This is a genomic window from Enterobacter sp. SM3 (genome assembly GCF_009811935.2).
Classification (GTDB): Bacteria; Pseudomonadota; Gammaproteobacteria; order Enterobacterales; family Enterobacteriaceae; genus Enterobacter; species Enterobacter asburiae_D.
Genome location: NZ_CP099971.1, coordinates 3,725,321 through 3,781,875, shown reverse-complemented (window position 1 = coordinate 3,781,875; position 56,555 = coordinate 3,725,321). Strand labels below are relative to the sequence as shown.

The 56,555-nt window shown below is 58.8% G+C and carries 53 protein-coding genes and 5 tRNA genes (2 of these 58 running past the window's edge); 32 read left to right on the top strand and 26 right to left on the bottom strand.

Annotation, left to right across the window (positions count from 1 at the left end):
• The 7 genes in view from hycC to hycI are tightly spaced (at most 15 nt apart) and all read left to right on the top strand, a layout consistent with a single transcriptional unit that may run on beyond the window.
• Nucleotides 1–1,532, top strand: partial view of a formate hydrogenlyase subunit 3 gene (hycC, locus tag GVO84_RS17700; RefSeq protein ID WP_159514791.1) — the 3' portion only. 283 nt of this gene lie to the left of the window's left edge; 1,532 of the gene's 1,815 nt are visible here — the last part of the coding sequence; the start codon falls outside the window, past its left edge; it ends in the stop codon at nt 1,530–1,532.
• Nucleotide 1,533: 1 nt separating this feature from the next.
• Nucleotides 1,534–2,457 (top strand): respiratory chain complex I subunit 1 family protein, encoded by a 924-nt coding sequence (locus GVO84_RS17695; protein ID WP_159514790.1) that lies wholly within the window; start codon nt 1,534–1,536, stop codon nt 2,455–2,457.
• A gap of 15 nt (nt 2,458–2,472) precedes the next feature.
• Complete coding sequence (gene hycE / locus GVO84_RS17690; RefSeq protein ID WP_159514789.1) at nt 2,473–4,182, top strand: formate hydrogenlyase subunit HycE; 1,710 nt, start codon at nt 2,473–2,475, stop codon at nt 4,180–4,182.
• Nucleotides 4,183–4,191: 9 nt separating this feature from the next.
• Nucleotides 4,192–4,734, top strand: a complete 543-nt coding sequence (locus GVO84_RS17685) for a formate hydrogenlyase complex iron-sulfur subunit (RefSeq protein WP_159514788.1) — start codon at nt 4,192–4,194, stop codon at nt 4,732–4,734.
• Nucleotides 4,734–5,501, top strand: coding sequence for an NADH-quinone oxidoreductase subunit B family protein (locus GVO84_RS17680; RefSeq protein ID WP_159514787.1), 768 nt, complete (start codon nt 4,734–4,736; stop codon nt 5,499–5,501). Before GVO84_RS17685 ends, GVO84_RS17680 begins: the two co-directional genes overlap by 1 nt.
• Entirely contained in the window at nt 5,498–5,908 is a 411-nt protein-coding gene (locus GVO84_RS17675) for a formate hydrogenlyase maturation HycH family protein (protein WP_159514786.1), read from the top strand. The genes GVO84_RS17680 and GVO84_RS17675 overlap by 4 nt, the downstream gene beginning before the upstream one ends.
• Nucleotides 5,901–6,356 (top strand): hydrogenase maturation peptidase HycI, encoded by a 456-nt coding sequence (hycI, locus tag GVO84_RS17670; protein ID WP_159514785.1) that lies wholly within the window; start codon nt 5,901–5,903, stop codon nt 6,354–6,356. The genes GVO84_RS17675 and hycI overlap by 8 nt, the downstream gene beginning before the upstream one ends.
• 81 nt (nt 6,357–6,437) lie before the next feature.
• Here hycI and GVO84_RS17665 read toward each other — a convergent pair whose 3' ends face one another.
• Both GVO84_RS17665 and ascF read right to left on the bottom strand, forming a co-directional pair.
• Nucleotides 6,438–7,862, bottom strand: a complete 1,425-nt coding sequence (locus GVO84_RS17665; RefSeq protein ID WP_159514784.1) for a 6-phospho-beta-glucosidase — start codon at nt 7,860–7,862, stop codon at nt 6,438–6,440.
• 18 nt (nt 7,863–7,880) lie between these two features.
• Complete coding sequence (ascF, locus tag GVO84_RS17660; RefSeq protein WP_159514783.1) at nt 7,881–9,332, bottom strand: PTS cellobiose/arbutin/salicin transporter subunit IIBC; 1,452 nt, start codon at nt 9,330–9,332, stop codon at nt 7,881–7,883.
• A gap of 214 nt (nt 9,333–9,546) precedes the next feature.
• Here ascF and GVO84_RS17655 point away from each other — a divergent pair, with 214 nt between their 5' ends.
• The 4 genes from GVO84_RS17655 (at nt 9,547) to GVO84_RS17640 (ending at nt 14,486) form a co-directional block, all read left to right on the top strand.
• Nucleotides 9,547–10,560: a LacI family DNA-binding transcriptional regulator gene (locus GVO84_RS17655; RefSeq protein WP_159514782.1), complete on the top strand. Its 1,014-nt coding sequence runs from the start codon at nt 9,547–9,549 to the stop codon at nt 10,558–10,560.
• Nucleotides 10,561–10,694: 134 nt separating this feature from the next.
• Entirely contained in the window at nt 10,695–11,240 is a 546-nt protein-coding gene (gene hydN, locus GVO84_RS17650; protein WP_029739520.1) for an electron transport protein HydN, read from the top strand.
• A 5-nt stretch (nt 11,241–11,245) separates the two neighbouring features.
• Entirely contained in the window at nt 11,246–13,462 is a 2,217-nt protein-coding gene (hypF, locus tag GVO84_RS17645) for a carbamoyltransferase HypF (protein WP_159514781.1), read from the top strand.
• 1 nt (nt 13,463) lies between these two features.
• Nucleotides 13,464–14,486 (top strand): HoxN/HupN/NixA family nickel/cobalt transporter, encoded by a 1,023-nt coding sequence (locus tag GVO84_RS17640; protein ID WP_159514780.1) that lies wholly within the window; start codon nt 13,464–13,466, stop codon nt 14,484–14,486.
• Here the strand turns inward: GVO84_RS17640 and GVO84_RS17635 are convergent.
• From GVO84_RS17635 to norV, 4 genes are all read right to left on the bottom strand, one after another.
• A complete protein-coding gene (locus GVO84_RS17635; RefSeq protein ID WP_159514779.1) occupies nt 14,459–16,123 on the bottom strand; it encodes an SgrR family transcriptional regulator in 1,665 nt (554 codons plus the stop codon). The genes GVO84_RS17640 and GVO84_RS17635 overlap by 28 nt on opposite strands.
• A gap of 161 nt (nt 16,124–16,284) precedes the next feature.
• Nucleotides 16,285–16,443 (bottom strand): hypothetical protein, encoded by a 159-nt coding sequence (locus tag GVO84_RS17630; protein WP_183078912.1) that lies wholly within the window; start codon nt 16,441–16,443, stop codon nt 16,285–16,287.
• Nucleotides 16,444–16,720: 277 nt separating this feature from the next.
• Complete coding sequence (gene norW, locus GVO84_RS17625; RefSeq protein ID WP_159514778.1) at nt 16,721–17,854, bottom strand: NADH:flavorubredoxin reductase NorW; 1,134 nt, start codon at nt 17,852–17,854, stop codon at nt 16,721–16,723.
• Nucleotides 17,851–19,296 (bottom strand): anaerobic nitric oxide reductase flavorubredoxin, encoded by a 1,446-nt coding sequence (norV, locus tag GVO84_RS17620; RefSeq protein WP_121424504.1) that lies wholly within the window; start codon nt 19,294–19,296, stop codon nt 17,851–17,853. Before norV ends, norW begins: the two co-directional genes overlap by 4 nt.
• Nucleotides 19,297–19,482: 186 nt before the next feature.
• Between norV and norR the strand changes: the two genes are divergently transcribed.
• Complete coding sequence (gene norR / locus GVO84_RS17615) at nt 19,483–20,997, top strand: nitric oxide reductase transcriptional regulator NorR (protein ID WP_159514777.1); 1,515 nt, start codon at nt 19,483–19,485, stop codon at nt 20,995–20,997.
• Here the strand turns inward: norR and gutQ are convergent.
• The 7 genes from gutQ to srlA all read right to left on the bottom strand — a co-directional run bounded on the left by gutQ (nt 20,994) and on the right by srlA (nt 25,943).
• Nucleotides 20,994–21,959 (bottom strand): arabinose-5-phosphate isomerase GutQ, encoded by a 966-nt coding sequence (gene gutQ, locus GVO84_RS17610; protein WP_029742068.1) that lies wholly within the window; start codon nt 21,957–21,959, stop codon nt 20,994–20,996. The genes norR and gutQ overlap by 4 nt on opposite strands.
• The gene (gene srlR, locus GVO84_RS17605) at nt 21,952–22,725 is read right to left on the bottom strand and encodes a glucitol operon DNA-binding transcriptional repressor SrlR (protein ID WP_032660362.1); all 774 of its coding nucleotides are present in this window, start codon (nt 22,723–22,725) and stop codon (nt 21,952–21,954) included. Before srlR ends, gutQ begins: the two co-directional genes overlap by 8 nt.
• Nucleotides 22,726–22,788: 63 nt before the next feature.
• Nucleotides 22,789–23,148, bottom strand: coding sequence for a transcriptional regulator GutM (gene gutM / locus GVO84_RS17600; RefSeq protein WP_032660364.1), 360 nt, complete (start codon nt 23,146–23,148; stop codon nt 22,789–22,791).
• Between the two features lie 106 nt (nt 23,149–23,254).
• Entirely contained in the window at nt 23,255–24,034 is a 780-nt protein-coding gene (srlD, locus tag GVO84_RS17595) for a sorbitol-6-phosphate dehydrogenase (RefSeq protein WP_063144187.1), read from the bottom strand.
• Nucleotides 24,035–24,048: 14 nt separating this feature from the next.
• Nucleotides 24,049–24,411 (bottom strand): PTS glucitol/sorbitol transporter subunit IIA, encoded by a 363-nt coding sequence (srlB, locus tag GVO84_RS17590; RefSeq protein ID WP_008499554.1) that lies wholly within the window; start codon nt 24,409–24,411, stop codon nt 24,049–24,051.
• A gap of 12 nt (nt 24,412–24,423) precedes the next feature.
• Nucleotides 24,424–25,383, bottom strand: coding sequence for a PTS glucitol/sorbitol transporter subunit IIB (gene srlE, locus GVO84_RS17585; protein WP_023308950.1), 960 nt, complete (start codon nt 25,381–25,383; stop codon nt 24,424–24,426).
• Nucleotides 25,380–25,943 carry a PTS glucitol/sorbitol transporter subunit IIC gene (gene srlA / locus GVO84_RS17580; protein WP_023333189.1) on the bottom strand — a complete coding sequence of 188 codons (564 nt, stop codon included), beginning with the start codon at nt 25,941–25,943 and terminating at the stop codon, nt 25,380–25,382. The genes srlE and srlA overlap by 4 nt, the downstream gene beginning before the upstream one ends.
• Nucleotides 25,944–26,194: 251 nt before the next feature.
• On the opposite strand from srlA, the gene mltB reads away from it, so the two are divergent.
• The 19 genes from mltB (at nt 26,195) to GVO84_RS17485 (ending at nt 40,646) form a co-directional block, all read left to right on the top strand.
• Nucleotides 26,195–27,295 (top strand): lytic murein transglycosylase B, encoded by a 1,101-nt coding sequence (gene mltB, locus GVO84_RS17575; RefSeq protein ID WP_201283073.1) that lies wholly within the window; start codon nt 26,195–26,197, stop codon nt 27,293–27,295.
• Nucleotides 27,296–27,608: 313 nt separating this feature from the next.
• Nucleotides 27,609–28,262 carry a metal ABC transporter ATP-binding protein gene (locus GVO84_RS17570; RefSeq protein WP_159514775.1) on the top strand — a complete coding sequence of 218 codons (654 nt, stop codon included), beginning with the start codon at nt 27,609–27,611 and terminating at the stop codon, nt 28,260–28,262.
• Nucleotides 28,259–29,119 (top strand): metal ABC transporter permease, encoded by an 861-nt coding sequence (locus tag GVO84_RS17565; RefSeq protein WP_159514774.1) that lies wholly within the window; start codon nt 28,259–28,261, stop codon nt 29,117–29,119. Before GVO84_RS17570 ends, GVO84_RS17565 begins: the two co-directional genes overlap by 4 nt.
• A 14-nt stretch (nt 29,120–29,133) precedes the next feature.
• Entirely contained in the window at nt 29,134–30,012 is an 879-nt protein-coding gene (locus GVO84_RS17560) for a metal ABC transporter substrate-binding protein (RefSeq protein ID WP_159514773.1), read from the top strand.
• A 129-nt stretch (nt 30,013–30,141) separates the two neighbouring features.
• Nucleotides 30,142–30,639: a nicotinamide-nucleotide amidase gene (pncC, locus tag GVO84_RS17555; RefSeq protein WP_023308944.1), complete on the top strand. Its 498-nt coding sequence runs from the start codon at nt 30,142–30,144 to the stop codon at nt 30,637–30,639.
• Nucleotides 30,640–30,728: 89 nt separating this feature from the next.
• Complete coding sequence (gene recA / locus GVO84_RS17550; protein ID WP_023308943.1) at nt 30,729–31,787, top strand: recombinase RecA; 1,059 nt, start codon at nt 30,729–30,731, stop codon at nt 31,785–31,787.
• Between the two features lie 68 nt (nt 31,788–31,855).
• Nucleotides 31,856–32,356, top strand: a complete 501-nt coding sequence (gene recX, locus GVO84_RS17545; protein WP_159514772.1) for a recombination regulator RecX — start codon at nt 31,856–31,858, stop codon at nt 32,354–32,356.
• Nucleotides 32,357–32,487: 131 nt separating this feature from the next.
• Entirely contained in the window at nt 32,488–35,115 is a 2,628-nt protein-coding gene (gene alaS / locus GVO84_RS17540; protein ID WP_121424497.1) for an alanine--tRNA ligase, read from the top strand.
• A gap of 241 nt (nt 35,116–35,356) precedes the next feature.
• On the top strand, nt 35,357–35,542 hold the full coding sequence (csrA, locus tag GVO84_RS17535; protein ID WP_000906486.1) for a carbon storage regulator CsrA: 186 nt from the start codon (nt 35,357–35,359) through the stop codon (nt 35,540–35,542).
• 342 nt (nt 35,543–35,884) lie between these two features.
• Nucleotides 35,885–35,977: transfer RNA gene (locus GVO84_RS17530), tRNA-Ser, on the top strand.
• A gap of 4 nt (nt 35,978–35,981) precedes the next feature.
• Nucleotides 35,982–36,058: transfer RNA gene (locus tag GVO84_RS17525), tRNA-Arg, on the top strand.
• A gap of 28 nt (nt 36,059–36,086) precedes the next feature.
• Nucleotides 36,087–36,163, top strand: a tRNA-Arg gene (locus GVO84_RS17520).
• 29 nt (nt 36,164–36,192) lie between these two features.
• A tRNA-Arg gene (locus GVO84_RS17515) sits at nt 36,193–36,269 on the top strand.
• 65 nt (nt 36,270–36,334) lie between these two features.
• A tRNA-Arg gene (locus GVO84_RS17510) sits at nt 36,335–36,411 on the top strand.
• Nucleotides 36,412–36,528: 117 nt separating this feature from the next.
• Nucleotides 36,529–37,095, top strand: a complete 567-nt coding sequence (gene yqaB, locus GVO84_RS17505) for a fructose-1-phosphate/6-phosphogluconate phosphatase (protein WP_032648006.1) — start codon at nt 36,529–36,531, stop codon at nt 37,093–37,095.
• The gene (locus GVO84_RS17500) at nt 37,092–37,520 is read left to right on the top strand and encodes a YqaA family protein (RefSeq protein ID WP_008499541.1); all 429 of its coding nucleotides are present in this window, start codon (nt 37,092–37,094) and stop codon (nt 37,518–37,520) included. Before yqaB ends, GVO84_RS17500 begins: the two co-directional genes overlap by 4 nt.
• A gap of 83 nt (nt 37,521–37,603) precedes the next feature.
• Entirely contained in the window at nt 37,604–39,148 is a 1,545-nt protein-coding gene (gene gshA / locus GVO84_RS17495) for a glutamate--cysteine ligase (protein ID WP_159514771.1), read from the top strand.
• Nucleotides 39,149–39,301: 153 nt separating this feature from the next.
• The gene (gene luxS / locus GVO84_RS17490; protein ID WP_047646219.1) at nt 39,302–39,817 is read left to right on the top strand and encodes an S-ribosylhomocysteine lyase; all 516 of its coding nucleotides are present in this window, start codon (nt 39,302–39,304) and stop codon (nt 39,815–39,817) included.
• 64 nt (nt 39,818–39,881) lie between these two features.
• Nucleotides 39,882–40,646, top strand: coding sequence for an AraC family transcriptional regulator (locus tag GVO84_RS17485; protein WP_159514770.1), 765 nt, complete (start codon nt 39,882–39,884; stop codon nt 40,644–40,646).
• Here GVO84_RS17485 and leuA read toward each other — a convergent pair.
• The 5 genes from leuA to GVO84_RS17460 all read right to left on the bottom strand — a co-directional run bounded on the left by leuA (nt 40,633) and on the right by GVO84_RS17460 (nt 47,346).
• Nucleotides 40,633–42,288: a 2-isopropylmalate synthase gene (leuA, locus tag GVO84_RS17480; protein ID WP_159514769.1), complete on the bottom strand. Its 1,656-nt coding sequence runs from the start codon at nt 42,286–42,288 to the stop codon at nt 40,633–40,635. The two genes, GVO84_RS17485 and leuA, sit on opposite strands and share 14 nt — an antisense overlap.
• A 166-nt stretch (nt 42,289–42,454) precedes the next feature.
• Nucleotides 42,455–44,002, bottom strand: a complete 1,548-nt coding sequence (emrB, locus tag GVO84_RS17475) for a multidrug efflux MFS transporter permease subunit EmrB (RefSeq protein ID WP_038417314.1) — start codon at nt 44,000–44,002, stop codon at nt 42,455–42,457.
• 16 nt (nt 44,003–44,018) lie between these two features.
• Nucleotides 44,019–45,191, bottom strand: coding sequence for a multidrug efflux MFS transporter periplasmic adaptor subunit EmrA (gene emrA / locus GVO84_RS17470; protein WP_063144178.1), 1,173 nt, complete (start codon nt 45,189–45,191; stop codon nt 44,019–44,021).
• Nucleotides 45,192–45,317: 126 nt separating this feature from the next.
• Nucleotides 45,318–45,848: a transcriptional repressor MprA gene (gene mprA, locus GVO84_RS17465; RefSeq protein WP_023308933.1), complete on the bottom strand. Its 531-nt coding sequence runs from the start codon at nt 45,846–45,848 to the stop codon at nt 45,318–45,320.
• Nucleotides 45,849–46,161: 313 nt separating this feature from the next.
• The gene (locus GVO84_RS17460) at nt 46,162–47,346 is read right to left on the bottom strand and encodes an MFS transporter (protein ID WP_121424494.1); all 1,185 of its coding nucleotides are present in this window, start codon (nt 47,344–47,346) and stop codon (nt 46,162–46,164) included.
• A 311-nt stretch (nt 47,347–47,657) separates the two neighbouring features.
• Here GVO84_RS17460 and GVO84_RS17455 point away from each other — a divergent pair, with 311 nt between their 5' ends.
• Nucleotides 47,658–48,593: an IS110 family transposase gene (locus GVO84_RS17455; protein WP_236545874.1), complete on the top strand. Its 936-nt coding sequence runs from the start codon at nt 47,658–47,660 to the stop codon at nt 48,591–48,593.
• Nucleotides 48,594–48,715: 122 nt separating this feature from the next.
• On the opposite strand, the gene proX is transcribed toward GVO84_RS17455, so the two are convergent.
• From proX to GVO84_RS17415, 8 genes are all read right to left on the bottom strand, one after another.
• Nucleotides 48,716–49,711, bottom strand: coding sequence for a glycine betaine/L-proline ABC transporter substrate-binding protein ProX (gene proX, locus GVO84_RS17450; protein WP_159514767.1), 996 nt, complete (start codon nt 49,709–49,711; stop codon nt 48,716–48,718).
• Between the two features lie 9 nt (nt 49,712–49,720).
• The gene (proW, locus tag GVO84_RS17445) at nt 49,721–50,791 is read right to left on the bottom strand and encodes a glycine betaine/L-proline ABC transporter permease ProW (protein ID WP_159514766.1); all 1,071 of its coding nucleotides are present in this window, start codon (nt 50,789–50,791) and stop codon (nt 49,721–49,723) included.
• A complete protein-coding gene (proV, locus tag GVO84_RS17440) occupies nt 50,775–51,986 on the bottom strand; it encodes a glycine betaine/L-proline ABC transporter ATP-binding protein ProV (RefSeq protein ID WP_032660399.1) in 1,212 nt (403 codons plus the stop codon). Before proV ends, proW begins: the two co-directional genes overlap by 17 nt.
• A gap of 331 nt (nt 51,987–52,317) precedes the next feature.
• Nucleotides 52,318–53,277, bottom strand: coding sequence for a class 1b ribonucleoside-diphosphate reductase subunit beta (gene nrdF, locus GVO84_RS17435; RefSeq protein WP_121424492.1), 960 nt, complete (start codon nt 53,275–53,277; stop codon nt 52,318–52,320).
• 9 nt (nt 53,278–53,286) lie between these two features.
• Nucleotides 53,287–55,431 (bottom strand): class 1b ribonucleoside-diphosphate reductase subunit alpha, encoded by a 2,145-nt coding sequence (nrdE, locus tag GVO84_RS17430; protein ID WP_159514765.1) that lies wholly within the window; start codon nt 55,429–55,431, stop codon nt 53,287–53,289.
• Nucleotides 55,404–55,814 carry a class Ib ribonucleoside-diphosphate reductase assembly flavoprotein NrdI gene (gene nrdI, locus GVO84_RS17425; RefSeq protein WP_023617657.1) on the bottom strand — a complete coding sequence of 137 codons (411 nt, stop codon included), beginning with the start codon at nt 55,812–55,814 and terminating at the stop codon, nt 55,404–55,406. The genes nrdE and nrdI overlap by 28 nt, the downstream gene beginning before the upstream one ends.
• Nucleotides 55,811–56,050 (bottom strand): glutaredoxin-like protein NrdH, encoded by a 240-nt coding sequence (gene nrdH / locus GVO84_RS17420; protein WP_159514764.1) that lies wholly within the window; start codon nt 56,048–56,050, stop codon nt 55,811–55,813. Before nrdH ends, nrdI begins: the two co-directional genes overlap by 4 nt.
• Nucleotides 56,051–56,302: 252 nt before the next feature.
• Nucleotides 56,303–56,555, bottom strand: the 3' portion of a protein-coding gene (locus GVO84_RS17415) for a DUF883 domain-containing protein (RefSeq protein ID WP_023333166.1). Its footprint extends 74 nt past the window's final position; only the last 253 of its 327 coding nucleotides appear in the window; its start codon lies off the right edge, out of view — the gene reads right to left on this strand; its stop codon occupies nt 56,303–56,305.

The window sequence follows — 56,555 nt, the reverse complement described above, 5'->3', positions numbered from 1 at the left end:
ATATCGACTGGCACCGCCACCCGCACGCTAAAGCCAACGGCCTGCTGGTCAATCTGCTGATGGCGACGGCGGTCTGCACCGTTATCGCCAGCAACCTCGGCGCGCTGGTGGTGATGGCGGAGATCATGGCGCTCTGCGGCGTGTTCCTGACGGGCTGCAGCGCCTCCGGCAAGCTGTGGTTTGCATTGGGACGCCTCGGAACGCTGCTGCTGGCGCTGGCCTGCTGGCTGGTGTGGCAACGCTTTGGCACGCTGGATTTCTCTGCGCTCAACGGCCATCCGCTGGGGAACGACGTCTGGCTGCTGGGCGTGCTCGGCTTTGGCCTGCTCGCTGGCATCATCCCGCTGCACGGCTGGGTGCCGCAGGCGCATGCGAATGCCTCCGCGCCCGCCGCCGCGCTGTTTTCGGTGGTGGTGATGAAAGTGGGTCTGTTCGGAATTTTGGCGATTACGCTGACCGGCGGACAGCCGCCGCTGTGGTGGGGCGTCGTGCTGCTGGTCGCCGGAATGATCACCGCATTCGTCGGCGGCCTGTACGCGCTGATGGAGCACAACATCCAGCGCCTGCTGGCGTACCACACGCTGGAAAACATCGGCATCATCCTGCTCGGCATTGGCGCGGGCGTGACCGGGCTGGCGCTCAATCATCCGGCGCTGATTGCCGCCGGGTTTATCGGTGGCCTGTATCACCTCGTTAACCACAGCCTGTTTAAAAGCACCCTGTTCCTCGGGGCGGGCAGCGTCTGGTTCCGCACCGGTCATCGGGATATCGAAAAGCTGGGTGGGATTGGCAAAAAGATGCCGGTGATTTCACTGGCGATGCTGGTCGGGCTGATGGCAATGGCCGCGCTGCCGCCGCTGAACGGCTTTGCCGGGGAGTGGGTGATCTATCAGTCCTTCTTCGCGCTTGGTCAGAGCGACGCATTTATCGCGCGCCTGCTCGGCCCGCTGCTGGCGGTCGGGCTGGCGATTACCGGGGCGCTGGCGGTGATGTGCATGGCGAAAGTCTATGGCGTGACCTTCCTCGGCGCGCCGCGCACCCGCGAAGCGGAAAACGCCTGCTGCGCACCGTTGTTGATGGGCGTGAGCGTGGTCGCGCTGGCGCTGTGCTGCATCGCGGGTGGCGTCGCCGCGCCGTGGCTGCTGCCGCTGCTGGGCAACGCCATTCCGCTGCCGCTGACCGTGGCGAATACCACCGTCTCTCAGCCGATGATCGCGCTGCTGCTGATTGGCGCACCGCTGCTGCCGCTCGTCCTGATGCTGTTCTTCAAACGCGACAGGCTCACCTCCCGCGCGCGCGGTGCGGCGTGGGCCTGCGGCTACGAACACGAACAGTCGATGGTCATCACCGCCCACGGTTTCGCCATGCCGGTGAAGGAGAATTTCGCCGCCGTGCTGAAGCTGCGCCACTGGCTGAACCCGGTGGGCTGGGTACCCGGCTGGCAGAGTGCCGCCGCGCCCGCGCTGTTCCGCCGTCTGGCGGTCATCGAGCTGGCCGTGCTGGTGGTCATTGTGATTTCACGAGGAGCCTGACATGAGTCTGTTACTGGCAATTCTTCAGGCGCTGGTGCTGTTCGCCGCTGCGCCGCTGCTGTCGGGCATCACGCGCGTGGCGCGCGCCCGGATGCACAACCGTCGCGGTCCTGGCGTGCTTCAGGAGTACCGCGATTTCTTTAAACTGCTCTCTCGTCAGAGCGTGGCACCGGACGCCGCAGGCTGGGTCTTCCACCTGACGCCGTTTGTGATGGTGGGCGTCATGCTGACCATCGCCACCGCGCTGCCGGTGGTGACGGTGGCGTCGCCGCTGCCCGTGCTTGGCGATCTGATCACGCTGATTTACCTCTTTGCCATCGCCCGCTTTTTCTTTGCGATTGCGGGCCTGGACACCGGGAGCCCGTTTACCGGCATCGGCGCCAGCCGCGAAGCAATGCTCGGCGTGCTGGTTGAGCCGATCCTGCTGCTGGGGCTGTGGGTCGCCGCGCAGGTGGCGGGTTCCACCCACATCAGCTTTATCACCCACACCGTTTACCACTGGCCGGTGGCGCGCTCGATCCCGCTGGTACTGGCGCTCTGCGCCTGCGCGTTCGCCACCTTTATTGAGATGGGCAAACTGCCGTTCGACCTGGCGGAAGCCGAGCAGGAGCTACAGGAAGGGCCGCTTACCGAGTACAGCGGCTACGGCTTCGCGGTGCTGAAGTGGGGCATCAGCCTCAAACAGCTGGTGGTGCTGCAGATGTTTGTCGGCGTCTTCTTCCCGTGGGGGCAAATGACGCATTTCTCCGCGGGCGGTCTGGCGCTGGCCGTCGTGATTGCCGCCCTCAAGCTGCTGGTCGGCGTGCTGGTGATTGCCCTGTTTGAAAACAGCATGGCGCGCCTGCGTTTTGTGGAAACGTCGCGCATCACCTGGGCCGGTTTTGGTTTTGCATTTTTAGCGTTCGTCTCCTTGCTGGTGGCGTGATTAAAGAGAGTATTTATGTCTGAAGAAAAGAAAGGTCAGCAGTATCTCGCCGCGTTGCATCAGGCTTTCCCCGGCGTGGTGCTGGAGGAGTCCTGGCAAACCAAAGACCAGGTAACCGTCACCATTAAGGTGAACTACCTGCCGGAAGTGGTGGAGTTTCTCTATTACCAGCAGGGCGGCTGGCTGTCGGTACTGTTCGGCAACGACGAGCGCCAGCTGTGCGGCAATTATGCGGTGTACTACGTAATGTCGATGGAGCAGGGCGAAAAGTGCTGGCTCACCGTGCGCATCGAAGTCGACCCGAATAAGCCGGAATACCCGTCCGTCACGCCGCGCGTGCCTGCCGCGGTCTGGGGCGAGCGCGAAGTGCGCGACATGTACGGCCTGGTGCCGGTCGGCCTGCCGGACGAGCGCCGCCTGGTGCTGCCGGACGACTGGCCGGACGAACTCTATCCGCTGCGCAAAGACAGCATGGACTATCGCCAGCGCCCGGCGCCGACCACCGACAGCGAAACCTACGAATTCATCAACGAGCTGGGCAGCAAAAAGAATAACGTGGTGCCGATCGGTCCGCTGCACGTCACCTCCGACGAACCGGGCCACTTCCGCCTGTTCGTCGACGGCGAGAATATCATCGACGCCGACTACCGCCTGTTCTACGTCCACCGCGGCATGGAAAAGCTGGCGGAAACCCGCATGGGCTACAACGAAGTGACGTTCCTCTCTGACCGCGTATGCGGCATCTGCGGCTTCGCCCACAGCACCGCCTACACCACCTCGGTGGAGAACGGCATGGGGATCGTGGTGCCGGAGCGTGCGCAGATGATCCGCGCCATTCTGCTGGAGGTGGAGCGCCTGCACTCGCACCTGCTCAACCTCGGCCTGGCCTGCCACTTTGTCGGCTTTGACTCCGGGTTTATGCAGTTCTTCCGCGTGCGCGAGGCGTCGATGAAGATGGCGGAGATCCTCACCGGGGCGCGTAAAACCTACGGCCTGAACCTGATCGGCGGGATCCGCCGCGACCTGCTGAAGGACGACATGATCCAGACCCGCCAGCTGGCGCAGCAGATGCGCCGCGACGTGCAAGAGCTGGTGGATATGCTGCTCAGCACGCCAAACATCGAGCAGCGCACCGTCGGCATCGGCCGCCTTGACCCGGAGATCGCCCGCGACTTCAGCAACGTCGGTCCGATGGTGCGCGCCAGCGGCCACGCCCGCGACACGCGTGCCGATCACCCGTTCGTCGGCTACGGCCTGCTGCCGATGACCGTGCACAGCGAGCAGGGTTGCGACGTCATTTCGCGCCTCAAGGTGCGCATCAACGAGGTGTTTACCGCCCTGAACATGATCGACTTCGGCCTCGATAACCTGCCGGGCGGCCCGCTGATGGTGGAGGGCTTCACCTACATCCCGAACCGCTTTGCCCTCGGCTTTGCCGAAGCGCCGCGCGGGGACGACATTCACTGGAGCATGACCGGCGACAACCAGAAGCTTTACCGCTGGCGCTGCCGCGCGGCCACCTACGCCAACTGGCCAACCCTGCGCTATATGCTGCGCGGCAACACGGTTTCGGATGCGCCGCTGATCATCGGCAGCCTCGACCCGTGCTACTCCTGCACCGACCGCATGACCGTCGTGGACGTGCGCAAGAAGAAAAGCCAGGTGGTGCCGTACAAAGAGCTTGAGCGCTACAGCATCGAGCGTAAAAACTCGCCGCTGAAATAAGGACTCGCCATGTTTACCTTTATCAAAAAAGTGATCAAAACGGGCACGCAGACCAGCCGTTATCCGCTGGAGCCGATGCCGGTGGATAAAAACTTTCGCGGCAAGCCGGAGCACAACCCGCAGCAGTGCATCGGCTGCGCGGCCTGCGTCAACGCCTGCCCGTCGAACGCCTTAACGGTCGAAACGGATCTCAAAACCGGCGAGCTGGCCTGGCAGTTTAACCTCGGGCGCTGCATCTTCTGCGGCCGCTGCGAGGAGGTCTGCCCGACGGTCGCCATTCGCCTTTCGCCGGAGTACGAGCTGGCGGTGTGGAAGAAAGAGGATTTCCTGCAGCAGTCGCGCTTTGACCTGTGCAACTGCCGCGTCTGCCAGCGCCCGTTCGCCGTGCAGAAAGAGATCGACTACGCCATTGCGCTGCTGCAGCACAACGGCGACGCCCGCGCGGAGCATCACCGTGAAAGCTTTGAAACCTGCCCGGAGTGCAAGCGTCAGAAGTGCCTGCTGCCGTCCGACCGTATTGATATCACCCGCCATATGAGAGAGGCCAGCTGATGGAAAACCTACTAGGCCCGCGCGACGCTAACGGCATTCCTGTGCCGATGACGGTGGACGAATCCATCGCCAGCATGAAGGCGTCGCTGCTGAAAAAAATCAAACGCTCGGCCTACGTCTACCGCGTGGACTGCGGCGGCTGCAACGGCTGCGAGATCGAGATCTTCGCTACGCTGTCGCCGCTGTTTGACGCCGAGCGCTTCGGCATCAAGGTGGTGCCGTCCCCGCGTCATGCGGACATCCTGCTGTTTACCGGGGCCGTCACCCGCGCCATGCGATCCCCCGCGCTGCGCGCCTGGCAGTCCGCGCCGGACCCGAAAATCTGCATCTCGTACGGCGCCTGCGGCAACAGCGGCGGCATCTTCCACGACCTTTACTGCGTCTGGGGCGGCACCGACAAAATCGTGCCGGTGGACGTCTACATTCCCGGCTGCCCGCCGACGCCCGCCGCGACGCTGTACGGCTTTGCCATGGCGCTCGGCCTGCTGGAGCAAAAAATCCACGCGCGCGAGCCGGGCGAGCTGGACAACCAGCCTGCCGCCATTCTGCACCCTGACATGGTGCAGCCGCTGCGGGTGAAGATCGACCGCACGGCGCGGAAACTGGCGGGCTATCGCTATGGCCGTCAGATTGCCGACGATTATCTGCGCCTGCTGAGCCAGGGCGACCATCAGGTGGCGCGCTGGCTGGAGGCGGAAAACGATCCGCGTCTCAATGAGATCGTGGCGAACCTGAACAGCATTGTGGATGAGGCGCGTATCCGATGAGTGAAACGGTGGTGTTCAGCCAGCTGAGCCGTAAGTTTATTGATGAGAACGATGCCACGCCGGATGCGGCGCAGCAGGTGGTCTATTACAGCCTGGCGATTGGGCACCACCTCGGGGTGATCGACTGCCTGGAGGCGGCGCTGAGCTGCCCGTGGTCCGAGTACCTGGCGTGGATCGCCACGCTGGAGGAGGGCAGCACGGCGCGTCGCAAAATGGAAGGCGTGCCGAAGTACGGCGAGATCGTCATCGACGCCAACCACATTGCGATGCTCGCCAACGCCTTTGACGCGGCGCTTTGCAGGCAAACCCTCGAGCAGCAGGCGTGGAGCAAAACGCTGCTTAGCATGCTGCACGATATTCATCAGGAGAGCGCCATCTACCTGATGGTGAGGAGATTACGTGACTGACGTTTTACTGTGTGTCGGCAACAGCATGATGGGCGACGACGGCGCGGGCCCGCTGCTGGCTGAGATGTGCGCCGCGAACCCGCAGGGCAACTGGGTAGTGATTGACGGCGGCAGCGCGCCGGAAAACGACGTGGTCGCCATTCGCGAACTGCGACCGAAAAGGCTGTTAATCGTCGATGCCACCGATATGGGGCTCAACCCCGGCGAGATCCGCCTGATTGACCCGGACGACATCGCCGAGATGTTTATGATGACGACGCACAATATGCCGCTGAACTACCTGGTCGATCAGATTAAAGACGACGTGGGCGAGGTGCTGTTTTTGGGGATCCAGCCGGACATTGTCGGGTTCTATTACCCGATGACGCCGCCGGTGAAAGAGGCGGTGGAGGTGGTTTATTCACGGCTAGCCGGGTGGGTTGGGGACGGGGATTTCTCCCGGCTCTGAACAGCGCCCGGTGGCGCTACGCTTACCGGGCCTACGGTTTTGTAGGCCGGGTAAGGCGAAGCCGCCACCCGGCAAAACAGGCTACTCCAGATCCGCCCCGTTACTCGCAATCACCTTCTTATACCACCAGAATGATTTCTTGCGCTTGCGGTCCAACGTGCCGTTTCCGGCGTCATCGCGGTCAACGTACACAAACCCGTAGCGCTTGCTCATCTCGCCCGTTGAGGCGGCCACCAGGTCGATGCAGCCCCAGGTGGTGTAGCCCATCAGCGGCACGCCGTCCTCAATGGCGTCGCCCATGGCGCGGATGTGCTCGCGCAGGTAGCTGATGCGGTAGTCGTCGTTAATCTCGCCGTTTTCATCAATAACGTCCTTCGCCCCGAGGCCGTTTTCCACCAGGAACAGCGGCTTCTGGTAGCGGTCGTACATCATGTTCATGGTGATGCGCAGGCCGAGCGGGTCGATGCCCCAGCCCCATTCGCTCACCTGAATGTGCGGGTTGCGCAGGGACTTCACGATGTTCGCCGCGCTGGTGTTGCCCGCGTTCATGTCCGCCGACGCGCAGCGCGAGGCGTAATAGCTGAACGAGACAAAGTCGACGGTGTTTTTCAGAAGTAGATCGTCGCCGGGATCTTTCACGATCACCACGCCTTTCTCGCGGAACACGCGGGCGGAGTACGCCGGGTAGCTGCCGCGCGCCTGCACGTCGATAAAGAACAGGTTCTCACGGTCTTTCTCCAGCGCCATCCACACGTCTTCCGGCTTGCAGGAGTACGGGTAGAAGTTCCCGCCCGCCAGCATGCAGCCGACCTGGTTTTCCGGGCTCACCTCGTGGGCGATTTTGGTCGCCAGCGCGCTCGCCACCAGCTCGTGGTGCGCGGCCTGGTATTTCACCTGATCCTCGTTTTCACCTTCCTCAAACACCAGCCCCGCGCCGGAGAACGGGCTGTGCAGCATGATGTTGATTTCGTTGAAGGTCAGCCAGTATTTCACCAGCCCGTTAAATTCTTCAAAGCAGGTGCGGGCGTAGCGGGCGAAGAAATCGACCATCTTACGGTTGCGCCACGAGCCGTACTCCGTGACCAGGTGCATCGGCACGTCGAAGTGGCACAGGGTGACCAGCGGCTCAATGTTGTACTTTTTACACTCTTCGAACACCGCGCGGTAGAAGGCAATACCCTCTTTATTCGGCAGCGGCTCGTCGCCGTTCGGGTAGAGGCGGCTCCAGGCAATCGAGGTGCGGAACACCGTAAAGCCCATCTCCGCCATCAGGGCGATGTCCTCTTTATAGCGATGGTAAAAATCAATCGCCTCGTGGCTTGGGTAGAACTCGTCGTCACGCAGCGAGAAACGCTTTTCCTTACCGAGCTTCACCGCCAGGCGGTTCGCGCCGTGGGGGATCATATCGACCGTGGTCAGCCCCTTGCCGCCTTCACGGTAAGCGCCTTCACTCTGGTTGGCGGCAAGCGCGCCGCCCCATAAAAATCCTTGTGGAAAAACAGACATTCTTACCTCGCTTTCAATTTATGCTTGTGCTGCTTTGCTCTGTACCGGTGCGGTTTGCAGGGCGCGCGCTTTTTCGGCCTCGTCTTCGACCGGGATATCCTCAAAGCCGAGTATCAGGGTCAGAACAAACGATAGCACCACTGCCAGCCCCATCACGCCGAACACCCAGACGATGGTCATCGGATTCGCCGGGTCGAAGAACTGCACGCTGGTGAACAGCCCCGGCGCCGCCATCGAATGGCTGGCAAGTCCGGCCATGCCGGCAACCGCGCCGCAGATAAAGCCGCTGATCAGGCTCGCAATCAGCGGACGTTTCAGGCGTACCGCCACGCCGTAAAGCGCCGGTTCAGAGATCCCCGCCATGATGGCGGAGGCCGCTGCCGCCAGCGCCGTCTGGCGCAGCTCCGGGTTTTTGGTTTTCCACGCTACCGCCAGCGACGAGCCGCCGAGCGATAGGTTGGCGCCGATTTCCGACGGCATCACCATCCCTTCCTTGCCCGTCTCGGCGATGGTCTGAATGATGGTCGGCGTAAACACGCGGTGCATCCCGGTCATCACCAGCAGCGGCCACAGCGCGCCCATGATGGCGACGGAGAGCCAGCCCAGATAGCCGTGAATGGTGTAAACCAGCGCGGAGATGGCGCTGCCGATCCAGATCCCCAGCGGGCCAATCAGCACGATGGCGAGCGGGGCGGCAATCAGCACGATCAGCATCGGCTTGAGGAAGTTTTTGGTTACTGCCGGGGTAATGCGATCCACCCAGCGTTCGATGTACGACAGGCACCAGGTCATCACCAGCGCCGGGATGACGGTGTAGGTGTATTTCACCGCCGTCACCGGAATAAAGGCGAACTCAACGTGCTCGCCCTGCGCGGCTTTCGCCATCAGCTCGATAAAGCTCGGGTGGACCAGCACGCCCGCGATGGCTATCGCCAGCGACATGTTGGTTTTGAACTTCACCGCCGCCGAGGCCGCCACCATCAGCGGCAGGAAGAAGAACGCGCCGTCGCCAATGACCGTCAGGATGGTCAGCGTGGGATCGCCCTTGCCCAACACGCCGGTCATCTCGAGGATCATCGCCAGCAGTTTGACCATCGAGCCGCCGATGATCGCCGGGATCAGCGGGGACATGGTGCCGATCAGCGCGTCGAGGATCCCCGCGCCAATGCGGCGCAGGGTCAGTTTCTGCGGGCCTTCCGGTACGGCAGGCTGCAGGCTGGTTGGCAGCAGGCTCACCACTTCGCGGTACGCCTGTGAAACGGTGTTGCCGATGATGACCTGGCACTGGTTGTCGTTGCGCACCACGCCGAGCACGCCGCTGATGCTTTTCAGGCGCGGGGCGTCGGTAAGGCTCTCGTCTTTCAGAACGAAACGCAGACGCGTCATGCAGTGGGTGACGGCGACAATGTTCTCTTTGCCGCCCAGCGCGCTGACAACGTCGTTCGCCAGCGCAGCGTAATTTTTGGCCATCGGATATGATCCTGTTATCGTTGTGAGAAATGTAGGAAACCGGTTCCACATAATCATTATGAGTTTTTATGAATGAAACAAGATCGCTTTTTGACCATTTTTTCGTTTCGTGATGCAGATCGCAATGAGGGAGCGAAAGCGTGATTTCACCGCTGCGACAATTTTTTTGCAGTGCAGTACACTGCGTTCCATCAGATTCAGACGGATTAACAACATGACCACGATGCTTGAAGTGGCGAAGCGGGCAGGCGTTTCGAAAGCCACGGTGTCCCGGGTGCTGTCGGGAAACGGCTACGTCAGCCAGGAGACCAAAGACCGGGTGTTTCAGGCCATTGAAGAGAGCGGCTATCGCCCGAATTTGCTGGCGCGCAACCTGGCGACCAAACGTACCCAGACGCTGGGGCTGGTGGTGACCAACACCCTTTATCACGGCGTCTACTTTAGCGAACTGCTGTTTCACGCCGCGCGGATGACGGAAGAGAAAGGGCGGCAGCTGATCCTCGCGGACGGCAAGCACAGCGCCGACGAGGAGCGCGAGGCCATTCAGTATCTGCTCGACATGCGCTGCGACGCGGTGATTATCTACCCGCGTTTCCTGAGCGTGGAAGAGATGGATGAGATCGTCGAGAAGTGCGAGCAGCCCATTATGGTGCTCAACCGCCGCCTGCGGAAAAACAGCAGCCACAGCGTGTGGTCCGATCATAAGGCCTCCAGCCAGGAGGCGGTGTCACAGCTGATTGCGAAAGGGCACCGGGAGATCGCGTTTATCACCGGCTCGCTGGATTCTCCCACCGGGGTTGAGCGTCTCTCCGGCTACCGGGACGCGCTGGCGCAGCACGGTATTCCGCTGCGCGAGGGGCTGATTGCGCAGGGGAAGTGGAACCCGGCCAGCGGCGCGGCGGCGGTTTCTGAACTGCTTGCTCGCGGCGAACGCTTTACGGCGCTGGTGGCGAGTAATGACGACATGGCAATCGGTGCCATGAAGCAGCTGCACGACAGCGGCGTGGCCGCGCCGGACGCGGTGTCGGTGATCGGTTTTGACGACGTGGCCATCGCGCCCTACATCGTGCCGTCGCTCTCCAGCGTGCGTATTCCGGTGACGGAGATGATCAAAGAGACCATCAGCCGCCTGATCTTCATGCTCGACGGCGGAGAGTTTAAATATCAGCAAACCTTCTCCGGCGAGCTTATCCTTCGCGACTCGGTTATTGACGGCCCGCACCGCTGATGTCGACAGCTGTCATCGTCATAAGTGACGATGACAGCGCCGTCGTGATGTTTAAATTCATATTAAATCAATAAGTTAATTATTGGCACGGTTTATGAATATCTCCGGGCATAACTGTAATGCTGGAGAAGCAGATGAACCGTTTTATTATGGCCGATGCCAGTAAGTGTATTGGTTGCCGTACCTGTGAAGTGGCGTGCGTGGTTTCCCATCAGGCGGAGCAGGACTGCGCGTCGCTTACCCCTGACACCTTCCTGCCGCGTATCCACGTCATCAAAGGCGTGAATATTTCTACCGCCGCCATCTGTCGCCAGTGCGAAGACGCACCCTGTGCGAACGTCTGCCCGAACGGGGCGATTAAACGCGAGAAAGGCTTTGTGCATGTCATGCAGGAGCGCTGCATTGGCTGCAAAACCTGCGTGGTCGCCTGCCCGTACGGCGCGATGGAGGTGGTTGTCCGTCCGGTGGTACGCAACAGCGGCATGGGGCTGAGCGTACGTGCGGACAAAGCCGAAGCCAACAAATGTGACCTGTGCTACCACCGCGACGCCGGCCCGGCCTGCATGGAAGCCTGCCCGACGCACGCGCTGGTCTGCGTGGATCGCGACAAGCTTGAGCAGATGAGCGCCGAAAAGCGCCGTCGTGCGGCGTTCGACACGTCGTCATCACTGCTGTTCTGAACCGTATGTGCAGCAACGGTGTCCAGCTGCGCGTGCGCGGCAAGGTGCAGGGCGTAGGGTTTCGTCCCTTCGTCTGGCAGCTGGCGCAGGCGCTTCAGTTGACCGGTGACGTCTGCAATGACGGGAAGGGCGTGCTGGTGCGCCTCGCGGGTAATGGGGGGGACTTTACCGCGAGGCTGCATCAGGACTGCCCACCGCTGGCACGCATTGATCATGTTGAAACGCAGCCGTTTACCTGGGCGCACCTGCCGGAGGACTTTACCATCCGCCACAGCGCGGGCGGGGCGATGGACACGCAGATTGTGCCCGATGCCGCGACCTGTCCGACGTGTCTGGCTGAAATGCGCGACCCCGGCGAGCGCCGTTATCGCTACCCGTTTATCAACTGCACCCACTGCGGGCCGCGGTTTACCATTATCCGCGCCATGCCCTATGACCGTCCGGCCACGTCGATGGCACCTTTCCCGCTCTGCGTGCCGTGCGAGACGGAATACCGCAATCCTGCCGATCGACGTTTTCACGCCCAGCCGGTGGCGTGCCCGGACTGCGGGCCCGCGCTGGAATGGCGTGCGGACGACGTTGTTGCCACCCGCGAAACGGCGCTGCGTGCGGCGGTAGAGATGCTGAAAAGCGGCGGCATCGTTGCGGTCAAAGGGCTGGGCGGTTTTCACCTCGTCTGTGATGCGCAAAACCCGCAGGCGATACTGAGACTGCGGTCACGCAAGCAGCGCCCGTCGAAGCCGCTGGCGGTGATGATCCCGGATGTGGATAAGCTGCCTGAGTCGATTCAGACGCTGCTCGGCTCACCCGCTGCACCCATCGTGCTCACGCCAAAAGCCTGTCTGCCTGACTTCCCTGAGGGTATCGCACCGGGTCTGGATAGCGTGGGCATCATGCTGCCCGCTAATCCGCTGCAGCATCTTCTGATGATGGACTGCCGACGACCGCTGGTGATGACCTCCGGCAACCTCAGCGGCAGGCCGCCTGCCATCAGTAATCAACAGGCGCTGGATGAACTGGGCGGCATTGCGGACGGCTTTCTGCTGCACAATCGCGATATTCTTCAACGGATGGACGATTCGGTGATGGATCGGGACGGCGCGATGCTGCGCCGGGCGCGCGGTTTTGTGCCGGATGCCATCATATTGCCAGCGGGTTTCGAGAATATCCCCGCCATGTTATGCACAGGCGCGGAGATGAAAAACACCTTCTGCCTGGTGCGTGGCAGCCAGGCGGTGCTGAGCCAGCATTTTGGCGATCTCGGCGACGAGGGTGTCGAAGCGCAGTGGCGCGGCGCGCTCTCGACGATGCAGGACATCTACGCCTTCCAGCCGGAGCGCGTGGTGTGCGACGCCCATCCGGGCTACCACACGCAACAATGGGCGCAGGCGCAGGGGCTGCCGGTCGAAACCGTACTGCACCATCACGCCCACGCGGCGGCGTGCCTGGCGGAGAACGGCTGGCCGCGTGAGGGCGGAGACGTTATCGCCCTGACGCTGGACGGGATCGGCATGGGCGAGAACGGCGCGCTGTGGGGCGGGGAGTGCCTGCGGGTCAACTATCTCACGTGCGAGCGTCTGGGCGGGCTGCCTGCCGTTGCGCTGCCGGGGGGCGATCTGGCGGCGCGGCAGCCGTGGCGCAATTTACTCGCCCACTGCCTGGCGTTTGTCCCTGACTGGCAGCAGTACCCGGAAACGCGCGCGGTACAGCGCCAGCACTGGCCGCTGCTGGCGACGGCGATCGGGCGCGGCATCAACGCGCCGAGTGCCTCATCCTGTGGCCGCCTGTTTGATGCCGTCGCCTGCGCGCTCGGTATCGACGCCCAATCCTGGGAGGGTGAAGCCGCCTGCAGGCTGGAAGCGCTGGCCTCGCAGTGCGCGGGCGTCGACCATCCGGTGACGCTGGACGCGGATAACCTCGCGCTTTTCTGGCAGCAGTGGCTGGCCTGGCAGGCCGAGCCGTGCGAGCGCGCGTGGGCGTTTCACGACGCGCTGGCTAAGGGGCTGGCGGAACTCGCCGCGTTCCATGCCCGACGCCTGTCGCTGTCGACAATCAGCCTCAGCGGCGGCGTGTTGCACAACCGTCTGCTGCGCGCGCGCCTGCGTCATTATCTTTCTGACTTTACGCTTCTTTTTCCTTCGCGCCTGCCCGCAGGTGATGGAGCGATCTCCTTCGGGCAGGCGGCGATCGCCGCCGCCCGGTCATGTTCACAAAGGATTTAAAATGTTACGACTCTTACGCAATGAACCTCGCGCCGCGCTTCTGATGCTGGCTCTGGTAATGGCAAACCTGCTGGCCTGGGGATGGGCATGGCACGCCTTTAGCGGCAGCACGGCGCTGATGGCCGCCAGCCTGCTGGCGTGGTGCTACGGGCTGCGTCACGCGGTGGACGCCGATCACATCGCGGCCATTGATACCGTGACGCGTAAGATGATGCAGCAGGGCAAACGCCCGTCCGGCGTGGGGGCGTGGTTCTCGCTGGGGCACTCCACCATCGTGGTGCTGGCCTCGATTGCCATCGCCGCTACCGCGACGGCGTTTCAGAAAAACATGGAATGGTTCCACGAAACCGGCAGCCTGATTGGCACCGCCGTTTCCGCCACCTTCCTGCTGGCGATGGCGCTGGTAAACATGGTGATCCTGCGCGGCGTCTGGCGCAGTTTTCAGGCGCTGAAACACGGCAGGCCCGTGCAGGGCGACATCACGCTGCCTGCGCAGGGCGGCGTCATGAACTGGCTGTTTGGCAAAACCTTCCGCCTGGTGAATAAAAGCTGGCAGATGTACCTGGTCGGTTTCCTGTTTGGCCTCGGCTTTGATACGGCCACCGAGATTGGCGTGCTGGGGATCTCTGCCGCCAGCGCCTCCAGCGGAATGTCGGTGTGGTCAATCATGGTCTTCCCGGCGCTCTTCGCCAGCGGCATGGCGCTGGTGGATACCCTCGACAACCTGCTGATGGTCGGTGCCTACGGCTGGGCGTTTAACAAGCCGCAGCGCAAGCTCTACTACAACATGACCATCACCGGCACCTCCGTGGTGGTGGCGCTGTTTATCGGCGGACTGGAAGCGCTGGGCTTGCTGATGGACAAGTTCGCCCTCAGCGGCGGCGTCTGGGATCTGATTGGCGCGGTGAACGACAACCTGGGCAACGCCGGGTTTGTGGTGGTCGGGCTGTTCGTTGCCTGCTGGCTGATCTCGATGGTCAACTACCGCTGGCGCGGCTACGACGCGCTGGTGGTGCGCTCCTGAGCCGGCGGCAGCCAGGCGCGGGTAAAATCAAGCCAGCCGCTGGCGGTCAGCACTATGTCCTGCACGTTTTCCAGGGTGTTAAGACGATAGCGGTAGTGGAACAGCGGCGTGCAGGCGCCGCTTTCCAGCAGGTGCTGAAAGAAGGCGGGCAGATGTTTTCGCAGGCTTTCTTCGCTTTCGCAGTACGCCATCAGCATCTGCTTCGCTTTTTGCCAGGCGGTCTGCCCCAGTGCGGTGGCCCACGCGGGCTCTTCGGTAAACCACTCTGCCAGCGCGAATTCCGCGGCTTCACCCGCCAGATAATCCCCCAGTAAGATATCCCCCTGCGCCAGCGCGTCGGGGGCGTGCCACGCCTCGCGGTCCTTCCGCTGGATGATAACGTCACAGCCGCGCTTTTTCAGGCGCGTTTGCAGCATGCTGGCCAGATCGCACAGCCCCGGCGTGTCGTAACAGATCAGAGAAAGGGCCGCGGGGAGCGCCACGTCGGAGGCATCCGCAAACGCGGGCGTGGTGATGCCGGGCAGGATCTCCGTGCGGGTATCGACATCCTCCCTGCGGAGGTGCTGTTGGTTAATATGCTGAATTTCCTGACGAAGCCAGGCGGCCAGCGGGTGCGGCAGTCCGGCATTCAGCATCAGCCAGGCAAACCCGCCGCTGGTGGAGGTGACGGACTCCCGGGCATTTTCGCCTTTACCCACGGTGATCCACGCCGATTTTTCTGCCTCGCTGCGGGTTCGCCAGAACTCAATCGCATGCAGCAGCGGGTGCGCCGCAAAGTACCAGGGCTGACGCTCAAGGCGCAGGTAGTGCGAGTGGTGATGGGCGATAGCAAAGGGACCCGCGCCGATAGTCGGCTGCTGCGGATGCGGCAGGCGACAGGCGTGATGCGCGAGACGATGCGCCAGCATGGCATCGGGCGCGTTCAGCGCAATCTCCAGGCACCAGGGGGCGACAAGCGACACCGTTTGAACGTGCGCGAGCCCCGCGCCGCGCGCCGGATCGGCCAGCATCTGCTGCATCGCGCTGAGAACATCTTCATCGCTGATGGCCTGCCCGTTATGCCAGTGCGCGCCGCTGCGCAGGTAAAAGCGCCAGCGACGTTTGTCGTCATGGGTATCCCAGTGGTGGGCTAAATCCGCTACCGGCTGCGGGTGGCCGGGCGCGTAGCGCGTCAGCCCCGCGTGAACCGCGCAGATAATATGCTGTTCGGCGCGGCGGCGCTGAAGGGCGGGATGCAGCGAGGTCAGCGGGCGATACCACGGAATGCGCAGCGTCGGCTGATGCTTAAGCCATTTGCCGCCTAAAAACGGGGTGATGATGTGGTGCAGGCTAGCCGGATCGCCGTCGGCCAGCTGCAGCGCGCTCTGGTAATCCCCTTTCTCCAGGCAGGCGTGCATCAGCGGCGCGCTCAGCTCGCTGGTGGTGGTCAGGCAGTGCAGGGTGGCACGGTGCCCGCGCCCCGGCTGCGCGTCCCAGCTTAGCCAGCCGCTTTGTGCGAGCTGGCGCAGCAGGGTGCGCGCATGACGTTCGCTGCAGAGCGCAACCTCCGCGACTTCGGTAATGGTGGTGGACGCAGGCGCTGCGCCGTAGTGCTGATAAAGCCGTTGATACTGACGGATTTTCTGAAGCTGGCGCATAGCGGCATACCGATGAAAAAGGGATGCTGAGAGTGTAGGATTTTTTTGCGGAAGAAAAAGTGCTGGTTTACGTAAAGTGTTCCGGTTTTTAACCCGGCGGCGCTACGCTTGCGCGGGCCTACGGGCTTTGTAGGCTGGGTAAGCGTAGCGCCACCCGGCAATTACCGCTCAGGTTCACTGACCGGCATCATCAACTCGCGCAGACGCTCAATGCGCGCCTCCGGGCTCAAATAAAGCCAGCGAAATAAAATGTGTTCCGCATGCTTCGCTTCTTTGAAATAGCGAGAAAGATAATTGAGTTCTTTATGAAAAGTCGCCATGATTTGTCTCCGGCTGATTAATACCTTTTCAGACTAAGCCGGATGTGAATAATAAAACAGGGTGATGTTTTTAAGCTGTTCCGCATTTAAGTATTAATGGAAATAATAAATAAGGGATTGATAGCGATGATATACCTGCTTTGCATTTATTTGATGAATAGAATGCGTAAAAAAAAGCCCCGGGACATCGGGGCGGTGGATAATCAAATCCAAAGGTTAAGTAAGCGTGGCCGTGCTGTAGGCCGGGTAAGCAAAGCGCCACCCGGCAAAACGAGGGTTAAGCAGGTAACAGTTTCAGCAGCGCGAAAGCCTCCTTCATCCGGTCTTCACTGACGACAAAAGCGCGTAGTTGACCCTCATTATCGGCACCGCGCGCGACTATTCCCTGCGGTTCGAGGGTAATTTGCCAGTTCAGATCATGACGCTGCGTTTCACCGGCAAGATGCAGCGGTAATTCCGGCGTTTTGACTTTAATTAGCATGGCGGGTAATTTCAGCGGCGCGCTGCCGCCGAGCAAATTTTTCGCCAGATACATCGCGCTTAATTGTATCGGCTGCAGGAACGGAAGCACCTGACCGTTAATTTCCGCGCAGTCGCCCAGCGCATAAATATCCGGCTGCGTAGTTTGTAGGTAGCTATTTACCTTCACGCCACGACCTGTTTCGGCGCCTGCGCGATGCGCCAGCCCGGTTTCCGGGCGCAGGCCCGTCGCCGCGATAACCGCATCCACCTCAACGCTGCGGCTGCGGTCGAGCGTGGCACGAATACCGCCTTCAGTTTTGGTCAAACTCAGCAGCTGCGATTTGAGCAGCAGATGGACGCCCATGTCGGTCAGGCGATGCTGTAAGCGACTGCTTACTTCTGCGGGCATCAGTGACGACAGGATGCTCGCCGCATGGTCGACCAGGGTGACGGATTTGCCCGCCCGGCAGAAATCCATCGCCAGTTCGGTGCCTATCAGCCCGCCGCCGACAATCATCACGCGCTGCGCGTCGCGAAGCGCCGTTTCGCTGGCCTGGTACTCCTGCTGGCTGTTGAGGGTGAGCATCAGCTCGCGGCCCTCAATCGGCGGTACGAACGCAGAGGCACCCGTGGCGAGCACCAGCCTGTCGTACTGCCAGGTCTTCTCTTTTGCTTTCACCACGCGGGCGGCGGCGTCGATATCGGTGACCCAGGTGTACGGGAACAGGCGCAGGTTAAACTGCTCTGCGAACTCCCCCGCCGTCTGGCGGGTGAGGTCTTCGGCGCGCTGATTCTGGCTAATGACGTGGCTGAGATCGGGCTTGTTGTACTCGTCCATGCTGTCGGCGGCAATCACCGTCAGCGGCACGCTGGCATCCTGCTTGCGGATGTTTTTTACCAGCTGGCGGGCGGCAAAGCCCGAGCCGATGATGACGATACCGTTGCTCATTTTGCCTCCGTACCCAGTTCGTCAAAAACGTCTTTTCCGAGGGAACATTCCGGGCAGAGGAAGTTGTCCGGCACGTCGCGCCACGGGGTGCCCGGAGCAACATCCTGCAGCGGTTCGCCCAGCTCAGGATCGTAAATCCACTGGCAGACGCTGCACTGCATGCGCGGGCCGAGGTCAGCAGCCGCGGCTGCCGCACAGGCGCAGGCTTCCTGCTGTTCGGATGGTTGTGCCGCTTGCGGAAGGGGGGCGAGCGCCCACTGACGGGCAATGTCGCGACCGTGCTGGCGGCAGATCTCCAGGGCGTCGATATCCGGACGCCATTTTGCCTTCAGGCTCAGGGACATTTCAAAACCGGCATCCTGCAGGCGGGTAGACAGACGGTCTACCGCGCCGCCGCTCCAGCCGTGAGAGCCAAAGGCGCTGGCGCGCTTGTTGCGAAAACGCAGGCCGGTCATCTCTTCCACCAGACCGGCAATTTTCGGCATCATCACGTTGTTCATGGTGGAGGTGCCCACCAGCACGCCCTTAGAGCGGAACACGTTGGTCAACACCTCGTTCTTATCGCTGCGCGCCACGTTGAAGATTTTCACCGCCACGTTGGGGTCCACTTCGTTGATGCCCTGAGCAATGGCATCCGCCATCATGCGGGTGTTGTTGGACATGGTGTCGTAGAAAATGGTGATGCGGTCTTCCTGATAGTCCGCCGCCCATTTCAGGTACAGCTCCACAATCTGGGTTGGGTTCTCACGCCATACCACGCCGTGGGAGGTGGCAATCATGTCCACCGGCAGGTTGAAGCCGAGGATCTCGGTGATTTTTGGCGTCACCAGGCGGCTGAACGGGGTCAGGATGTTGGCATAGTAGCGCTGGCACTGCTCGAAGAGTTCGGTCTGGTCCACTTCGTCGTTGAACAGGCGCTCGTCGCAGTAGTGCTGGCCGAAGGCGTCGTTGCTGAACAGCACCGCGTCGCCGGTCATGTAGGTCATCATGCTGTCCGGCCAGTGCAGCATGGGCGTTTCCACGAAGATCAGCTGTTTGCCATTGCCGATATCCAGCGCGTCGCCCGTTTTCACGGTGTGGAAGTTCCACTCCGGATGGTGGTGATGGCCGTTGATCGAGTCGATGGCGTTGGTGGTGCAGTAGATAGGCGTGTTCGGAATGTAAGACATCAGCTCGGTCAGCGCACCGGCGTGATCTTCTTCCGCGTGGTTGATGATGATGTAGTCGATGGCGTCCAGGTCGATTTCACTGCGCAGGTTCTGCACGAACTCGCGGCTGAACTTGTGATCGACGGTATCGATCAGCACGTTTTTTCCTTCGCGGATGAGATAGCTGTTGTAGCTGCTGCCGCGCAGCGTTTTGTATTCCGTCCCGTGGAAATCGCGCACTTCCCAGTCACGTTGACCGACCCAATGAATGTTATTTTTAACCAGAATAGACATAGCAACCTCTACGTAATACAGCATTTTCAAATAAGATGATTTGCTTATATCAAGTTGCGTGCCAACTTTTAATTTGTTGATTTTTATTGATTAATATTTTTATGATCCGTAATGGGTAGTCATTATGACTATCAATATTAGTGTCAATATGACAATGTGGATTGTCAAAATGACAGCGAGGTCAATATGAGCTTTTCCGTAGACGTGCTGGCGAAGATCGCCATTGAACTGCAGACCGGTATCGGCCATCAGGACCGCTTTCAGCGGCTGATCTCCACGCTGCGCCACGTGCTGGCGTGCGACGCCTCGGCGCTGCTGCGCTACGAAGGGCGGCAGTTTATTCCGCTGGCTATCGACGGGCTGGCGCAGGACGTGCTCGGGCGGCGTTTTACCCTTGAGGGCCATCCGCGTCTGGAAACCATCGCCCGCGCGGGTGACGTGGTGCGTTTCCCGGCGGACAGCGACTTGCCCGACCCGTACGACGGGCTTATTCCCGGACAGGAGAGCCTGAAGGTGCACGCCTGTATCGGCCTGCCGCTGTTTGCCGGACAAAACCTGATTGGCGCACTGACCCTCGACGGCCTGTCGCCGGACCAGTTCGACACCTTTAGCGACGAAGAGCTGCGCCTGATTGCCGCCCTGGCCGCCGGGGCGCTGAACAATGCCCTGCTGATTGAACAGCTGGAGAGCCAGAACATTCTTCCCGGCAGCCCGGCGGCGTTTGAGCAGGTAACGCACACGGAGATGATCGGCCTTTCGCCGGGCATGGCGCAGCTCAAAAAAGAGATTGAGATTGTTGCCGCCTCAGACCTGAACGTGCTGATCTTCGGGGAAACCGGCACCGGTAAGGAGCTGGTTGCGAAGTCCATTCACGAAGCCTCGCCGCGCGCGGTGAACCCGCTGGTGTACCTCAACTGCGCCGCGCTGCCGGAAAGCGTGGCGGAAAGCGAGCTGTTTGGTCACGTTAAGGGGGCGTTTACCGGGGCCATCAGCAACCGCAGCGGCAAGTTCGAAATGGCCGATAACGGCACGCTGTTTCTGGATGAAATCGGCGAGCTCTCCCTTTCGCTGCAGGCCAAGCTGCTGCGTGTGCTGCAGTACGGCGACATCCAGCGCGTGGGGGATGACCGCAGCCACAGAGTGGACGTTCGCGTGCTGGCGGCCACCAACCGGGACCTGCGTGAAGCGGTGCTGGCCGGGGAGTTCCGCGCCGACCTGTTCCATCGCCTGAGCGTGTTCCCGCTTACCGTACCACCGCTGCGCGAGCGCGGGGACGACGTGGTGCTGCTGGCGGGCTTTTTCTGCGAGCAGTGCCGTCTCAGGATGGGGCTTTCCCGCGTGGTGCTGAGCCCGGGAGCGAGGTCGCATCTGCTGAGCTATGGCTGGCCGGGCAACGTGCGCGAGCTGGAGCATGCGATCCACCGCGCGGTGGTGCTGGCGCGGGCGACGCGCTCGGGTGACGAAGTGGTGATCCACGCGCGGCATTTTGCGCTGCAGGATGAAAGCGCACCGGCTGTTGCGCAGGCTGCGCCAGAGATAGCGAATGAAAATCTGCGTGAAGCCACGGAGGCGTTTCAGCGTAAGATGATTACCCGCGCGCTGGAGCAGAATAACCGCAGCTGGGCGGCGTGCGCGCGGGCGCTGGAGATGGACGTCGCCAACCTGCACAGGCTGGCGAAACGTCTGGGACTGAAGGGTTAGATAATGCCGGCCTGATAGAAGTCCTGCAGGTTGATGGCGCCGCACAGCCTGCCGGCATCATCCACCACCGGTGCGGCGGTGATTTTGCGCTTCATCAGCACCTCTTTGGCTTCAATGGCGCGGCTCTCGGCGTTCAGCGTCAACCCGCCTTTGGTCATGGCGTCCGACACGTTGGTTTCCAGCCTGCCGCCGCCCACCAGCCAGCGGCGCAGGTCGCCGTCGGTGAACACGCCCTTGACGCTCCCGTTGTCATCGCAGACCGCAACCAGCCCCAGACCGGTGCGGCTGAGCTCCAGCATCGCGTCCATGACGCTGGTATCGAGTTTGACCTGCGGAATGGCATCGTCGGTGCGCATCAGGTGGTGAACCTTGTTGAGCAGGCGTGCGCCGAGCGCACCCGCCGGATGCGAACGGGCGAAATCCTCTTCGTTAAAGCCGCGCGCCTGCATCACCGCCATTGCCAGCGCGTCGCCCATCATCAGGGTGTTAACGGTGCTGGAGGTCGGAGCGAGGTGCATCGGACAGGCTTCACGCTCAACGGAAATATCCAGCGTCGCTTTGGCGGCCAGCGCCAGCGGCGAGCGGGATTTGCCGGTCATCGCCAACAGGGCGACCGACTTTTCCTGCAGGCGCGGAATAATCAGGTCCAGCTCTTTGGCCGAACCGGAGTAGGAGATAAACAGCATCACGTCGCGGCTTTCAATCATCCCCAGATCGCCGTGCAGCGCCTCTGCCGGATGCACGAAGAACGCCGGGGTGCCGGTGCTAGCGAGCGTCGCGGCAATCTTTTTTCCGATATGGCCGGATTTACCGATGCCCGCCACGATCACTTTGCCTTCGCAGTGGATAATGGTGTTGGCGGCGCGGACAAAATCCTCGCCCAGACGTTCCGGCAGGCGGCTGGCTTCCTGCAGTTCCAGCATCAGCGTCTGGCGCCCCGTTTCTAACAGAAAATCACTCATCTCTTTCTCCGGTTACGATCACGTCGATTCCTTTCTCTTCCAGCGCTTTCTTGAACGCCGGGTCGATACCCGCGTCGGTAATCAGCTTATCGACGCTTTCAAGGCTACAGACAATGTTGGGGCTTTTGCGGCCAAACTTCGACGAGTCTGCCATCAAAATGACTTCCCGCGCGGCGTTGCACATCGCTTTACTGACGCTGAATACCTCGTTGAAGGTCGTCACGCCCGCGTTCAGGTCGATGCCGTCGGTGCCCATAAACAGTTTATCAAAGCTGAAGTGCTCGAAGGCATTCTCCGCCAGCTGGCCGTGAAACGACGCCGATTTTTTGCGGAAGGTGCCGCCGGGCATCAGGATGGTCTGCTCGCTGTCGAATTCCGACAGGGCGTTGACGATGTGCAGGCTGTTGGTCATCACCGTGATGTTGTTAAAGCGGCTGAGCAGCGGGATCATCTGCAGGACGGTACTGCCTGCATCCAGAATGATGGAATCGCCATCGTGGATAAATTTTACGGCGGCTTCGGCAATCAGCGCTTTCTGGTGGGTATTGATCAGCGTTTTGTGATCGATAGGCGGGTCGGCTTCGTCTTTATTGAGCACCACGCCGCCGTAGGTTCGAATGACGGCGCCAGAGTTTTCGAGCAATACCAGGTCCTTGCGTATTGTCGTGCCGGTGGTGTCAAAGTAGTGAGCCAAATCCTCTACCGAACATTTTCCCTGCTTTTGCAGATGTTCGAGAATGGCCGCCTGCCGCTGACGAGGTTTCATAGGCGCTTCGTTCCTTAGGTTGCGAAATGATAATTTCGCAAGTCTATAGCTTTCACAACGAAATTATCCATGTTTCAGATTAAGCGCTAATGATAGTGCATTCTGACAGAGTGGATCATGGGGAAAGATCACATCGGGCCGTAATTCCTGCAGCGAAATGCCGTTGATTGCCTGGATTTTCACCGGACGGGCGAAGACAGTCATGCCGCGCATGATCAGGGAATCGCACACCTGGTCGTGCTCATCCAGCGCAACGGCGACGACCACGCGCGGTTTGAAGCGTCCGCCGGAACGACCGACCCCGACGCGACCTTTCTGGCACAAGGCATCAAACGCGCGGTTAAACTGGTGGATCTGCCAGCCGCCAAACGCCATCTGGCACAGCCAGGCGAGTGCGGCGACGGTGATGAGTGCGGTTACCATATTTCACTCCTTAATTGCCGGGTGGCGGCTGCGCCTTAACCGGCCTACGGTTTGAAGGTTTTTGTAGGCCCGGTAAGCGGTAGCGCCACCGGGCAATACCGCTCGATCAGAACATGACCTGCCCGCCGGTGACGTTAATCGACTGCCCGGTGCAGTACGAGGCTTTCGGGCTGGCGTAGAACAGCAGCATGTTCAGCACGTCCTGATAATCGCACCCGCGCTTCAGCGGCACTTTATCGATGTAGTACTGCTCCACTTCCTCAGCTTTGATGCCGAGCTTGGTGGCATACTGCGGCAGCAGGGACTGGAACATCGGCGATTTCAGCAGGTTGCCGAGCATCAGCGAGTGAACAGTAATGCCGTACTCGGCCAGATCCAGCGCCAGAGACTGCGTCAGCCCCACGCCGCCAAACTTCGCCGCGCTGTAGCCGGAGTTATGCTTGCTGCCCACTTTCCCTGATTTGGAGTTGATCTGAATGATGCGCCCCTGAATGCCGTCGCGGATCATCAGGCGGGAAAACTCGCGGGCGCAGAGGAAATAGCCCACCAGATTCACCTGCAGCGAACGGTCAAAATCCCCCAGTTCGAAATCGCTGATAAAGGCCGCTTTCGCAATCCCCGCGCTGTAGACCAGCAGGTCGGTACGTCCAAAAATCTCGTCCACGCCGCGGGCCAGCGCCATCACGCTCTGCTCGCTGGTGGCGTCGGCACCAAACCCGTACGCCATCCCTTCACCAAACTCGGTGTTGAGGGTGTCCGCCACGCGGGCGGCTTTTTCACTCTGAATGTCCACTACCGCCACGCGGTAACCCTCTGCGGCAAGCCCACGGCAGAGGAACTCGCCTAAGGTTTGTCCCCCACCAATGACAACGGCAACCTGACTCATGTGTTTCTCCTTAATTACGCAACAAATTTTAACGTGCAGCCTGGGGTGACAGCCTGCGGAACCGGGCCCGCTACGTGAACCGTACCGGGATACTCGGCCTGCGGCTGGCCGTCGAAACGCAGGGTGATATGGCCCAGCTCGCGCAGGTTTTGCTCGGCCACGTCGCCGACGGCGGTGACGGCATAGCGCGCCTCGCCCAGCTCCAGCTGGCTTCCTGCCTTCAGCTCACCGTTCAGCTCGCCGTGGCAGTGGATAAAACAAAACTCTTCGATATCCGCCGGAGCGCCTTCGCGGAAGGTGATCAGCATCTGGTCGCTCAGCGCGTCGGCCGCGCTCTGGCCGATGCGGGTAATGGTGGTCTGGTAAATGACGGTCATCGCAGGAACCTCTTATTGATAAATAAAGCCGGAGACAAACCAGGCAATCAGCACCGTCGGCGCGCCCGTCAGGAAGCGGCTGACCAGCACGGACGGCACGCCCACGCGCACGGTGTCCTGGCGCGCTTCGGCCAGCGACAGCCCAACGGGGATGAAATCGCACGCCGCCTGGGCGTTAATGGCAAACAGGGCGGGCAGGGCGAGGTGCGGAGGGATGTTCCCCAGACCAATCTGCACGCCAATCAGCACGCCGATGACCTGGGCAATCACCGCGCCCGGGCCGAGGAACGGCGACAGCAGCGGGAAGGAGCAGATCAGCGCCAGCGTCACCAGCCCGAGCGGGTGGCTGGCGAGCGGGGCGAGGCCGTGGGCAATCCAGTCCCCCAGGCCGGACGCCATGATGATGCCGATCAGCGCCGACACGAACGCCATAAACGGCAGGATGGTTTTCAGCACCGTGTCGATGGTGTCGCGCCCGGACTGGAACAGCACCGCCACGGCGGAACCCATGCCCATCCCGACCTTCGCCAGCAGGCCGTCGCTCTGCTCGGTGATTTTCTTGCTGGTGTCGTACTCGCGCGGGGCCGCTTTTTGCGGCGCGGCAGTGCCATTCACCAGCGTGATGTTGTCCTCCTTCACGCCCGAGACATAAATGTCCTCAAGGATGTACTGCGCCAGCGGGCCGGATTTTCCGGTGGAGTGAATATTCACCGTCGGAATGCGGCGCTTCGGATAGATACCGCAGCGCAGCGTGCCGCCGCAGTCGATCACCGCCACGCCGATTTCCGCTTCCGGCGGCTCGCCTTCCTTGAAGCCGTCGACCGCTTCCCAGCCGGTCAGCTCGCGCAGCCTGTCGACGATCGCCGGGCGCGTCCCTGCGGTGATGTAGACGATCTTTTTGCCTTCGGTGGCGTCGAACTCCAGCGGGCCGCCCCAGCCGCCCGTGCCTTTCTCAATGCGGATCCGGTTCATGCTGTGGCTCCTGAAAGATGGACTTTCTGTTCAAGCTGGATGCCCATTTTTTTCTCAAAAATGGCGGTGGTGAGGTCGGTCACCCAGCCGCGGAAGAAGTTGGTGACCAGGCCGACCAGCAGATAGCTCACCGCCAGCGGGCCGAGCGGCAGGCCAAGGGTGGTGAGGCCGCTGGCGATCCCGAGATAGACAAACAGCTCGCCAGGGTTAATGTGCGGGAACAGGCCGTTCATCGAATGACAGCTGTAGGAGGCGGCGGCGTAGTAGCTCGGCTTGTACTTTTCCGGCATGAAGCGGCCGAGGCTTAAGGTCATCGGGTTACAGAACACGAAGGTACCGATGAACGGCAGTACCAGGTAGCGGGACAGCGGATTCCCGGCACAGCGCTGGGCGAAGCGTTCAATGCGCTGCTGGCCGATAAAGTTGATCAGCGCGTTCATGATCACCAGCAGGCTGATCAGCAGGGGCAGGATCCCGGTCACCATGCCGGTGAACACTTCTCCGCCTTTCTGAAACAGCCCGATGAACCACTCGGCGCCGTGGGTGATGGTTTCTATCATTCTTCTCTCCTGTGGGCTTTTTTGTTTTTGTCTGACTGGGCTAATAATAATCACTTTGAAAGGTTTTAAAGTGTTAGTTAGATCTCACAATGAAAGGAAAATGGATTATTTTGAAAGTTTATTGATGGGGTGAATGATTTTCGGTGGAAAAAAGCGCGGATTTGCGTGGGGGAGGTGCGTACCGCTTCCTTGAGGTGTTGCGGATGCTTTACCATACTGGGTTCTTATCGAACCCGTTAAATGGATGTCTCATGTTCAAGCGTCGTTATGCAGCGCTGTTGCCTGCGCTTATTCTGCTGTCTGCCTGTAGTAGCAAACCTAAGACCGAAGCCGTTCAGCAAACGGCGGGCGCGCCTTCCGGAGGATTCCTGCTGGAGCCGCAGCACAATATGATGCAGATGGGCGGCGACTTCGCGAATAACCCGGCGGCCGAGCAGTTCATCGATAAAATGGTGAGCAAACACGGCTTTGACAGACAACAGCTGCACGAAATTTTGTCTCAGGCCAAGCGTCTGGACTACGTGCTGCGACTGATGGACCGGCAGGCGCCGACGGCCCAGGTGCCGAGCGGGCCGAACGGCGCGTGGCTGCGCTACCGCAAACAGTTTATTACCCCGGACAACGTGCAAAACGGCGTGGTGTTCTGGAATCAGTATGAAGATGCGCTTAACCGCGCGTGGCAGGTGTACGGCGTACCGCCGGAAATCATCGTCGGGATTATCGGCGTGGAAACCCGCTGGGGCCGCGTGATGGGTAAAACCCGCATCCTGGACGCGCTGGCGACGCTCTCCTTTAACTACCCGCGCCGCGCGGAGTATTTCTCTTCCGAGCTGGAGACCTTCCTGCTGATGGCGCGCAGCGAGCAGGACGATCCGCTCGATCTGAAAGGGTCGTTTGCCGGCGCGATGGGCTACGGCCAGTTTATGCCGTCCTCCTATAAGCAATATGCCGTCGACTTTAACGGTGATGGTCACATCAACCTGTGGGATCCGGTGGATGCCATCGGCAGCGTGGCGAACTACTTCAAAGCGCACGGCTGGACGCCGGGTGGGCAGGTGGCGGTGCAGGCCAACGGCGAGGCGTTTGGTCTGGAAAACGGCTTCAAAACCAAATACAGCGTCGCACAGCTGACGGCGGCAGGCTTAACGCCAACCCAGCCGCTGGGCAATGTCGATCAGGTAAGCCTGCTGCGTCTGGATGTGGGAACCGGTTATCAGTACTGGTACGGCATGCCGAACTTCTACGCCATCACCCGCTATAACCACAGCACCCACTATGCAATGGCGGTGTGGCAGCTGGGGCTGGCGGTGTCTCAGGCGCGCGTTCCTGCGGCGTCGCCGTTTAGTCAGTAAGCCGCTCCGACGGGTAGGCCGGGTAAGGCAACGCCGCCACCCGGCATGGCTGCACGCACGGTGCGGCCTGATGCCCTCACCCTGACCCTCTCCCACGGGAGAGGAAAATTCCGCAGAAACATTTCGCCACACTCCCTTTTCAAACCCGCCATTTACATCTTATCCGCCTTTCATTATTGTTATGTTATAACATTTAATGCGGTGTCGACATGTCAACGTCCCTTTTTTCTCTGTCTGCTCTGGTTCGGCTTTTGCTGGCGCTGGTGCTGGTTGTCTTTATCGGGCTGGCCGTGCGCTGGGCGGTGGCATTGCCATGATTGTGATGAATGAACTGGTTGCGGGTTATGAACGCCAGCCCGTTACGCGGCCCCTCTCGGGCACGATTGAGCGCGGAAGCATGACCGCCATTATCGGCGCTAACGGCTGCGGGAAATCCACGCTGCTGAAAACGCTGGCGGGGTTTATCCCTCCCGTCAGCGGCGGCTTCCGCTGGCAGGGTAAGCGCCCGGTCATCGGCTGGCTGGCACAGCGCCACGCGCTGGAGGCGCAGTTTCCGCTGACCGTTCAGGACGTGGTAAGCATGGGCTGCTGGCCGGGCATTTCGCTTTTTTCCGGGTTTCGTCGCGAAACGCGGCTGCGCATTGCCGGCGCGCTCGAGCGCGTTGGGCTTGAGTCCATGGCGTTATCCACCATCGATGAACTCTCCGGCGGTCAGTTTCAGCGCATGCTCTTTGCCCGCGTCCTGGTGCAGCAGGCGCCGCTGGTGATGCTGGATGAACCCTTTACCGGGGTCGATGAAGCTACCTGCAGCGTGCTGATGGATTTGATGCTGGAGATGTATATGCAGGGGCAAACGCTGCTCGCGGTATTGCACGACAGCGAGCGCGTGTCGCGCCATTTCCCGCAGACGCTGCGGCTGGATGCTGACGTTCCCCAGTGGAAATCCGAGCGGGTGAGGGTGGCATGATCTGGCATCTCTTTTTTCAGCCGTTTATTGAGTACGGCTTTATGCGTCGCGCGCTGGTGGTTTGCCTGGCGCTCTCCGTCAGCACCACCGCGCTCGGCGTGTTTCTTCAGCTGCGTCGGATGAGCCTGATGGGCGACGCCCTTTCTCACGCCATTTTGCCGGGTGTCGCCGTGGGGTATTTGCTTAGCGGTATGTCGCTGCTGGTGATGAGTATTGGCGGTTTTATCGCGGGAATTACCGTGGCGCTGCTGGCCGGGCTGGTCAGTCGACGCACGCCGCTAAAAGAAGATGCCAGCTTTGCCGGGTTTTATCTTGGCTCGCTGGCGCTGGGGGTCACGCTGGTGTCGCTGCGCGGGTCAAATGTCGATCTGCTGCATCTGCTGTTTGGCTCCATCCTCGCCGTGGACAACGACGCCGCGCTGTTTGTCACGGGCGTTTGTATGTTCACCCTTATTACGCTGGCGCTGTTTTATCGCGGGCTGGTTACAGAAGCGTTTGATACCGCCTGGCTACAGGTGAACGCCCGCTGGCTGCCTGGCCTGCTGCACGGACTGTTTCTGGCGCTGCTGGTGCTTAACCTGGTGGCCGGTTTTCAGGTGCTCGGCACGCTGATGGCCGTCGGGCTGATGATGCTTCCGGCCGTGGCGGCACGCTGCTGGGTGCGCACGTTACCTGCCTTACTCCTGATGGCGGGTATCAGCGGTATTTTCTGCGCATGGCTGGGGTTGAGCCTCTCCTGGGCGATGAGTCTACCGGCCGGGCCATCCATCGTGCTCACCGCCAGCGCGCTGTTCTTTATTTCCATTTTACTGGGTACGCGAAGCAGGCTCGCTGGCAGCCTGCGCGCGCTTTTTTAACGCAAGGGGAAACGATGAAACGTACAGGAATTGTAGTGGCGCTCGCGCTGGGGATGATGTCGCACGGCGTGATGGCGAAAACGCTGAATGTGGTGACCAGCTTTTCGATACTGGGGGATATCACGCAGGAGGTAGGCGGTGACCATGTGAAGGTGACGACGCTGGTCGGGCCGGACGGCGATCCGCATACCTTTGAACCGTCGCCGAAAGACAGCGCGGCCCTGAGCAAGGCTGATGTGGTGGTGGTGAACGGCCTGGGGCTGGAAGGCTGGCTTGACCGTCTGGTAAAAGCCTCCGGATTCAAGGGGCAGCTGGTGGTGGCTTCATCCGGGGTGAAAACCCACACCCTGGAAGAGGACGGCAAAACCGTCGCCGATCCGCACGCGTGGAACAGCGCGGCGAACGGGGCGCTGTATGCGCAAAATATCCTGAACGGGCTGGTGAAAGCCGATCCGGATGATAAAGCCGCGCTGGAAGCCTCCGGTAAACCGTATATCGCGCAGCTTAGCCAGCTGGATAACTGGGCCAAAACGCGCTTTAGCCAGATCCCGTCGGCGAAGCGTAAGGTGCTGACCAGCCATGACGCTTTCGGCTATTTCAGCCGCGCCTACGGCGTGACGTTCATGGCGCCGCAGGGGCTGTCGTCTGAGAGCGAAGCCAGCGCGGCGCAGGTCGCTGAGATTATCAATCAGATCAAAGCTGACGGCGTGAAAACCTGGTTTATGGAAAATAAGCTCGATCCGCGTCTGGTTAAGCAGATTGCATCGGCGACGGGCGCGCAGCCTGGGGGCGAGCTTTATCCCGAAGCGCTGTCGGCAAAAGGTGGGGCGGCAGACACCTACGTTAAGGCGTTTCGCCACAATGTGAACACCCTCGCTGACAGCATGAAATAACCTTTCCACCGCCGGTGCGTCCGTACCGGCTTTTTTCTGAAGCCCCCTCGTAAAACCTGAAGTGCATCCCCACATCTGACGAGAAAGTGCTATCTTGTGCAGCACGTTTTTCTGATGCCTGGAGCGAGAATGACTGACCATGAATTGATGCAGCTTAGCGAGATCGTTGGCCTTGCGCTGAAGCAGCGTGGCGCGACAATCACCACTGCGGAATCCTGTACCGGCGGCTGGGTGGCGAAAGCGATTACCGATATTGCCGGCAGTTCCGCCTGGTTTGAACGCGGTTTTGTGACCTACAGTAACGAAGCTAAAGCACAGATGATTGGCGTGCGTGAATCCACGCTTGAACAGCATGGCGCGGTCAGCGAACCGGTGGTGATCGAGATGGCCATTGGTGCGCTCAAAGAGGCGCGCGCAGATTACGCGATTTCCATTAGCGGCATTGCGGGCCCGGACGGCGGCAGCGACGTGAAGCCTGTCGGCACCGTCTGGTTTGGGTTCGCCACCTCCAAAGGGGAAGGGATCACCCGCCGGGAGTGCTTCAGCGGCGATCGCGAAAGCGTGCGTCGTCAGGCAACCGTTTATGCGTTAAAAACGCTCTGGCAACAATTTCTACAAAACACTTGATACTGTATGACCATACAGTATAATTGCACCAACAGAACAGAAATCCACGGTGAAGCACAGTCGCTTCTCCCGGCATGACAGGAGTAATAATGGCTATCGACGAAAACAAACAGAAAGCGTTGGCGGCAGCACTGGGCCAGATCGAAAAGCAATTCGGTAAAGGCTCCATCATGCGCCTGGGTGAAGACCGTTCCATGGATGTGGAAACCATCTCCACCGGTTCGCTTTCTCTGGATATCGCGCTGGGCGCTGGCGGTCTGCCTATGGGCCGTATCGTAGAAATCTACGGGCCAGAGTCCTCCGGTAAAACCACCCTGACGCTGCAGGTGATTGCCGCGGCACAGCGCGAAGGTAAAACCTGTGCGTTTATCGATGCCGAGCACGCGCTGGACCCTGTTTATGCTCGCAAGCTGGGCGTGGATATCGACAACCTGCTGTGTTCTCAGCCGGACACCGGTGAGCAGGCGCTGGAAATTTGTGACGCGCTGGCGCGTTCTGGTGCCGTTGACGTTATCGTGGTCGACTCCGTTGCCGCACTGACGCCAAAAGCCGAAATCGAAGGTGAAATCGGTGACTCTCACATGGGCCTCGCGGCACGTATGATGAGCCAGGCGATGCGTAAGCTGGCGGGTAACCTGAAGCAGTCCAACACGCTGCTGATCTTCATCAACCAGATCCGTATGAAAATTGGTGTGATGTTCGGTAACCCGGAAACCACTACCGGTGGTAACGCACTGAAATTCTACGCCTCTGTCCGTCTGGATATCCGCCGTATCGGCGCGGTGAAAGAGGGCGAGAACGTGGTGGGTAGCGAGACCCGCGTGAAGGTAGTGAAGAACAAAATCGCCGCACCGTTCAAACAGGCTGAGTTCCAGATCCTCTACGGCGAAGGGATCAACTTCCTCGGCGAGCTGGTTGATCTGGGCGTGAAAGAGAAGCTGATTGAAAAAGCGGGCGCCTGGTACAGCTACAACGGTGACAAGATTGGTCAGGGTAAAGCGAACGCGATCTCCTGGCTGAAAGAGAACCCGGCTGCGGCGAAAGAGATTGAGAAGAAGGTACGTGAGCTTCTGCTGAACAACCAGGACTCCAAACCTGATTTCGTGGTGGATGCCGCGGATGCTGAAGAAACTAACGAAGACTTTTAATTCTCTCGTTTAACGATGAAGGGCTGCTGATGCGGCCCTTTTTGCATTTCTGAATCAGCAGGTTTTTTATGAGTGAACCGACAACACGTCGACCCGCGTATGCACGCTTACTGGACCGCGCGGTGCGCATCCTGGCCGTTCGTGACCACAGTGAACAGGAGCTGCGGCGAAAACTGTTGGCTCCGGTGATGAGTAAAAACGGGCCGGAAGAGATTGATGCCACGGCGGAAGATTATGATCGCGTGATTGCCTGGTGCTATGAGCATCGTTATCTCGATGACGAGCGTTTTGCCTCACGATTTCTCGCCAGCCGCGGCCGCAAAGGATATGGGCCCGCACGCATCCGGCAGGAGCTGAATCAGAAAGGGGTGGCCCGGGAATCCATCGAAAAAGCGATGCGCGAATGCGATATTGACTGGTGCGAGCTGGCCAGAGAACAGGCGATACGTAAATACGGCGAACCGCTGCCGCGTGAATTTTCAGAAAAAGTCAAAATCCAGCGCTTTTTGCTCTACCGCGGCTTTCTCATGGAAGATATTCAGGATATCTGGCGTAATTTTGCCGATTGAACGCATGCGGGATTTTACTTCCCACTAAAGAAAACTTATCTTATTCCCACTTTTTCCAGTAGCTGGTCTGTCCAACGGTTTACCGATACAGGCTGGCTACGACATTTCGTTAGCTTGATTTCAGGATAATTATGAGCAAGAGCACCGCTGAGATCCGTCAGGCGTTTCTCGATTTTTTCCATAGTAAGGGACACCAGGTTGTTGCCAGCAGCTCCCTGGTACCGAACAACGATCCGACTCTGCTGTTTACCAACGCCGGGATGAACCAGTTCAAGGATGTGTTCCTTGGTCTCGATAAGCGTAATTATTCCCGCGCCACAACCTCACAGCGTTGCGTGCGTGCGGGCGGTAAACACAACGACCTGGAAAACGTCGGTTACACCGCGCGTCACCATACGTTCTTCGAAATGCTGGGTAACTTCAGCTTCGGCGACTACTTCAAACACGATGCTATTCAATATGCGTGGGAACTGCTGACCGGTGAAAACTGGTTCAACCTGCCGAAAGAGCGTCTGTGGGTTACCGTCTATGAAACCGATGACGAAGCCTACGAAATCTGGGAAAAAGAAGTCGGGATCCCGCGCGAGCGTATTATTCGCATCGGTGATAACAAAGGCGCGCCATACGCGTCTGACAACTTCTGGCAGATGGGTGATACCGGTCCTTGCGGTCCGTGCACCGAGATCTTCTACGATCACGGCGACCACATCTGGGGCGGCCCTCCAGGCAGCCCGGAAGAAGACGGCGATCGCTACATTGAGATCTGGAACATCGTGTTCATGCAGTTCAACCGTCAGGCCGACGGCACGATGGAGCCGCTGCCGAAGCCTTCCGTTGATACCGGTATGGGCCTGGAGCGTATTGCCGCGGTTCTGCAGCACGTTAACTCCAACTATGACATCGATCTGTTCAGCACGCTGATCAAGTCCGTCGCGGAAGTGACCGGCGCGACTGACCTCAGCAATAAATCTCTGCGCGTTATCGCGGACCACATTCGTTCCTGTGCGTTCCTGATTGCCGACGGCGTTATCCCGTCGAATGAAAACCGTGGCTACGTGCTGCGTCGTATCATTCGTCGTGCCATCCGTCACGGCAACATGCTGGGCGCGAAGGACACCTTCTTCTATAAACTCGTTGGGCCATTGATTGGCGTGATGGGTGCTGCCGGTGATGAGCTGAAACGCCAGCAGGCGCAGGTAGAGCAGGTTCTGAAAACCGAAGAAGAGCAGTTTGCGCGTACACTGGAGCGCGGTCTGGCGCTGCTGGACGAAGAGCTGGCTAAACTTAAGGGCGACACGCTGGATGGCGAAACCGCTTTCCGACTGTACGACACCTACGGCTTCCCGGTTGACCTGACGGCGGACGTTTGCCGTGAGCGCAACATCAAAGTTGACGAAGCGGGCTTCGAAGCCGCGATGGAAGAGCAGCGTCGTCGCGCGCGTGAATCCAGCGGTTTCGGTGCAGACTACAACGCGATGATCCGCGTTGATAGCGCGTCAGAATTCAAAGGTTATGACGCGCTGGAACTGACCGGCAAAGTGACCGCTCTGTTTGTTGACGGTAAAGCCGTGGACAGCATTAGCGCGGGTCAGGATGCGGTTGTCATTCTGGACAAAACGCCGTTCTATGCGGAATCCGGCGGCCAGGTTGGCGATAAGGGCGAACTGAAAGGCAACGGTTTCAGCTTTAGCGTCAGCGACACCCAGAAATACGGTCAGGCGATTGGTCACCAGGGCAAACTGGTTTCCGGTTCTCTGAAAGTGGGCGAGGGCGTACAGGCTAACGTGGATGAAGCTCGCCGCGCGCGCATTCGTCTGAACCACTCTGCAACCCACCTGATGCACGCTGCCCTGCGCGACGTACTCGGTACCCACGTTGCACAGAAAGGTTCTCTGGTTAACGACAAAGTGCTGCGCTTCGACTTCTCGCATTTTGAAGCGATGAAACCGTCTGAAATTCGCGCGGTGGAAGATCTGGTGAACGCGCAGATCCGTCGTAACCTGCCAATCGAGACCCACATCATGGAGCTCGAGGACGCGAAGAAAAAAGGTGCGATGGCGCTGTTTGGTGAGAAATATGACGACCGCGTTCGCGTGCTGAGCATGGGCGACTTCTCTACCGAGCTGTGCGGCGGTACGCACGCATCGCGCACCGGTGACATTGGCCTGTTCCGCATTGTTTCCGAGTCAGGTACGGCGGCAGGTGTGCGTCGTATTGAAGCGGTGACCGGTGAAGGTGCGATTGCCAGCCTGCATGCGCAGAGCGATCAGCTGCACGACATCGCGCAGCTGCTGAAAGGCGATAGCCAGAACCTGGGCGAGAAAGTGCGCGTTGCGCTGGATCGCACGCGTCAGCTGGAAAAAGAGCTGCAGCAGCTGAAAGAGCAGGCTGCGGCGCAGGAGAGTGCAAACCTCTCCAGCAAGGCTGTAGACATTAAGGGCGTCAAACTGCTTGTCAGCGATCTGGCGGGCGTTGAGCCTAAGATGCTGCGTACTATGGTCGACGATCTCAAGAACCAGCTTGGTTCTACCGTTATCGTGCTGGCGACAGTGGCAGAAGGTAAGGTTTCTCTGATTGCGGGCGTCTCTAAGGATGTGACCGACCGCGTAAAAGCAGGGGAACTGATTGGTATGGTCGCTCAGCAGGTGGGCGGCAAGGGTGGCGGTCGTCCGGACATGGCGCAAGCCGGTGGTACGGATGCGGCGGCACTTCCGCAAGCTTTGGCCAGCGTTGAAAGCTGGGTAAGCGCGAAACTGTAATAACTACAAAGCGCAAGCAGACGCCATAGCGGTAACGTTATGGCGTCTTGTTCACTGTGCTATCGATAACGATAAAGTCAGGTTGAGTTTGTGTATATCGGCTAAACTTACGTTTAACAGAATGTGATGCCGTGACTGCTTACACTTTACGTGTTTGTCATCGCTTACTTTTTGGCGTTATATGATGGATAATGCCGGGATACAAGAGACCCGACTCTTTTAATCTTTCAAGGAGCAAAGAATGCTGATTCTGACTCGTCGAGTTGGTGAGACCCTCATGATTGGGGATGAGGTCACCGTGACAGTTTTAGGGGTAAAGGGTAACCAGGTACGTATTGGTGTTAACGCTCCTAAAGAAGTATCTGTCCACCGTGAAGAGATCTACCAGCGTATCCAGGCTGAAAAATCCCAGCAGTCCAGTTACTGATATTGTCGCGTCTCGCTGTCGGGCGAGACGCAACCCTCCTGTCATTTTTCCTGCTCAACGTTACCGTTTAATTTCAAACGCTCTCTTTTTAACCACTCCGTCACCCTAAACTCGCCCTTACGCCGCCATTTCTGCAAAGGTTTTCTGTGAAGATGCCTGCAAAATCCGCTTATAAAACACCCTCTTTGCGGCTTTTACATGCGAATTGCGTGTGATTTGTGCAAACGATAAAAGCTTTTGGAAAATTGTTTGACTTATAAGTCCCAGAAAGTAATATATGCGCCACGCAGCGACGAGAAGCTCTTAACGAGTAACTCGAAGCACTCGAAAGAGGCGTTGTGTGGTGAGGTGGCCGAGAGGCTGAAGGCGCTCCCCTGCTAAGGGAGTATGCGGTCAAAAGCTGCATCCGGGGTTCGAATCCCCGCCTCACCGCCATTTTGCATCCGTAGCTCAGCTGGATAGAGTACTCGGCTACGAACCGAGCGGTCGGAGGTTCGAATCCTCCCGGATGCACCATTATTATTTCTGAAAGTAGTTCCCTGATGCATCCGTAGCTCAGCTGGATAGAGTACTCGGCTACGAACCGAGCGGTCGGAGGTTCGAATCCTCCCGGATGCACCATTTACTATTTCTGAAAGCAGTACCCTGATGCATCCGTAGCTCAGCTGGATAGAGTACTCGGCTACGAACCGAGCGGTCGGAGGTTCGAATCCTCCCGGATGCACCATCTATTACTTCATATTGCTTTAGAAGTGATATGAATATCGAGCAGTACAGTAGTAAATCCCTGATGCATCCGTAGCTCAGCTGGATAGAGTACTCGGCTACGAACCGAGCGGTCGGAGGTTCGAATCCTCCCGGATGCACCATCTTTCCCTTCTTTGTTTATTCCTTCGACGTTCCGTCAGCAATCACACTCTCAATCAGCGACAAAAATCACCATTTACGATAAAGTAATGCTTTGTTAATCGTTTAGCGAGAGCACGATGTACGCACAGTATGACGGTTTGATCTTCGATATGGACGGCACTCTCCTGGATACCGAACCCACGCATCGTCAAGCCTGGACTGACGTCCTGGGCCGCTACGGTATGCGTTTCGATCTTCAGGCGATGATTGCCCTCAACGGATCCCCCACCTGGCGTATTGCACAGGCCGTGATTGAACTGAATCAGGCCGATCTCGACCCGCACCTGCTCGCGCGCGAAAAAACCGATGCGGTAAAAGCCATGCTTTTAGATACCGTACGCCCTCTGCCGCTGATTGATGTGGTAAAAGAGTGGCACGGGCGTCGCCCGATGTCGGTCGGAACAGGCAGCGAAAGTGCGATTGCTGAGGCATTACTCAACCATCTTGGCCTGCGCCACTATTTTTCTGCCGTGGTCGCCGCCGATCATGTTAAACATCATAAGCCCGCACCGGACACCTTCCTGCTTTGCGCAGAGTTAATGGGCGTCCCGGCGGCAAAATGTGTCGTGTTTGAAGATGCCGATTTTGGTATCCAGGCCGCGCGTGATGCCGGAATGGATGCGGTGGATGTGCGCTTACTGTGAGTGACGCGCTGTCACTTGCCTCATTATTCGCCAGCAGTTTTTTAAGCGCCACGCTGTTACCGGGAAATTCGGAAGTGGTGCTGGTGGCGATGCTGTTGTCCGGCGTGAGTCAGCCCTGGCTGCTTGTATTAATAGCAACAATGGGTAATAGCCTTGGAGGGCTGACTAACGTTATTCTTGGGCGTTTCTTTCCGCTGCGCGAAAAATCGCGCTGGCAGGAAAAGGCAGTCGGCTGGCTAAAACGCTATGGCGCTGCCACGCTGTTATTAAGCTGGATGCCTGTAATAGGCGATTTACTGTGTCTGCTGGCGGGATGGATGCGCATCTCCTGGGGACCGGTGCTCTTTTTTTTGTGCCTTGGCAAGGCGTTGCGCTATGTTCTCGTGGCGTGGGCAACACTACAGGGTATGACGTGGTGGCACTAATTGGTGGAATGAATACGCGACCTTCAATCGTCAACCATTACAATTATGCTGAGTAACATTACTTTGACAGGCGGGAGGTCAACTTGATCCCGGACGTATCTCAGGCGCTGGCCTGGCTGGAAAACCACCCTCAGGCATTGAAGGGTATTCAGCGTGGTCTTGAGCGTGAAACGCTGCGCGTTAACGCGGACGGTAGCTTAGCGACGACGGGTCACCCGAAGGCGTTAGGCTCGGCGCTGACACATAAATGGATCACAACCGATTTCGCTGAAGCACTGCTGGAGTTCATCACGCCAGTAGAGGGTGATATTGATCATATGCTGACGATCATGCGCGATATCCATCGCTACACCGCGCGCAACATGGGTGACGAACGTATGTGGCCCCTCAGCATGCCGTGCTATATCGAGCAGGGCCAGGAGATTGAGCTGGCGCAGTACGGCACGTCAAATATCGGTCGGCTTAAAACGCTCTATCGCGAAGGGTTGAAAAACCGCTACGGCGCGTTGATGCAGACGATCTCGGGCGTGCATTACAACTTCTCGCTGCCTATGGCGTTCTGGCAGGCGAAATGCGGTGAAACGGATAAAGACGCGATCTCTGAAGGCTATTTCCGCCTGATCCGCAACTATTACCGTTTCGGTTGGGTGATCCCGTATCTGTTTGGTGCCTCCCCGGCGATCTGTTCTTCGTTCCTGCAGGGGAAACCGACCACGCTACCGTTCGAGAAGACCGAGTGCGGAATGTACTATCTCCCGTACGCGACCTCTCTGCGCCTGAGCGATCTCGGTTATACCAATAAATCGCAAAGCAATCTCGGTATTACGTTTAACGAATTGCACGAATATGTGGCAGGATTGAAGCGGGCGATCAAAACCCCGTCGGAAGAGTACGAGAAAATCGGCCTCGAAAAAGATGGCAAACGCCTGCAAATCAACAGCAATGTGCTGCAGATTGAAAACGAGCTGTATGCGCCTATTCGTCCTAAGCGCGTAACGCGCAGCGGTGAAACCCCGTCAGATGCGCTTCAGCGCGGCGGGATTGAATACATTGAAGTACGCTCGCTGGATATCAACCCGTTTTCACCGATTGGCGTTGATGAACAGCAGATTCGCTTCCTGGATCTGTTTATGGTCTGGTGCGTGCTGGCAGATGCGCCGGAAATGAGTTCAGACGAACTGCTCTGCACCCGCACAAACTGGAACCGCGTGATTCTGGAAGGGCGTAAACCGGGTCTGACGCTGGGTATCGGCTGCGAAACGGCACAGTTCCCGCTGACCAAAGTCGGCAAAGATCTGTTCCGTGACCTGAAGCGTGTTGCCCGGACAATGGACAGTATCGACGGCGGCGACGCGTACCAACAGATCTGCGATCGGCTGGTGGAAAGTTTTGATAATCCGGAACTGACGTTCTCAGCACGCATTCTGCGTTCTATGATCGATCAGGGCATCGGCGGCACCGGGCGTTCACTCTCAGCGGAGTACCGTGAGATGCTGATGCAGGAGCCGTTAGAAGTGCTGAGCGAAGCGGATTTTGTAGCGGAACGCGATGCGTCCGTTGTGCGTCAGAAAGAGGTTGAAGCGGCGGATACCGAGTCGTTTGAGGCGTTTCTGGCGAAGCAGGCTTAAGAAGAAAAGAAAAAGGCCACATCGCTGTGGCCAAAATATACATCTCTGAATTCAGGGATGATGATAACAAATGCGCGTCTTTCATATACTCAGACGCGCATTCTGTAGAAGAGTTCAGTTTATTTTAAAAAAAATCACTATCGGAGGTGACGTATGCCGTTATTAGATAGCTTTACTGTCGACCATACCCGTATGGAAGCACCTGCAGTACGCGTGGCGAAGACCATGCACACCCCGCACGGCGACACGATCACCGTCTTCGATCTGCGTTTCTGCGTGCCAAATAAAGAAGTGATGCCAGAGAAAGGCATTCACACTCTGGAGCACCTGTTCGCCGGTTTCATGCGCGACCACCTGAACGGCAACGGCGTTGAGATCATCGATATCTCTCCGATGGGCTGCCGTACCGGTTTCTACATGAGTCTGATTGGTGTGCCTGACGAGAAACGCGTCGCAGATGCGTGGAAAGCGGCGATGGAAGACGTGCTGAAGGTGAAAGAGCAGAACCAGATCCCTGAGCTGAACGTTTACCAGTGCGGTACTTACCAGATGCACTCTCTGGAAGAAGCGCAGGAAATCGCGCGTCACATCATCGAGCGTGATGTTCGCGTGAACAGCAACGAAGAGCTGGCCCTGCCAAAAGAAAAACTGCAGGAACTGCACATCTAGTATTGTGCCTGTGGATGCCCGGTGGCGCTTCGCTTACCGGGCCTACATTGTGTTGGTGCCTCCTTTGACCACAACCTCAACCTTCTCCTTTACCCATCGTCCCCTCGTTCCGTTTGCCCATGATTACGTTCATGGCGACAGCGAGCCGTGGCATGAGCACGACTGCGCGCAGCTGTTGCATACCCTGAGCGGCGTGGTACGGGTAGATACCGCATCGGGCTGCTGGGTTGTTCCCCCCGGGCGCGGCGTCTGGCTGCCGGCGGGGACACAGCACTCGCTTCGCATCACCGGCAACGTGGCGGCGCGAACGCTGTTCATCGATCCGCTGGCGCGGGCCGATCTCCCCGCCACCTGCCAGATCGTGCAGATCGCGCCGCTGCTGCGCGAGCTGATCCTCGTCTCCCTTGCTTTACCTGAATCGTACTCACCCGGAAGCCGGGATGAGCGCGTCTATGAGCTCATTCTCGATGAAATCCGCACTATGCCGGTGCTGCCGTTTCATCTGCCGGAACCGGAAAGCGAGGCGTTACGTCACCTGTGTCTGCAAATCCGGCAAAACGCGGGGGAAAGCTGGAGCAGCGCGCAGGCCGCGAGCATAACGAACATGAGCGAGCGCACCCTGAACCGCCATTTTCAGCAGCAGACGGGATTAAGCTACAGCGAGTGGTTGAGAAGGGCGCGCCTGCTGGAAGCCTTAGTGCGGCTGGCGCAGGGACAGCCGGTATTGCGCGTGGCGCTGGAGCTGGGTTACGGCAGCCACAGCGCCTTTACGGCGATGTTTCGCCGGGTGATGGGCGTCTCACCCAGCGATTACTTTAAGAACGACTGACGGCGTTTAAAAGCGCCTGAAGCGACGCGCGCGCCACGTCGCTGTCGATGCCCACGCCCCAGCGGCTGCTCCCGTCCCGGAACAGGCAGCGGATGTAGGCCACCGAGCGGCTGTCGCTACGTTCGCCTAACGTATGCTCGTGATAATCCTTAATCACGAACGGGGCGTTGACCCAGCGGCTTAGGCCGTGAGCGGCGGCGGAGAGCAGACCGTTACCCTGACCTTCCAGCTGACGCGTTCCCCCCTGCGTAGCGATGCTTGCCGTCAAACGCAGCTGGCCGTCCTGCTGGCTGTCGCTGCGGTAGGATTGCAGCGCAAACTGCGGCGTGGCTACCAGGCCGTAGCGGGTGCGGAACAGCTGCCACAGCGCATTCTGCGTCATCTCTTTTCCGTGGCGATCGGTTTCCTGCTGCACGTGCTGGCTAAAATCCTGCTGCAGGGCGCGGGGTAATTTCAGACCATGATTCTGTTCGATGAGCCACGCGCTGCCGCTTTTCCCTGACTGGCTGTTTACGCGGATCACCGCTTCGTAGGTGCAGCCGATATCCTGCGGATCGACGGGCAGATAGGGCATCTCCCAGCGGTCGCCAGGCCTGCGGGCATCAAAGCCTTTTTTGATCGCGTCCTGGTGCGAGCCGGAGAAGGCGGTATAGGCCAGCCGTCCCGCCCACGGATGGCGCGGATGCACCGGCAGCTGGTTGCAGGCTTCCACCACTTCCACCACCCGGTTCATATCGCTAAAGTCCAGATTCGGGCTGACGCCCTGGCTGTAGAGATTCATCGCCAGCGTCACCAGGCAGACGTTGCCCGTGCGTTCCCCGTTGCCAAACAGGCAGCCCTCCACGCGGTCTGCGCCCGCCATCACGGCCAGCTCGGCGCTGGCGACGCCGGTACCGCGGTCGTTATGCGGGTGGACGCTAATGCAGACGTCGCGGCGGCGGCTGAAGTGGCGGCAGAAATACTCGATCTGATCGGCATAGACGTTCGGCGTGCTCACTTCGACGGTGGCCGGTAAGTTGATCACCATCGGCCGTTCGTCGCACGGCTGCCAGATCTCCGCCACGGCTTCACAAATCTCCAGCGCAAATTCCGGTTCGGTAAAGCAGAAGGTTTCCGGGGAATACTCATACTGCCAGCGGGTGTCCGGGTTCTCTTCACACAGCTGACGAATAAGCCGCGTGGAGCGCGTCGCCAGCTCGACGACTTGCGCTTTCTCCATGCCGAACACCAGGCGGCGGAACAGCGGGGCGGTGGCGTTATAGAGATGGACGGTGGCCTGTTTCGCACCGCGCAGGGATTCGAACGTGCGATGAATAAGATCTTCCCGCGCCTGGGTTAACACCTGAATCGTGACGTCATCCGGGATGCGGTTTTCTTCAATCAGCAGGCGAACAAAGTTGAAATCCGTCTGCGACGCGGAAGGAAAAGCGACCTCGATCTCTTTGAATCCGCAGCCCAGCAGCAGATCCCAAAACTGCAGCTTGCGGGTGCTGTCCATCGGCTCGGCAAGGGCCTGGTTGCCGTCGCGAAGATCTGTTGAGAGCCAGCGCGGCGCGCGGGTGATGCGTTGCTCCGGCCAGCGGCGATCGGGCAATGAAACGGTGGGATAAGGTTGGTATTTGTCGGCGGGTGTGTTCAGCATAATGCGCTCCTGTTGTCTTTTCACTATCGTGAATCGATTTCAGGCGCGCTGCTTTATCGGAACTGACAATAGCTATCGCGTTCTGGACAACCGGGCCTACGGATGATGGCCCGGTTATCGTAGGCCGGGTAAGGCGTAGCCGCCACCCGGCATCCAGCGCACAGGACTAGTGCGCGCCGCCGCCGCCGCTACCGGCGCCAAACGGCGGTTTAGCAAACCACACCAGCCCCAGCAGGACGATAAAGATCCCTGCCGATATCCAGAAAATCTCGTTGGCCGAGATAATCAGCCCCTGGTTGGTGATCTGCTGGGCAATCCACCCTGACGCCTGCTGCTCCGTCATGCCCATTCCCTGCAGCTGGTTGTACATCTGCTGAGAGTTCGGGTTGAACGGATTCACCGCTTCGGTCAGCTGCGCATGGTGCATAGATTCACGGTTCGTCCACAGGGTGGTGGTGATCGACGTACCAATCGAGCCCGCCAGCGTTCGCGTAAAGTTCGACAGGCTCGATGCCGCCGCCATGCGCTCAGGCGGTAAACCGGAAAGCGTGATGGTGGTCAGTGGCATAAAGAAACACGCCACGGCAAAGCCCTGAATAAACTGCGGCCACGCGGACGCGCCAAAGTCCATTCCCGGTTCGAACGTATACGCGCGCCAGTAGAAGCATACGGCGTACATGATAAAGCTGAACGTCACCAGCCTGCGCATGTCGAGCTTGTGGGCGAAGCGGCCAATAATTGGCGACAGCAGAACCGGAATCAACCCAACTGGCGCCGAGGCTAAACCTGCCCAGGTTGCGGTGTAGCCGTATACCTCCTGCAACAGCTGCGGCAGCAGTACAATCGCGCCGAAGTAGAGCATGTAGGCGAGGCTAATACACAGACAGCCTATGGTGAAGTTTCGCGACTTAAACAGCGACAGGTCGACTATCGGGTTATCGTCCGTCAGCTCCCAGACAATCAGGAAGCTTAGCGACACCACCGCGACAATCGTCAGGATGATGATCTCCCTGGAGTTGAACCAGTCCAGCTCTTTGCCCTGGTCGAGCATGACCTGCAGGCTACCGATGCCGACAACCAGCAGTGCCAGGCCAATGGCGTCGATACGCCGCTGTTCCGTCCGGGTTTCTCTTCCGCGCAGCGACTGGAGCGTCAGCATTACCACGATGGCGCCAATCGGTACGTTGATGAAGAAGATCCAGCCCCAGTGGTAGTTGTCGCTGATATAGCCGCCTAGGATAGGCCCGCAAATCGGCGCGACAATCACCGTCATCGACCACAGCGCCAGCGCAATCGAGCGTTTGGCGGGCGGGTAGTTGTTCAGCAGTAAACTCTGCGACAGCGGAATCAGCGGCCCGGCGACAATCCCCTGAATAACGCGGAAGAAGATCAGCATCGTCAGGCTGCTGGACATGCCGCACGCCCAGGAGGCAAGAACGAACAATACCGTCGACCAGAGGAACAGCTTCACTTCACCGACGCGCTTTGCCAGCCAGCCGGTAATCGGAATGGAGATGGCGTTTGCCACCCCAAACGAGGTAATGACCCAGGTCCCCTGGCTCAGCGACGAGCCAAGGTTACCGGCGATGGTCGGGATCGCCACGTTTGCGATGGTGGAGTCCAGCACCTGCATGAATGTCGCCAGAGACAGCGCGATGGTCATAATGACCAGCTGCGCGCCTTCCAGCGGTTTTTGCGGCTTTTGCTGTTGCATAACGCTCACCTTCGGATTAACCGGCGTTTGCCTTCACGATGTCATCGATCAGCTTGTTGACCGGATCGAGGCTAATTTCACGGGCGTTACTTTCATAAGCCGGGCTGCTGCGAACCTGGCTTGCCAGGATCTGACCGTCGCGGTTGGCGGTGTCGACCGTCACCAGCGTAGAGAGGCCGATACGCAGCGGGTGATCCGCCAGCTGTTTGGCATCCAGCTCAATACGCACAGGCAGACGCTGAACCACTTTGATCCAGTTACCGGTGGCGTTTTGCGCAGGCAGCAGGGAGAAGGCGCTGCCGGTCCCCATATCCAGGCCGACCACTTTACCGGTGTACTTCACGTCGTCGCCGTAGATGTCGCTGACAACCGTCGCGGTCTGGCCGATACGCATATGGGCAAGCTGCGTCTCTTTAAAGTTGGCGTCTACCCACAGATTGTCTGCCGGCACGACCGCCATCAGCGGCGTGGTTGGGCTAATCTGCGCCCCTGGCTGGACGGAACGACGGGAGACGTAGCCGGTCATCGGGCTGACGATTTTGGTACGCTGCAGGGCAAGCCACGCGTTGCGCACTTCGGTCGCCGACTGCTGTACGGCGGGCTGGTTTTCCAGGCTGGTGCCCAGCACCATCGCCTGGTTGGCGTTGTACTGTTGAATGGCCACATCCAGCTGTGCCTGAGCGCTGGCAACGGCATCGCGGGCGTGCTGCAGCTCTTCACGGCCAATCAGGTTAGCTGTGCCGAGCGGTACGCGGCGGTTCAGATCGCTCTGCGCCTGAGCCAGCGCCGTTTTCTGTACGTCGATGTTGGCCTGCAGCTGCTTGCTGTTGATCATCAGCTGGCGGGTCTGACGGACGCTGGAGGCCAGCGCGGTCTGTGCTTTTTCAAACGCCTGCTGGGCGTCGGTTGGATCGAGGGTCACCAACACATCGCCTTTTTGCACAAAATCGGTATTGTCAGCCCAGACTTTCGTCACGCTGCCCGACACCTGCGCCATAATTTGTACCTGGTTCCCTGCCACGTACGCGTCGTCAGTCTCTTCAGCATGACGCAGTACTAAAAACCAATAGATCCCATATGCCACGGCAATAATGATAAAGAGCAAGGTCAACAGAAGAAGGGCGCTCTTACGTTTGCCTTTCTTGTTGCCCGGCTGCTGCGGGGTAGTGCTCTCCGCATTTGCGCTCATTGTAGTTCTCCACGATCTTCTTATTTTCACATCGGCTGAGCCGACCTGTTGTCAGAAAGGCCAGCAGTGTGACGTGCTGGCCTGTCGGTTTTCTTATGAATCTGGAATGGTGAGCGTGTCGTCGCGTTAGCGCAGCGCCTCAAGAACGGCGCCGTCTTCATCCATCTGGTCCAGACGGGTGAGCAGCTTGCGAGTGATGTGCTCAAGCTGGTCGCGCTCGGCGGTGCTGAGGGCAGACCAGAGTTTGTGCAGGCAATTGTGCTGAGGTGGCAGCACCTCGCGCAGGAACTGGTGACCTTTATCGGTCAGTTGCAGATGCAGGCAGCGGCGATCGTTGTCGCTTTCACGGCGCTCAATCCAGCCACGCTTTTCGAGTTCATCGGCAATACGGGTCGCATTGGTACGGGAGGAGCCCAGCGCGCAGCTCAGTTCGGAAGGCTGAATGCTGTGATTTTCCTGAGACTCCAGCGTAATCAACGCCATAAACAACGTCTCGTTAATCCCTTGAGCTTTCAGCATTTTATTACGGTTTTCCAGCAGCTTACCCTGCATGTGCATGCACAAGCGGGTCAGCAGGATTTCCTGATACGGGAAGTCCTCATGGCGACTGGCGCGGAATTTAAGCATTTGTTCAATGGGCGTAAACGAACTATCCATTTGGGCATAACCTCATTAATTACAGCCGATATAGTAACGACAGTGACAAATAATGTAAATGAATTATTTGTGCGGTTATATCCGCCAAACTTATGTCACCATCAGAAAGCGCCGGGTAAGTCCGTGACCCGGTGAGCACAGAAAGCGTAGGGTGTGAACCCGCTGAAGAGAGGATGTGAGGACGGGGGTCTGAACTATTCATGCCGATTGTAAATATGTCACCCACATTAAAATTTCTGGGATAAATGATTACGTTTACATTAACAGAGTGCAGGGCCTCTTAACACCCTAAGAGGCCAACGCAATGTAAAACTTAGTGAATTGCATCCTGACGATGGTAGCCGCGCCACCATACTAGCAGGTTAAGGGTGGCGACGATGGCCCCAATCGCACATACCCCAGACCAGCCCGCATGCTGCCACGCTGACGCGGAAATGAGCGAACCCGCAGCGCCGCCAATGAAGTAGCTGGTCATGTATCCGGCCGTCAGGCGGTTACGCGCCTCTGGTTTCACGCGATAGATGACGGTCTGATTGGTGATGTGAACGCCCTGCACGGTGAGATCGAGCACCAGGATACCGACGATCAGCGCCAGCACCGAGATGTGTCCGTACCAGATCGCCGCCCAGGAGAGCAGAAGTAAAACCAGCCCTGCGGAGGTGGTCAGGTGGGATTTGCCCTTGTCGGCCAGCCCGCCAGCGGGACGCGCGCCCAGGGCGCCTGCGGCGCCAGCCAGGCCGAACAGGCCAATCACCCCTTCGGAATAATTAAACGGCGGCGCGGCCAGCAGAAACGCCATCGACGTCCAGAGAATGCTGAAGTTAGCGAAGGTGAAACAGCCCAGCAGGGCGCGGGTGCGCAGAAGCTTATCCTGGGTGAACAGGCTGAAAACGGAGGCCAGCAGCTGAGGGTAGTTCAGGTGATTTTCCTGCTTCACCTTTGGCAGCCCGCGCCACAGCGCCAGGGCCATGATGACCATCAGCACGCTCGCCACCCAGTATACGGTGCGCCAGCCGCCGAGGCTTGCCAGCAGCCCGGCAACGGTACGCGCCAGCAAAATCCCCAGCAGCAGGCCGCTCATGATGGTGCCCACCACCTTGCCGCGTTTTTCCGGAGAGGCGAGGGTCGCAGCGAGCGGGACCAGGATTTGCGCCACCACGGAGAACAGCCCCGTTAGCGCGGTTCCGACGATCATCATCGTCAGCGACTGGCTGCTGGCGGTGATCAGCATCCCACCGGCGGCCAGCAGCGTCATGGAGACGATCAGCATTCGGCGTTCAAACATATCGCCGAGCGGCACCAGGAACAGCAGCCCGGCGGCATAGCCCAGCTGTGCTGCGGTAACGATAAAGCCTGCGGAGCTGGCGGAGAGATTGAACGCGCGGGCGATGGTGTCGAGAAGAGGCTGCGCGTAATAGTTGCTGGCGACTGCCAGACCCGTTGCCACGGACATTAAAAGGATGAGTGCGGGGCTAAGCCCTTGAGTTGTTTTTGTCATTAGTTTCAGGAATCGTTAGTTGAGTGATTATTTTTCCGGAAACCATAATAGCGAATGATTGTGAAAGTTGGGGGATTGTTATGTGTGTGTTTGTGCGGTTAATCCCCTTGTATGTTTAAAGTCACTTCAGTTACCCGTCAACAGACGGGTAAACTGTCACTGAGTTTGACCTGATGCCACAGCCCGTTAGCCCTCTGGGTTTTCAAGCCCGCGGGTGAGCGCATGGCGTGGCATCAGTTTTCCTGTTAACCCGAACAGCTGCCTGGGCGGCCTGTGCCAGCCCGTATATTACAAGGCCGGGAGACATGAACATGACTGAACATACCACTGTCGGCATCGATATTGCCAAAGACACTTTTGACGTCTTCATCAGTCCTGACGGACTGTTTCTCCATCTGGAGAACACCCCACACGGGCACCAGCAACTCCTCGACACTCTCGCATCCCGCACCGTTGCCCGCATCGTGATGGAAGCCACCGGGCGTTACCACAACCTTCTGGCTGCCACGCTTGAGCTTGCCGGGCTTCCCGTCGCCGTGGTGAACCCCGCTCAGGTCAAACATTTCGCCCGGGCGCTGGGAACACTCTTCAAGACCGACCCGAATGATGCCCGTATTATCTGCGAGTTTGGCCGCAGGATGACGCCGGATGTACGCCCCGCACCGGACGAACAGACGCAGCGTCTGGCTATGATGGTATCCCGTCGTCGTCAGCTGGTGGACAACAGAACCATGGAGCAGAACCGCTACGGCTCCTGCACTGACGAACTCATCCGGATAGGTATCAAACGGCATAGTGACTGGCTGAACGGAGAGATAAAGGACACGGATGACGACATCGACCGGCAGATAAAAGTGATGCCACTGTGGCAGGAAAAAGTGAAGCTTCTGGAAGATGTTAAAGGTATCGGGCGGACGACACTGGCGGTTCTGCTGTCGATGCTGCCCGAGCTGGGGCAGCTTAACAGACGCAAAATCAGTGCCCTGGTCGGAGTGTGCCCGTATGCGCATGACAGCGGGAAAATGAAAGGAAAACGATGTATCTGGGGAGGACGGAGCGCAGTGCGGGCAGCGCTGTACATGGCTGCGATGTCAGCAGTGCGTTATAACCCGATCATACAGGCATTTTTTGAGAGACTCAGAGCCAGGGGAAAGGCGTTTAAGGTGGCGATGACGGCCTGTGTCAGAAAGCTGGTGACAATCCTGAATGCGATGGTGCGGGACAATAAAAAATGGGTGGCAGATTAGCAGTCAGCCGTTGACTTTAAACACAGCTGCTCACCCCGGCCCTCTCCCCAAAGGGGAGAGGGTGTATCACGTCCCCTCTCCCCTTTGGGGAGAGGGTTAGGGTGAGGGGCAGGTCTGTATTTTTACTTCTGCGCCGCAAGCGCCTCTTTCACCCAGCCGTCAAACTGCTGCTGGTGGGCTTTGATCCAGCCGTCCACGTGGCCTTTCACATCCGCTTCAGACGATTTGCCCGCATGCATCATCGCGTTCTGGGCATTGATGTCCGCCAGCGGCAGCTTCATCACCGAGAACAGCTTCGCCGCCGCCGGGTTTTTCTCCGCCCAGGCTTTGTTGGCCACGATATGCATGGTATTCACCGGGAAGCCGTAGTTCATGCCGTTCGGCAGCCTGGTGTCGATATCTTTCTGCTCGCCCGGCAGGGAGGAGAACGGCACCTGCAGCCACACTACGTCTTTACCCGGCTTCAGCACGTCGCTCACCCAGTACGGCGTCCAGGTGTAGTAGATCACCGGTTTCCCCTCTTTGAAGCGGGCAATGGTGTCGGCCATCATTGCGGAGTAGTTGCCGTGGCTCACGTCGACCGTTTTCGCCAGATCGAAGGCTTTGTTCTGGTGGTTAATCACCGCTTCACAGCCCCAGCCCGGCGAGCAGCCCATCATGTCGGCCTTGCCGTCGCCGTTGGTGTCGAACAGTTTGGCGATCTTCGGATCTTTCAGCTGTTCAATATTGGTGATGTGGTACTTATCGGCGGTTTTCTTGTCGATCAGATACCCCTGTGCCGCACCCGTCACGAAGGTCCCTTCGCGATAGAATTTCTTGTCGCCACCGGCGGCGGCATACATGTCGTCGTGCAGCGGCTGCCAGTTCACCGCGGTAAAGGTGGCGTCACCGGAGGCAATCGACGTGTAGCCCACGTTGTAATCCACTTCGCTCGGCGTGTTGACCGTATAGCCCAGCTTCTCCAGCGCGCGGCTGACGATCAGGGTCTGGAAGCTCTCTTCCGAAATGGTGCTCTGCACCGGCTGCACGGTAATGCCTTTGCCCGGCAGGTCTGCCGCAAACGCGCTGGTGGAGACAAGAGTGGCAAACGCGGTAGCAAAAAGTACGTTATGTCGCATCGTTGTTCCTTATTTTGATTTGGTGAAAGGGCGGGTGAGTAACCCGACAGGGCCGGTGGTATACCAGCGACGGTTGCCGCGACTGCGTGAATCACGACCGACGGCCTGGGTCAGGCGGTCAAGAATAATGGCGAGGATCACAATGCCGACGCCGCCGACGGTGGCCAGCCCCATGTCGAGACGGCCAATGCCGCGCAGCACCATCTGACCCAGACCGCCAACGGCGATCATCGAGGCGATCACCACCATCGACAGGGCCAGCATCAGCGTCTGGTTAACGCCCGCCATGATGGTCGGCATCGCCAGCGGGAGCTGAACTTTAAACAGCATCTGACGCGGACTGGCGCCGAACGAGCGTGACGCTTCGATCAGGTCAGCAGGCACCTGGTTGATCCCCAAAATGGTCAGACGAATAATCGGCGGCAGGGCGAAGATAATGGTCACCACCACCCCCGGCACGTTGCCGATGCCAAACAGCATCACGATAGGCACCAGATAGACGAACGCCGGGGTGGTCTGCATCGCATCCAGCAGCGGGCGAATAATCTTCGCCGCCCGCGGGCTGCGCGCCAGCCAGATCCCCATCGGTAAGCCGATGACAATGCAGAAGAGCAGGGCGGTCAGCACCAGCGCCAGGGTGATCATCGCCTGCGACCACGCGCCAATCGCGCCGATAGCGATCAGGGAGATCAGCGTAGCGATCCCCATCCCTGCGCTACCGAACTGCCAGGCAATCAGGGAGAACAGGATAATCGCCACCGGTGCCGGCATGCCCAGCATCAGCTGCTGGAAGCCGTTCAGGATGTAATCCACCGGGACGCGGATCCCCTGGAAGACCGGACGGAAGTGCGTGACCACCCAGTCGATCCCCTCCGTAACCCAGCTGTCCAGCGGGATCAGCGTTTTATGGAACGGATCCATGATGTTGAAGTGTTCTGGCGCAGGCGCGGGTGCGCTGTTCAGCCAGTCTGCCGCGCCGCCGCCATCGGCAGGAGCGGGCGTGGAACCCCACGCGTCGGCGGATTGCGCAGCGCTGTCCGCTGCCTCAGTGGTGCCCCACGGGTTAGATTGATCGGTCATTGTTTGCCCCCTCGCGATCTAAAGCCTGCAGCAGCATCCGTTTTGAGATGATGCCGACGTACTGTTGTTCCTCACCGACGACCGGTACGGCGCACGGCGCCTGGCCCACGTGGGAGAGCAACTCGCTGAGCGGCGTTTCGGCATCCACGGCAAGCGGAGCGTCAATTAACGCCGCATCGATTCCCTGGTTCTCAGTGAGAGCCGTTTTCAGGGAGTCGATGGAGACAATGCCAACAAATTTATTGCCGCGTTCAACCAGATAACCGTATTCACGGTCTTCGTCCTGCAGCAGCTTCAGCGCCGAGCGCGGGCCGAAGCCTGGCGTTTTACGGATAATGCCGTTTGGCGTTCGACGGGCAATATCTTTGGCGCTAAAGACCTGGCTAATATCCACGCCGCGGAAGAAGGTGCGGACATAATCGTTCGCCGGATTATTGAGAATTTCATCCGGCGTGCCGACCTGCACCACTTCACCGTTTTGCATAATGGCAATACGGTCGCCAATACGCATGGCTTCATCCAGATCGTGGGAAATAAAGACAATAGTTCGCTGATGTTTAGCCTGTAATTTTACCAGCTCATCCTGCATCTCGGTGCGAATTAACGGATCGAGGGCGGAGAAGGCTTCATCCATTAATAATATGTCTGGATTAATGGCTAATGCACGGGCTAATCCCACGCGCTGACGCATACCGCCGGAAAGTTCATCCGGGTACGCATGCGCATAATTTTCCAGCCCGACCTGACGCAGGGCATCAAGGGCTTTTTCCTGACGTTCCTGAGCCGGCGTGCCGGCTAATTCCATGCCGAAAGCGGTATTATCCAGCACCGTCATGTGCGGCATTAGCGCGAATGACTGGAACACCATTGCGATCTTCTTTCTGCGCACCTCGCGAAGCTCTGCGTCTGATATTCTGGCGATATCCACGCCGTCAATCAGCACCTGTCCGCGGGTGGGTTCAATCAGGCGATTGAGAAGGCGAACCATAGTGGATTTACCCGAACCGGATAATCCCATGATGACAAAAATCTCGCCTTCTTCAATGGCCAGACTGGCGTCTTTAACGCCAAGCGATAGCCCGGTTTTTTCCAGAATTTGCTCTTTCGTAAGGCCTTTCTCAATATATTTGAATGCGCGCTGCGGGTGCTCGCCAAATACTTTATAAAGATTTTTCACTTCTAATTTAATTGCCATGCAATAGAGAGTGTCCTGTTATTTGTTTATGCCGATATGATTACCATGGTAAATTGTTAACGGGCATAACCCTAACATACTGAGAATCTGAGACAACCCTACGTCGAGCTGAGGGCAGAATTTTGACGCAAGCGAAACGGCTGAATTTCCCATGAATAAAGGGCTGAGGGCAGTTTGAATTTTTCTCAATTTTTTGCTGCTGCATCGGGAAATTTCGCCTGAATCGGAATGATTCAGGCGAATATGACGTGGAAATTACAGTGTAGTTGTTTTGTAAATATTAGAGAGGGAATTGTTGGGTTTATATTAAATTAACGAACGTTAGCGTTCATTAAAAATCCCAGTCTTCGTCCTCGGTTTCTACCGCTTTGCCCATCACGTACGATGAGCCCGAGCCCGAGAAGAAATCGTGGTTTTCGTCGGCATTGGGCGACAGCGCGGCCAGAATAGCCGGGTTCACCTCCGCCATCTCCGGCGGGAACAGCGCGTCGTAACCCAGGTTCATCAGAGCCTTGTTGGCGTTGTAGCAGAGGAAGGCCTTCACGTCGTCCTCCCAGCCGGTGCCGGCGTAGAGTTCTTCGGTATAGCTCAGCTCGTTGTCGTACAGATCCATCAGCAAATCGAGCGCGAAGCCTTTAAGCTCTTCGCGCTTCGCCTCGCTGACTTTCTCCAGCCCTTTCTGATACTTATAGCCGATGTAATACCCGTGCACCGCTTCATCACGAATGATGAGCCGAATTAAATCGGCGGTGTTGGTGAGCTTGCCCCGGCTCGACCAGTACATAGGCAGCCAGAAGCCGGAATAGAAGAGGAAGGATTCCAGAAACACGCTGGCGATCTTCTTCTTCAGTGGCTCGTCGGCCCGGTAATATGCCAGCACCAGCTCCGCCTTTCTCTGTAGTGACTCGCTCTCTTCGCTCCAGGCGTAGGCCGCGTCCACGTCTTTGGTCTGGCACAGGGTGGAGAAAATCGAGCTGTAGGAGCGGGCATGCACCGCCTCCATAAAGCTGATGTTCGACATCACCGCCTCTTCGTGCGGCGTTAGCGCGTCGCTCATCAGAGCGGGTGCACCGACGGTATTTTGAATGGTGTCCAGCAGCGTCAGGCCGGTAAAGACGCGGATCGTCAGCCGCTGTTCGGCGTGGCCGAGCGTTTGCCAGGCCGGAATATCGTTGGAGAGCGGGACCTTTTCCGGCAGCCAGAAGTTGCTGGTCAGGCGATTCCACACCTCCAGGTCTTTGTCGTCCTGGATTTTGTTCCAGTTAACGGCACTCACGCGTGACAGTTTCATCCTTTCTCCTTACAGCGCGCAGGACACGCAGCCTTCGATTTCGGTGCCTTCCAGCGCAAGCTGGCGCAGGCGAATGTAGTAGAGCGTTTTGATGCCTTTCTTCCAGGCGTAGATCTGCGCTCTGTTGATATCCCGCGTGGTGGCGGTGTCCGGGAAGAACAGCGTCAGCGACAGCCCCTGATCCACATGTTTCGTCGCCTCCGCGTAGGTATCGATGATTTTTTCCGGGCCTATCTCATACGCATCCTGGTAGAGCGCCAGGTTCTCATTGGTCATAAACGGGGCAGGGTAGTAAACGCGCCCGGTTTTGCCTTCCTTACGAATTTCAATTTTCGACACGATCGGGTGAATGCTCGACGTGGCGTGGTTGATGTAGGAAATCGATCCGGTCGGCGGTACGGCCTGCAGGTTCTGGTTATAAATGCCGTAGCGCATCACGTCGTCACGCAGCTGCTGCCACATCTCGCGCGTCGGCAGGGTAATCCTCGCGCGGGCAAAGAGTTCGCGCACTTTTTCGGTTTGCGGCTGCCAGTCGCCTTCCAGATACTGGCTGAAATACGCCCCGCTGGCGTAGCGGGACTGCTCAAAGCCCGCGAACCGCTGGTTGCGCTCGCGCGCCAGCATCATCGAGGTGTGCAGCGCGTGCCAGGTAATGGTGTAGAAATAGAGGTTGGTGAAATCCAGCCCTTCCGGACTGCCGTAGGCGATGCCTTCCCGCGCCAGATAGCCGTGCAGGTTCATCTGCCCCAGCCCGATGGCGTGCGACGCGGCGTTGCCCGCTTCAATAGACGGCACGCTGCGGATGTGGCTCATGTCCGACACCGCCGTCAGCCCGCGAATGGCGGTCTCCACCGTGCGGCCAAAGTCTGGGGAATCCATGGTGTGGGCAATATTCAGCGACCCGAGGTTGCAGGAGATATCCTTGCCGATGTCCGCGTAGTCCAGGTTCTCGTCGTAGGCTGACGCGCTGTTGACCTGCAAAATCTCCGAGCACAGGTTACTCATGTTGATGCGCCCGGCGATTGGGTTCGCGCGGTTCACCGTATCCTCATACATGATGTACGGATAGCCGGACTCAAACTGGATCTCCGCAAGCGTCTGGAAGAAATCGCGGGCGTTGATGGTTTTTTTGCGAATGCGATCGTCGGCCACCAGTTCGTCGTATAGCTCGCTGATGGCCACGTCGCCAAAGGCTTTGCCGTAAATTCGCTCGATGTCATACGGCGAGAAGAGCGCCATGTCGGCATTCTCTTTGGCAAGCTTAAAGGTGATATCCGGGATCACCACGCCGAGCGACAGGGTTTTGATACGTATTTTTTCATCGGCGTTTTCGCGCTTGGTATCGAGAAAACGCAGAATGTCCGGGTGGTGCGCATGCAGGTAAACCGCCCCTGCGCCCTGGCGTGCGCCAAGCTGGTTGGCATAGGAGAACGCATCTTCCAGCATCTTCATCACCGGGATCACGCCGGAGGACTGGTTTTCGATGCGCTTGATCGGCGCGCCCGCTTCACGCAGGTTAGAGAGCAGAAACGCCACGCCGCCGCCGCGTTTGGAAAGCTGCAGAGCAGAGTTCACCGCGCGGCCAATCGACTCCATATTGTCTTCAATGCGCAGCAGGAAGCAGGAGACCAGCTCGCCGCGCTGGGCTTTGCCGCAGTTGAGGAAGGTCGGCGTGGCGGGCTGAAAGCGTCCGGAGAGGATCTCGTCGGTTAGCTGCTCCGCCAGCGCTTCATCACCCTGCGCCAGCGTCAGGGCCACCATCACGGTGCGATCTTCAAAGCTCTCTAAGTAGCGCTTGCCGTCAAAGGTCTTGAGGGTGTAGCTGGTGTAGTACTTCCACGCGCCGAGAAACGTCTGAAAGCGAAAGCCGCTGGCATGAGCGCGTTCAAACAGCGTCACCACAAAGGCGCGGTCGTAGCGGGTCAGCACGCGTTCTTCGTAGTAGCCTTCTTTAACCAGATAGTCGAGACGTTCATTCTGGCTTGCAAACGTCACGCTGTTGGGCCGCACGTGGGCAGCAAAAAAGGCGTCCACCGCCTCACGGTCTTTATCAAACTGAATGCGTCCCTCGCGGTCATAGAGGTTAAGCATGGCGTTTAATGCGTGGTAATCCGGTGACGCCTGAATCACCCGTTCTGCGGTTGTCGTTGCCAAAATTCGTTCACTCCTTTACGCACGTTTTCGACGTCCTGCTGTGTCCCCATCAGCTCAAAACGATAGAGATACGGGACGCCGCATTTTTGAGAGATGACATCCCCGGCGCGGCCAAAGGCATCGCCGAAATTGCGATTTCCCGCCGCGATAACGCCGCGGATTAGCCCGCGGTTATGAGGGTCATTGAGAAAGCGGATCACCTGACGAGGCACTGCTCCCGCCGTGCCGCCGCCGCCATAGCTGGGCACCACCAGAATGTACGGTTCCTCTACCCGGATCCGCTCCCGCTCGTTGAGCGGAATGCGCACCGCAGGCAGCCCGACGCGCTCCATAAAGCGGAGCGTGTTTTCCGAGCTGCTGGAGAAGAAAACCAGCCCGCTCATGCCCGGGCGGCCTGGGCGCTCAGGCGGTTAATCATGTCCGGGCGGAAGCCGGACCAGCTTGTCTCCCCGGCGATTACCACCGGAAGCTGACGAAAACCCTGCTTGCGCAGGGTATCTGCGGCCTCGGGGACCTGGTCAATATTCACCATCTCAAACGCTACGCCACGGCTTTCCATTGCCCGTTTTGTGGCGTGGCACTGAACACAATCGTTACGAGTGTAAATGATAATGCTCATGATTCGTATTTCCATTTAAAATAAGGGTACGGCGCGGATCGTCGCGTCAGGTTGTGTGTGTCCTGCTAAAAGGAATACTAGATGTAGTTGTCTTAAGTTTCAACCATACAAGATATGGGAAATTTAGATTAATGTTGCCCCTATGATGAGCACAGCGGGGCAGGGCAGGCTATGTGGGTTTTTCAGGCGAGAAGGCAAAGAAAAGCCCCGGCAGCCATTGGCCACCGGGGCTGAGAAACGTGCGCGAGGGGGTTATTTACGCAGGCTAAGCAAGGCACCCACGAAGATCCCGACGGCCGCGACCGTGCCCAGCGTGCAGAGCGGTTTTTCGCGCACGAAGGTCGTTGCGCAGCTGACCGCATCGCAGGCAGCCTGAGTCGTTCGCGTACGCCCGTTCAAACGCGCGCGGGTTTCACGGAGCAGAGACTGAGCCTTACGTTTTGCGGCATCCGCTTCGTCCTTCGCGTCAGTTCCCCAGGACTTCAGCACCTCTTCCAGAGTATCC

Excerpts from the sequence above, each read along its gene's own strand:
- srlB (WP_008499554.1), bottom strand. The coding sequence starts at position 24,411 with ATGACCGTCATTTACCAGACCACCATTACCCGCATCGGCCAGAGCGCG.
- recX (WP_159514772.1), top strand. The coding sequence starts at position 31,856 with ATGAGTGAACCGACAACACGTCGACCCGCGTATGCACGCTTACTGGAC.
- srlD (WP_063144187.1), bottom strand. The coding sequence starts at position 24,034 with ATGAGTCAGGTTGCCGTTGTCATTGGTGGGGGACAAACCTTAGGCGAG.
- GVO84_RS17630 (WP_183078912.1), bottom strand. The coding sequence starts at position 16,443 with ATGGCGACTTTTCATAAAGAACTCAATTATCTTTCTCGCTATTTCAAA.
- mprA (WP_023308933.1), bottom strand. The coding sequence starts at position 45,848 with ATGGATAGTTCGTTTACGCCCATTGAACAAATGCTTAAATTCCGCGCC.
- GVO84_RS17665 (WP_159514784.1), bottom strand. The coding sequence starts at position 7,862 with ATGTCTGTTTTTCCACAAGGATTTTTATGGGGCGGCGCGCTTGCCGCC.
- GVO84_RS17560 (WP_159514773.1), top strand. The coding sequence starts at position 29,134 with ATGAAACGTACAGGAATTGTAGTGGCGCTCGCGCTGGGGATGATGTCG.
- mltB (WP_201283073.1), top strand. The coding sequence starts at position 26,195 with ATGTTCAAGCGTCGTTATGCAGCGCTGTTGCCTGCGCTTATTCTGCTG.
- hydN (WP_029739520.1), top strand. The coding sequence starts at position 10,695 with ATGAACCGTTTTATTATGGCCGATGCCAGTAAGTGTATTGGTTGCCGT.
- gutQ (WP_029742068.1), bottom strand. The coding sequence starts at position 21,959 with ATGAGTGATTTTCTGTTAGAAACGGGGCGCCAGACGCTGATGCTGGAA.
- nrdF (WP_121424492.1), bottom strand. The coding sequence starts at position 53,277 with ATGAAACTGTCACGCGTGAGTGCCGTTAACTGGAACAAAATCCAGGAC.
- GVO84_RS17570 (WP_159514775.1), top strand. The coding sequence starts at position 27,609 with ATGATTGTGATGAATGAACTGGTTGCGGGTTATGAACGCCAGCCCGTT.
- srlR (WP_032660362.1), bottom strand. The coding sequence starts at position 22,725 with ATGAAACCTCGTCAGCGGCAGGCGGCCATTCTCGAACATCTGCAAAAG.
- ascF (WP_159514783.1), bottom strand. The coding sequence starts at position 9,332 with ATGGCCAAAAATTACGCTGCGCTGGCGAACGACGTTGTCAGCGCGCTG.
- GVO84_RS17675 (WP_159514786.1), top strand. The coding sequence starts at position 5,498 with ATGAGTGAAACGGTGGTGTTCAGCCAGCTGAGCCGTAAGTTTATTGAT.
- nrdI (WP_023617657.1), bottom strand. The coding sequence starts at position 55,814 with ATGAGCGGGCTGGTTTTCTTCTCCAGCAGCTCGGAAAACACGCTCCGC.
- GVO84_RS17685 (WP_159514788.1), top strand. The coding sequence starts at position 4,192 with ATGTTTACCTTTATCAAAAAAGTGATCAAAACGGGCACGCAGACCAGC.
- hycE (WP_159514789.1), top strand. The coding sequence starts at position 2,473 with ATGTCTGAAGAAAAGAAAGGTCAGCAGTATCTCGCCGCGTTGCATCAG.
- hypF (WP_159514781.1), top strand. The coding sequence starts at position 11,246 with ATGTGCAGCAACGGTGTCCAGCTGCGCGTGCGCGGCAAGGTGCAGGGC.
- GVO84_RS17680 (WP_159514787.1), top strand. The coding sequence starts at position 4,734 with ATGGAAAACCTACTAGGCCCGCGCGACGCTAACGGCATTCCTGTGCCG.
- csrA (WP_000906486.1), top strand. The coding sequence starts at position 35,357 with ATGCTGATTCTGACTCGTCGAGTTGGTGAGACCCTCATGATTGGGGAT.
- proX (WP_159514767.1), bottom strand. The coding sequence starts at position 49,711 with ATGCGACATAACGTACTTTTTGCTACCGCGTTTGCCACTCTTGTCTCC.
- srlE (WP_023308950.1), bottom strand. The coding sequence starts at position 25,383 with ATGAACCGGATCCGCATTGAGAAAGGCACGGGCGGCTGGGGCGGCCCG.
- nrdH (WP_159514764.1), bottom strand. The coding sequence starts at position 56,050 with ATGAGCATTATCATTTACACTCGTAACGATTGTGTTCAGTGCCACGCC.
- GVO84_RS17695 (WP_159514790.1), top strand. The coding sequence starts at position 1,534 with ATGAGTCTGTTACTGGCAATTCTTCAGGCGCTGGTGCTGTTCGCCGCT.
- GVO84_RS17460 (WP_121424494.1), bottom strand. The coding sequence starts at position 47,346 with ATGACAAAAACAACTCAAGGGCTTAGCCCCGCACTCATCCTTTTAATG.
- norW (WP_159514778.1), bottom strand. The coding sequence starts at position 17,854 with ATGAGCAACGGTATCGTCATCATCGGCTCGGGCTTTGCCGCCCGCCAG.
- pncC (WP_023308944.1), top strand. The coding sequence starts at position 30,142 with ATGACTGACCATGAATTGATGCAGCTTAGCGAGATCGTTGGCCTTGCG.
- GVO84_RS17565 (WP_159514774.1), top strand. The coding sequence starts at position 28,259 with ATGATCTGGCATCTCTTTTTTCAGCCGTTTATTGAGTACGGCTTTATG.
- GVO84_RS17635 (WP_159514779.1), bottom strand. The coding sequence starts at position 16,123 with ATGCGCCAGCTTCAGAAAATCCGTCAGTATCAACGGCTTTATCAGCAC.
- GVO84_RS17655 (WP_159514782.1), top strand. The coding sequence starts at position 9,547 with ATGACCACGATGCTTGAAGTGGCGAAGCGGGCAGGCGTTTCGAAAGCC.
- norR (WP_159514777.1), top strand. The coding sequence starts at position 19,483 with ATGAGCTTTTCCGTAGACGTGCTGGCGAAGATCGCCATTGAACTGCAG.
- alaS (WP_121424497.1), top strand. The coding sequence starts at position 32,488 with ATGAGCAAGAGCACCGCTGAGATCCGTCAGGCGTTTCTCGATTTTTTC.
- norV (WP_121424504.1), bottom strand. The coding sequence starts at position 19,296 with ATGTCTATTCTGGTTAAAAATAACATTCATTGGGTCGGTCAACGTGAC.
- GVO84_RS17640 (WP_159514780.1), top strand. The coding sequence starts at position 13,464 with ATGTTACGACTCTTACGCAATGAACCTCGCGCCGCGCTTCTGATGCTG.
- emrB (WP_038417314.1), bottom strand. The coding sequence starts at position 44,002 with ATGCAACAGCAAAAGCCGCAAAAACCGCTGGAAGGCGCGCAGCTGGTC.
- gutM (WP_032660364.1), bottom strand. The coding sequence starts at position 23,148 with ATGGTAACCGCACTCATCACCGTCGCCGCACTCGCCTGGCTGTGCCAG.
- leuA (WP_159514769.1), bottom strand. The coding sequence starts at position 42,288 with ATGCTGAACACACCCGCCGACAAATACCAACCTTATCCCACCGTTTCA.
- srlA (WP_023333189.1), bottom strand. The coding sequence starts at position 25,943 with ATGATAGAAACCATCACCCACGGCGCCGAGTGGTTCATCGGGCTGTTT.
- recA (WP_023308943.1), top strand. The coding sequence starts at position 30,729 with ATGGCTATCGACGAAAACAAACAGAAAGCGTTGGCGGCAGCACTGGGC.
- luxS (WP_047646219.1), top strand. The coding sequence starts at position 39,302 with ATGCCGTTATTAGATAGCTTTACTGTCGACCATACCCGTATGGAAGCA.
- proW (WP_159514766.1), bottom strand. The coding sequence starts at position 50,791 with ATGACCGATCAATCTAACCCGTGGGGCACCACTGAGGCAGCGGACAGC.
- GVO84_RS17455 (WP_236545874.1), top strand. The coding sequence starts at position 47,658 with ATGACTGAACATACCACTGTCGGCATCGATATTGCCAAAGACACTTTT.
- proV (WP_032660399.1), bottom strand. The coding sequence starts at position 51,986 with ATGGCAATTAAATTAGAAGTGAAAAATCTTTATAAAGTATTTGGCGAG.
- yqaB (WP_032648006.1), top strand. The coding sequence starts at position 36,529 with ATGTACGCACAGTATGACGGTTTGATCTTCGATATGGACGGCACTCTC.
- emrA (WP_063144178.1), bottom strand. The coding sequence starts at position 45,191 with ATGAGCGCAAATGCGGAGAGCACTACCCCGCAGCAGCCGGGCAACAAG.